At 42.1% G+C, this 57,671-nt stretch carries 52 protein-coding genes (2 of these 52 cut by a window edge); 39 read left to right on the forward strand and 13 right to left on the reverse strand.

The annotated features are described in order from the left end of the window. The 30 genes from ACHZC4_RS03195 to ACHZC4_RS03340 form a co-directional block, all read left to right on the forward strand. Positions 1-400: the 3' portion of a hypothetical protein gene (locus tag ACHZC4_RS03195; RefSeq protein WP_394752337.1), read on the forward strand. 833 nt of this gene lie to the left of the window's left edge; only the last 400 of its 1,233 coding nucleotides appear in the window; the start codon falls outside the window, past its left edge; it ends in the stop codon at positions 398-400. 79 nt (positions 401-479) lie between these two features. Then, entirely contained in the window at positions 480-1,370 is an 891-nt protein-coding gene (gene rfbA, locus ACHZC4_RS03200) for a glucose-1-phosphate thymidylyltransferase RfbA (RefSeq protein ID WP_394752338.1), read from the forward strand. Next, the gene (gene rfbC, locus ACHZC4_RS03205; RefSeq protein ID WP_394752339.1) at positions 1,367-1,915 is read left to right on the forward strand and encodes a dTDP-4-dehydrorhamnose 3,5-epimerase; all 549 of its coding nucleotides are present in this window, start codon (positions 1,367-1,369) and stop codon (positions 1,913-1,915) included. Before rfbA ends, rfbC begins: the two co-directional genes overlap by 4 nt. Continuing rightward, positions 1,912-2,841 carry a dTDP-4-dehydrorhamnose reductase gene (gene rfbD / locus ACHZC4_RS03210; protein ID WP_394752340.1) on the forward strand — a complete coding sequence of 310 codons (930 nt, stop codon included), beginning with the start codon at positions 1,912-1,914 and terminating at the stop codon, positions 2,839-2,841. Before rfbC ends, rfbD begins: the two co-directional genes overlap by 4 nt. After that, the gene (gene rfbB, locus ACHZC4_RS03215) at positions 2,838-3,893 is read left to right on the forward strand and encodes a dTDP-glucose 4,6-dehydratase (protein WP_394752341.1); all 1,056 of its coding nucleotides are present in this window, start codon (positions 2,838-2,840) and stop codon (positions 3,891-3,893) included. Before rfbD ends, rfbB begins: the two co-directional genes overlap by 4 nt. Positions 3,894-3,965: 72 nt before the next feature. Then, complete coding sequence (locus ACHZC4_RS03220) at positions 3,966-4,589, forward strand: Rpn family recombination-promoting nuclease/putative transposase (RefSeq protein WP_394752342.1); 624 nt, start codon at positions 3,966-3,968, stop codon at positions 4,587-4,589. Continuing rightward, on the forward strand, positions 4,586-4,858 hold the full coding sequence (locus ACHZC4_RS03225) for a hypothetical protein (RefSeq protein WP_394752343.1): 273 nt from the start codon (positions 4,586-4,588) through the stop codon (positions 4,856-4,858). The genes ACHZC4_RS03220 and ACHZC4_RS03225 overlap by 4 nt, the downstream gene beginning before the upstream one ends. A gap of 219 nt (positions 4,859-5,077) precedes the next feature. Then, entirely contained in the window at positions 5,078-5,278 is a 201-nt protein-coding gene (locus ACHZC4_RS03230) for a hypothetical protein (protein ID WP_394752344.1), read from the forward strand. A 22-nt stretch (positions 5,279-5,300) separates the two neighbouring features. Continuing rightward, positions 5,301-6,728: an NDP-hexose 2,3-dehydratase family protein gene (locus tag ACHZC4_RS03235; protein WP_394752345.1), complete on the forward strand. Its 1,428-nt coding sequence runs from the start codon at positions 5,301-5,303 to the stop codon at positions 6,726-6,728. Between the two features lie 19 nt (positions 6,729-6,747). After that, the gene (locus ACHZC4_RS03240; protein ID WP_394752346.1) at positions 6,748-7,731 is read left to right on the forward strand and encodes a Gfo/Idh/MocA family protein; all 984 of its coding nucleotides are present in this window, start codon (positions 6,748-6,750) and stop codon (positions 7,729-7,731) included. Next, positions 7,721-8,812 (forward strand): DegT/DnrJ/EryC1/StrS family aminotransferase, encoded by a 1,092-nt coding sequence (locus tag ACHZC4_RS03245; protein WP_394752347.1) that lies wholly within the window; start codon positions 7,721-7,723, stop codon positions 8,810-8,812. The genes ACHZC4_RS03240 and ACHZC4_RS03245 overlap by 11 nt, the downstream gene beginning before the upstream one ends. Before the next feature lie 60 nt (positions 8,813-8,872). After that, positions 8,873-9,445, forward strand: coding sequence for an acyltransferase (locus tag ACHZC4_RS03250; protein WP_394752348.1), 573 nt, complete (start codon positions 8,873-8,875; stop codon positions 9,443-9,445). After that, on the forward strand, positions 9,442-10,929 hold the full coding sequence (locus tag ACHZC4_RS03255) for a lipopolysaccharide biosynthesis protein (protein WP_394752349.1): 1,488 nt from the start codon (positions 9,442-9,444) through the stop codon (positions 10,927-10,929). Before ACHZC4_RS03250 ends, ACHZC4_RS03255 begins: the two co-directional genes overlap by 4 nt. 6 nt (positions 10,930-10,935) lie before the next feature. After that, positions 10,936-12,045 (forward strand): glycosyltransferase family 2 protein, encoded by a 1,110-nt coding sequence (locus ACHZC4_RS03260; RefSeq protein ID WP_394752350.1) that lies wholly within the window; start codon positions 10,936-10,938, stop codon positions 12,043-12,045. Positions 12,046-12,289: 244 nt separating this feature from the next. Further along, positions 12,290-13,252 (forward strand): glycosyltransferase family 2 protein, encoded by a 963-nt coding sequence (locus tag ACHZC4_RS03265; protein ID WP_394752352.1) that lies wholly within the window; start codon positions 12,290-12,292, stop codon positions 13,250-13,252. A 105-nt stretch (positions 13,253-13,357) separates the two neighbouring features. Beyond that, entirely contained in the window at positions 13,358-14,083 is a 726-nt protein-coding gene (locus tag ACHZC4_RS03270; RefSeq protein WP_394752353.1) for a class I SAM-dependent methyltransferase, read from the forward strand. A gap of 8 nt (positions 14,084-14,091) precedes the next feature. Next, entirely contained in the window at positions 14,092-15,270 is a 1,179-nt protein-coding gene (locus ACHZC4_RS03275; protein WP_394752354.1) for a glycosyltransferase family 4 protein, read from the forward strand. Positions 15,271-15,308: 38 nt separating this feature from the next. After that, on the forward strand, positions 15,309-16,070 hold the full coding sequence (locus ACHZC4_RS03280) for a class I SAM-dependent methyltransferase (RefSeq protein WP_394752355.1): 762 nt from the start codon (positions 15,309-15,311) through the stop codon (positions 16,068-16,070). Positions 16,071-16,084: 14 nt separating this feature from the next. Further along, complete coding sequence (locus ACHZC4_RS03285) at positions 16,085-16,987, forward strand: peptidoglycan bridge formation glycyltransferase FemA/FemB family protein (protein ID WP_394752356.1); 903 nt, start codon at positions 16,085-16,087, stop codon at positions 16,985-16,987. Positions 16,988-17,038: 51 nt separating this feature from the next. Next, complete coding sequence (locus ACHZC4_RS03290; RefSeq protein WP_394752357.1) at positions 17,039-17,860, forward strand: polysaccharide deacetylase family protein; 822 nt, start codon at positions 17,039-17,041, stop codon at positions 17,858-17,860. Positions 17,861-18,228: 368 nt separating this feature from the next. Beyond that, the gene (locus ACHZC4_RS03295; protein ID WP_394752358.1) at positions 18,229-19,677 is read left to right on the forward strand and encodes a flippase; all 1,449 of its coding nucleotides are present in this window, start codon (positions 18,229-18,231) and stop codon (positions 19,675-19,677) included. Positions 19,678-19,911: 234 nt separating this feature from the next. Next, positions 19,912-20,889 carry a glycosyltransferase family 2 protein gene (locus ACHZC4_RS03300; RefSeq protein ID WP_394752359.1) on the forward strand — a complete coding sequence of 326 codons (978 nt, stop codon included), beginning with the start codon at positions 19,912-19,914 and terminating at the stop codon, positions 20,887-20,889. A 26-nt stretch (positions 20,890-20,915) separates the two neighbouring features. Further along, on the forward strand, positions 20,916-22,016 hold the full coding sequence (locus ACHZC4_RS03305) for a glycosyltransferase (RefSeq protein WP_394752360.1): 1,101 nt from the start codon (positions 20,916-20,918) through the stop codon (positions 22,014-22,016). Further along, on the forward strand, positions 22,013-23,212 hold the full coding sequence (locus tag ACHZC4_RS03310; protein ID WP_394752361.1) for a glycosyltransferase: 1,200 nt from the start codon (positions 22,013-22,015) through the stop codon (positions 23,210-23,212). The genes ACHZC4_RS03305 and ACHZC4_RS03310 overlap by 4 nt, the downstream gene beginning before the upstream one ends. Continuing rightward, positions 23,209-24,306 (forward strand): glycosyltransferase family 4 protein, encoded by a 1,098-nt coding sequence (locus tag ACHZC4_RS03315; RefSeq protein WP_394752362.1) that lies wholly within the window; start codon positions 23,209-23,211, stop codon positions 24,304-24,306. The genes ACHZC4_RS03310 and ACHZC4_RS03315 overlap by 4 nt, the downstream gene beginning before the upstream one ends. 298 nt (positions 24,307-24,604) lie before the next feature. After that, positions 24,605-24,826: a hypothetical protein gene (locus ACHZC4_RS03320; protein ID WP_394752363.1), complete on the forward strand. Its 222-nt coding sequence runs from the start codon at positions 24,605-24,607 to the stop codon at positions 24,824-24,826. Beyond that, positions 24,826-25,125 carry a type II toxin-antitoxin system VapC family toxin gene (locus tag ACHZC4_RS03325; RefSeq protein ID WP_394752364.1) on the forward strand — a complete coding sequence of 100 codons (300 nt, stop codon included), beginning with the start codon at positions 24,826-24,828 and terminating at the stop codon, positions 25,123-25,125. Before ACHZC4_RS03320 ends, ACHZC4_RS03325 begins: the two co-directional genes overlap by 1 nt. 83 nt (positions 25,126-25,208) lie before the next feature. Then, positions 25,209-27,170: an asparagine synthase (glutamine-hydrolyzing) gene (gene asnB / locus ACHZC4_RS03330; RefSeq protein WP_394752365.1), complete on the forward strand. Its 1,962-nt coding sequence runs from the start codon at positions 25,209-25,211 to the stop codon at positions 27,168-27,170. After that, on the forward strand, positions 27,164-28,210 hold the full coding sequence (locus ACHZC4_RS03335) for an EpsG family protein (RefSeq protein ID WP_394752366.1): 1,047 nt from the start codon (positions 27,164-27,166) through the stop codon (positions 28,208-28,210). The genes asnB and ACHZC4_RS03335 overlap by 7 nt, the downstream gene beginning before the upstream one ends. Before the next feature lie 189 nt (positions 28,211-28,399). Then, positions 28,400-29,689 (forward strand): glycosyltransferase family 4 protein, encoded by a 1,290-nt coding sequence (locus ACHZC4_RS03340; RefSeq protein ID WP_394752367.1) that lies wholly within the window; start codon positions 28,400-28,402, stop codon positions 29,687-29,689. A 71-nt stretch (positions 29,690-29,760) separates the two neighbouring features. Here ACHZC4_RS03340 and ACHZC4_RS03345 read toward each other — a convergent pair whose 3' ends face one another. From ACHZC4_RS03345 to ACHZC4_RS03355, 3 genes are read right to left on the reverse strand one after another with little or no spacing between them, the layout of a single operon-like run. Continuing rightward, positions 29,761-30,789, reverse strand: coding sequence for an SDR family oxidoreductase (locus ACHZC4_RS03345; protein ID WP_394752369.1), 1,029 nt, complete (start codon positions 30,787-30,789; stop codon positions 29,761-29,763). Positions 30,790-30,838: 49 nt separating this feature from the next. Next, positions 30,839-32,125, reverse strand: coding sequence for a nucleotide sugar dehydrogenase (locus ACHZC4_RS03350; RefSeq protein ID WP_394752370.1), 1,287 nt, complete (start codon positions 32,123-32,125; stop codon positions 30,839-30,841). 47 nt (positions 32,126-32,172) lie between these two features. Beyond that, positions 32,173-33,885: a proline--tRNA ligase gene (locus ACHZC4_RS03355; RefSeq protein WP_394752371.1), complete on the reverse strand. Its 1,713-nt coding sequence runs from the start codon at positions 33,883-33,885 to the stop codon at positions 32,173-32,175. A 550-nt stretch (positions 33,886-34,435) separates the two neighbouring features. Between ACHZC4_RS03355 and ACHZC4_RS03360 the strand changes: the two genes are divergently transcribed. Further along, the gene (locus ACHZC4_RS03360; protein WP_394752372.1) at positions 34,436-37,279 is read left to right on the forward strand and encodes an EAL domain-containing protein; all 2,844 of its coding nucleotides are present in this window, start codon (positions 34,436-34,438) and stop codon (positions 37,277-37,279) included. A 177-nt stretch (positions 37,280-37,456) separates the two neighbouring features. Then, a complete protein-coding gene (locus ACHZC4_RS03365; RefSeq protein ID WP_394752373.1) occupies positions 37,457-39,664 on the forward strand; it encodes a CHASE2 domain-containing protein in 2,208 nt (735 codons plus the stop codon). A gap of 111 nt (positions 39,665-39,775) precedes the next feature. On the opposite strand, the gene ACHZC4_RS03370 is transcribed toward ACHZC4_RS03365, so the two are convergent. From ACHZC4_RS03370 to ACHZC4_RS03400, 7 genes are all read right to left on the reverse strand, one after another. Then, a complete protein-coding gene (locus ACHZC4_RS03370; protein WP_394752374.1) occupies positions 39,776-40,318 on the reverse strand; it encodes a hypothetical protein in 543 nt (180 codons plus the stop codon). Beyond that, positions 40,318-40,860, reverse strand: a complete 543-nt coding sequence (locus tag ACHZC4_RS03375; RefSeq protein ID WP_394752375.1) for an FMN-binding protein — start codon at positions 40,858-40,860, stop codon at positions 40,318-40,320. Before ACHZC4_RS03375 ends, ACHZC4_RS03370 begins: the two co-directional genes overlap by 1 nt. A 224-nt stretch (positions 40,861-41,084) precedes the next feature. After that, positions 41,085-42,248: a cytochrome-c peroxidase gene (locus ACHZC4_RS03380; protein WP_394752376.1), complete on the reverse strand. Its 1,164-nt coding sequence runs from the start codon at positions 42,246-42,248 to the stop codon at positions 41,085-41,087. A 195-nt stretch (positions 42,249-42,443) separates the two neighbouring features. Further along, positions 42,444-43,862, reverse strand: a complete 1,419-nt coding sequence (locus ACHZC4_RS03385; RefSeq protein WP_394752377.1) for a hypothetical protein — start codon at positions 43,860-43,862, stop codon at positions 42,444-42,446. 250 nt (positions 43,863-44,112) lie between these two features. After that, the gene (locus ACHZC4_RS03390) at positions 44,113-45,168 is read right to left on the reverse strand and encodes a hypothetical protein (RefSeq protein WP_394752378.1); all 1,056 of its coding nucleotides are present in this window, start codon (positions 45,166-45,168) and stop codon (positions 44,113-44,115) included. Between the two features lie 377 nt (positions 45,169-45,545). Beyond that, positions 45,546-45,776, reverse strand: a complete 231-nt coding sequence (locus ACHZC4_RS03395) for a hypothetical protein (protein WP_394752379.1) — start codon at positions 45,774-45,776, stop codon at positions 45,546-45,548. Between the two features lie 11 nt (positions 45,777-45,787). Beyond that, positions 45,788-46,057: a hypothetical protein gene (locus ACHZC4_RS03400; RefSeq protein WP_394752380.1), complete on the reverse strand. Its 270-nt coding sequence runs from the start codon at positions 46,055-46,057 to the stop codon at positions 45,788-45,790. Positions 46,058-46,384: 327 nt separating this feature from the next. Here ACHZC4_RS03400 and ACHZC4_RS03405 point away from each other — a divergent pair, with 327 nt between their 5' ends. From ACHZC4_RS03405 to mfd, 7 genes are all read left to right on the forward strand, one after another. Then, positions 46,385-47,428, forward strand: coding sequence for a tRNA (5-methylaminomethyl-2-thiouridylate)-methyltransferase (locus ACHZC4_RS03405; RefSeq protein ID WP_394752381.1), 1,044 nt, complete (start codon positions 46,385-46,387; stop codon positions 47,426-47,428). Continuing rightward, a complete protein-coding gene (locus tag ACHZC4_RS03410; protein ID WP_394752382.1) occupies positions 47,425-47,655 on the forward strand; it encodes a sulfurtransferase TusA family protein in 231 nt (76 codons plus the stop codon). The genes ACHZC4_RS03405 and ACHZC4_RS03410 overlap by 4 nt, the downstream gene beginning before the upstream one ends. A 268-nt stretch (positions 47,656-47,923) precedes the next feature. Then, positions 47,924-48,883: an ATP/GTP-binding protein gene (locus tag ACHZC4_RS03415; RefSeq protein ID WP_394752383.1), complete on the forward strand. Its 960-nt coding sequence runs from the start codon at positions 47,924-47,926 to the stop codon at positions 48,881-48,883. Next, entirely contained in the window at positions 48,877-49,440 is a 564-nt protein-coding gene (locus ACHZC4_RS03420; RefSeq protein ID WP_394752384.1) for a DUF3226 domain-containing protein, read from the forward strand. The genes ACHZC4_RS03415 and ACHZC4_RS03420 overlap by 7 nt, the downstream gene beginning before the upstream one ends. Positions 49,441-49,585: 145 nt before the next feature. Continuing rightward, complete coding sequence (gene argJ / locus ACHZC4_RS03425; RefSeq protein ID WP_394752385.1) at positions 49,586-50,818, forward strand: bifunctional glutamate N-acetyltransferase/amino-acid acetyltransferase ArgJ; 1,233 nt, start codon at positions 49,586-49,588, stop codon at positions 50,816-50,818. 6 nt (positions 50,819-50,824) lie between these two features. Next, positions 50,825-51,751 (forward strand): Nudix family hydrolase, encoded by a 927-nt coding sequence (locus tag ACHZC4_RS03430; protein WP_394752386.1) that lies wholly within the window; start codon positions 50,825-50,827, stop codon positions 51,749-51,751. Between the two features lie 80 nt (positions 51,752-51,831). Continuing rightward, entirely contained in the window at positions 51,832-55,293 is a 3,462-nt protein-coding gene (mfd, locus tag ACHZC4_RS03435; RefSeq protein ID WP_394752387.1) for a transcription-repair coupling factor, read from the forward strand. Between the two features lie 133 nt (positions 55,294-55,426). On the opposite strand, the gene ACHZC4_RS03440 is transcribed toward mfd, so the two are convergent. From ACHZC4_RS03440 to ACHZC4_RS03450, 3 genes are all read right to left on the reverse strand, one after another. Continuing rightward, entirely contained in the window at positions 55,427-56,302 is an 876-nt protein-coding gene (locus ACHZC4_RS03440) for a calcium-binding protein (RefSeq protein ID WP_394752388.1), read from the reverse strand. Positions 56,303-56,754: 452 nt separating this feature from the next. Then, positions 56,755-57,195: a DNA polymerase III subunit chi gene (locus ACHZC4_RS03445; protein ID WP_394752389.1), complete on the reverse strand. Its 441-nt coding sequence runs from the start codon at positions 57,193-57,195 to the stop codon at positions 56,755-56,757. 6 nt (positions 57,196-57,201) lie between these two features. Beyond that, on the reverse strand, positions 57,202-57,671 hold the final stretch of the coding sequence (locus ACHZC4_RS03450) for a leucyl aminopeptidase (RefSeq protein WP_394752390.1). The gene runs 1,021 nt beyond the window's last position; the window shows 470 of its 1,491 coding nt (coding positions 1,022-1,491); the start codon falls outside the window, past its right edge — the gene reads right to left on this strand; it ends in the stop codon at positions 57,202-57,204.

Here is a 57,671-nt window from a genome sequence, read left to right on the forward strand (position 1 = left end):
TCATATTTTGCCCTTAACAGGATTAACCAATAAGCAAACATTGTTGGTTATTTTGGTAAGTTCTCTTGTACTCACCATTATTGGCATTACCGCAAGCTTAGTATTTCATGTCCCCGATGGCATATTGCTGGCCTTGTTTTTATGTGTTTTTACCGGTCACTATGTGGCTATGGGAAAAATTAATGAACGCGCAAAAAGAGAGCGCCGAAAAGTAGCCCCTTTACCCGCTGCCGTCATAACCGATAGAAGACAGGCAGAGAGACGGGTGTCAGGGCATAATACGGTTGTTATAAATGAGCGCAGAAGACATGATCGTCGAGTACACATCGTAGCGATTACTTTTGAGGACAGGCGCATAGGTGAAAGACGCGATGAAGAAAGATTAGCCGCGCCTGGATAGTTTTTAAAGCATTCAATAAACGAACTGAAGTTAAATGCTTATCCTTCGCAAAATTAATAACTAACTCCTTTACTGGTATATGAATAATCTCAAAAAAAATCAACAGCGCAAAGGTATTATTCTAGCAGGGGGGAGTGGTACACGGCTGTACCCTTTAACCCTTGCTGTCAGCAAGCAGCTGATGCCGATCTACGATAAGCCGATGATTTATTACCCCTTAAGTGTACTGATGCTGTCGGGTATCCGCGATATTTTGATTATTACCACGCCAGAAGATTCTGCTCAATTTCAGCAACTGCTGGCCGATGGCACGCAATGGGGTTTGAATATTCAATATGCTGTGCAGCCTAAACCTGAAGGACTGGCGCAAGCTTTTTTGATTGGAGCCGAATTTTTGGGTACAGCACCTGCGACGCTTATTCTAGGTGACAATATTTATTACGGCGAAGGCTTATCCAAGCGTTTGCAAGTGGTGGCGCAACAAGAAACGGGTGCTACGGTATTTGCTTATTACGTTAAAGATCCCGAGCGTTATGGTGTAGTAGATTTTGATGCTGAAGGAAAAGCCTTAAGCATTGAGGAAAAACCAGAGCATCCCCGTTCTAATTATGCGGTTACCGGTTTGTATTTTTATGACAATCAAATCGTTGATATGGCAAAAGAAGTGCGTCCTTCGGCACGTGGCGAATTAGAAATAACTACCCTTAACCAAATGTACTTAGAGCGCGGGTTGTTACAGGTAGAAATGCTTACCCGTGGCACAGCGTGGTTAGATACCGGTACCTATGCATCCCTTTTAGATGCGGCTAATTACGTGCGTGTTATTGAGGATCGCCAAGGTTTAAAGATTGCTTGTCCTGAAGAAATAGCCTGGCGCATGGGCTATATCGGCGCAGAGCAATTGCAAGCCTTAGCCGAGCCATTGAAGAAAAGCGGCTATGGGGATTATTTGATGGAATTGTTGGTATGAAGTTAATTGATACTCATATCCCTGATGTGAAAATCATCGAACCCAATATATTTGGGGATACACGCGGATTTTTTATGGAAACCTGGAGTGTGCAGGCCTTTGAATCATTAGGCTTGCATGCCACTTTTGTCCAAGACAATCACAGCCGTTCGCGCCAAGGTATATTGCGCGGTTTACATTATCAGCTTCAGCATCCACAGGGTAAGCTGGTGCGTGTGACTCACGGTAAAGTATTTGATGTGGCGGTAGATGTGCGTCGCAGCTCTGCAAGCTTCGGTCAATGGGTGGGTGTGGAGTTATCGGAGGATAATCCGCAAATGCTGTGGATTCCGCCTGGTTTTGCACATGGTTTTTATGTGATGAGTGAGTCAGTTGATTTTCTTTACAAATGTACTGATGTCTATGCGCCGGAACATGAGCGCAGTCTACAGTGGGATGATCCTACCCTCGCCATAAAATGGCCGTTAGTCAATGGTGAAACACCGCTGCTGTCGGCAAAAGATGCCCAGGCTGTAAGTTGGCAAGAGGCGGAGATGTTTGAATGACAGATCAAACCCATACCAGCACGCAATTACCCATTAAAGTTTTGCTTACTGGCGCCAATGGTCAGCTGGGCGCTGAGTTACAAGCCACATGCCCTGCACATATAGTGCTCATTGCTACTCACAGGGGCACACTGGATATTACCCAGCCCGAACAAGTTGCGTTAGCGCTGACAAGCCATCAGCCCGATGTCATTATTAATGCCGCTGCGTACACGGCTGTTGATAAGGCTGAAACTGATGTGCAAAACGCGTATGCGATTAATCATTTAGCGGTTAAAGCTTTGGCACAGGCGGTAACGTTGTGGAATAAAAATCAGCAGCGTAGTCTTTATTTGCTGCATATTTCTACGGACTTTGTCTTTGATGGCAAGCAATCTACGCCATACGCACCCACTGATGCTACCCATCCACAAGGTGTTTACGGGGAAAGCAAACTGGCCGGAGAAAAAGCACTACAAGAATATTGCCCAACCGCTGCCATAGTGCGCACCTCGTGGCTGTATTCGGCGTATGGCCATAACTTTGTTAAAACCATGTTGCGATTAATGGCTGAGCGTGATTCTCTAGGTGTAGTCGCAGAGCAAGTCGGTTCGCCCACTTGGACGCGCACATTATCCAATACCTTATGGCGATGGGTGGAGCAAAAACCGCAGGGTATTTTTCATTGTTCAGATAATGGCGTGGCAAGCTGGTATGATTTTGCTATTGCTATTCAAGAAGAGGCCTTTGCGTTGGGGCTGATCACAAAAACTATACCCATAACGCCTTTACAATCCAAACAATACCCTACACCTGCTTGCCGTCCGGCTTTTAGCGTGATGGATAAGCGCAGCACAGAACAACAGCTAGGTTATAGCTTGCCGCATTGGCGAAATAGCTTGCGTAAAATGCTGATGGAATTAAAACAACAGACGACAATACTATGACTCCACATTATCATCCTCACAATTTATTGGTCACAGGCGGCGCTGGTTTTATTGGCACGAATTTCGTTTATTATTGGTTACAGCAATATCCGGACACGCGTGTCGTCGTGTTAGATGCTTTGACTTACGCAGGCTGTTATGAAAATTTGTTGATGCTGGAAGGTAACAGTAGTTTTCGATTTGTTGAGGGTGATATTCTTGATCAAACCTTGGTAGAGCAATTACTACGCGATGAAAACATTGATACCCTGGTGCATTTTGCTGCCGAATCTCATGTTGACCGATCCATTTACGGGCCTGATGCATTTTTAAAGACCAATATTGACGGCACTCACAGCTTGTTGAAAGCCGCAAAAAAAGTATGGTTAGATGAAAAATCGGATTTTACACACCGGTTTCATCATGTGTCCACCGATGAGGTCTATGGCACATTGTCGGCAACTGATCCGGCTTTCACTGAAATAACGCCGTATGCGCCAAACTCACCTTATGCTGCCAGTAAAGCCGCTTCTGATCACGTGGTGCGGGCGTATCAACATACCTATGGACTGCAAACGACTACCAGTAATTGTTCTAATAACTATGGCCCCTATCAGTATCCGGAAAAGCTGATTCCGTTAGCGATTTCTAATTTGTTGCAAGGCAAAGCGGTGCCCATTTACGGGGATGGCCAACAAATTCGCGATTGGCTTTATGTCGATGATCATAATCGGGGAATTGATTTGATTATTCGTAGCGGCCGAGTAGGTGAAACCTATAATATTGGCGGTAACAACGAGCAAGCTAATCTGAGCTTAATTCACGAGTTATGTGCTTTGTTAGATGCGCGCTTTCCAGATTCTCAGCATGTGCCGCACAATCAACATATTACTTATGTTACCGACAGACCCGGGCACGATCGGCGTTATGCGATCGATAACAGCAAGATTTGCCGAGAACTTGGCTATGAACCAATCGAAACTTTTCAGTCGGGGCTTGCCAAGACGGTGGCTTGGTATTTGGAGCGGCCGGCGTTTTGGCAAGGTGATGTGAAATTATTTGGTGCGCATTAGTTAAATGGCATTGGGTTTATAAATAGCTTATACCCACTATACAATCTTAGCCCTTTGATTTATAGGTATTCCATGAAATTCCTTGACGTAAAAATTGATTTTGCTTTTAAGAAGGTTTTTGGCAGTGCCGACTCAAAAGATATTCTGATCAGTTTTTTAAATTCTGTGATTGAATTTGAAAATCATAGGACGATAAAAGATTTGACCATAGTCGATCCTTATAGCATCCCTTTGCTAAAAGGCATGAAGGACACCTATGTTGATGTAAAGGCTGAATTAAGTGATAAGAGCCGCGTTATTATAGAAATGCAGGTTTTAAATCATGAAGGCCTGGAAAAACGAATTCTCTACAACGCAGCAAAAAATTATTCAATACAACTTAAAAAGGGTGATGCTTATCATTTGTTAAATCCGGTGATTGCCCTAACTATCACTGACTTTACCCTGTTTAAAAATAGCGAAGAGTTAATTAATAATTTTAAGTTGATAGAAAAGAAGCAGTTTATTGAATACAGTGATGATATAGAATTGATATTTGTTGAGTTACCCAAGTTTATTAAAACTGAGGCAGAGCTTGAAACTATTCAGGATAAATGGCTTTACTTTATAAAAAATGCAGGCGATTTGGATTATATCCTAATAATCTTGACCAAGCACTGGAAAAAGCTTTTAACATCGCTAATGAAGCTAATTTGAGCGAGGAAGAATTAGAACTCCAGCATAAGAAAAAAGATTGGATTTATATTCAAAAAAGTTCGATAGAGTTTGCTACAAAAACAGGTTTGCAACAAGGACTGGAGCAGGGCTTAGAGCAAGGTTTGGAGCAAGGCTTAGAACAAGGTGAATGGAACGCAAAAATAAAAATGGTTTTAAATGCACATCAAATGGGTTTGCCTGTACAAACAATCTGTACATTGACCGGGCTTGGTGAGGATGAGGTAGTGTCTTTTTTACAGAAAAGCTAGATGCCAAAGAATATTGATGACTTTATTAATTCTTAAAGATAGGCTGAAGTTATTTTATTAATTTATTTGGCAAAAGGATCTGTATTATAGTTAACACAAGTGGCATTGAATATTTTTAAGGCATAGAAAAGGTTAAAAATGTCCCATATTTTTCAATCGAGACTGACTATTTTAATTTCATATTTGGATTAAATGTAATGACTTCACCGAATATAAAAAATGATTAACGCAAACAAACCAATTTATGTAACTCAACCTGTTTTACCACCATTGGAAGAGTTTATCCCCTATCTGCAAGAAATATGGGATACCAAAATACTCATCAATGATGGCTCATTCCATCAGCAATTAGAGCAAGCACTCCGTGATTATCTGGGTAAATGCACCACTCCTAAGCACATGCAAATGTCGCTGAATTAAAAGAGAGCTTAGAGGTAGAGAAATGAAACATGCAAATTTCGTATTCTTAAAAAGTGCATTGAGCACATTAGGCTCTCATCTTCAAACATCGCAGGTAGTAGACTGGATTAAAGAGCAAAATGAAGCCGTAAGCCTAAAAATTGAAAAAGTTGACTTCACAGATCTTGAACAATGGAACTTTGACTCTTTAGCAGGCTCTCTGCGCCATGAATCAGGCAGATTTTTTTCTATTGATGGCATTAGAACCAAAACAAACTGGGGGGGCGTGCCGGAATGGGATCAACCAATAATAAATCAACCTGAAGTAGGCTATCTTGGATTTATAACAAAAGAAATAGACGGTATATTGCATTTTTTAACACAGGCAAAGATTGAACCAGGTAATGTAAATTACGTTCAGCTTTCCCCAACACTTCAAGCTACACGAAGTAATTATAGTCAAGTACACAAAGGTAAGAAACCAGCGTATCTTGAATATTTCCAGCTAGCTGAGTCGAGTCAAATTCTTTTAGATCAATTGCAATCAGAACAAGGCGCTCGATTTCTAAAAAAACGTAATCGTAATATTATTATATTAGTTGATGTTGATATTCCAGTTTATGAAAATTTTATATGGCTAACTTTGGGCCAGCTAAAATCATTGATGCAATATGACAACATGGTAAATATGGATACGCGGACTGTAATTTCAGGAATATCCTATGGTAGCCTCAACGCAGAGATTATTGATTTTTTCAATTTCTTAGAGCAAAAAAAATCTGACACACTTAATACCTTGAAAAAAGCCTTCTTAAAATCAGTACTAATAGAAGATCGTGCCATCAATAGCCTTGAAAAAATCATAACTTTTTTGACATACTTAAAAAGCATTTATGATCTTGAGGTAACGAAAACTCCTTTAAGCAAATTAGTAGACTGGGAAATTACCGAGTCAGATATTCATCATAAAGATAATAAATTTTTCAAAATAATCGCTGTTAATGTCGAAATTGGAAATCGTGAAGTTGTAAAATGGAGTCAGCCAATGGTTGAACCGAGCCAAGAAGGTTTATGTGCATTTGTCTGTAAAGAAATTAATGGACTATTACATTTTGCAGTCCAGGCAAAACTTGAATGCGGGAACCACGATATAATAGAGTTTGCACCAACGGTTCAATGCCTCACAGGTAACTATAGATATACCTTGGAAGGCTCCTTGCCATTTTTAGAGTTCGTTTTATCTGCACCTTCCCAAAGCATCTATTTTGATACCTTACAGTCAGAAGAGGGTGGCCGATTTTTTAGAGAACAAAATAGGAATATGATTGTTATAGCGGGTGACGAAGTCACTATTGATTTGCCGCCAAATTTCATATGGATGACATTAAATCAATTGAATACTTTTTTGATGTTTAACAACTACTTAAATATTCAAGCTAGAAGTTTAATTGCTGCTATTTCGTTTATATAATACACATTAGAAAAATAATATGAGTACAAAGATAAATATTGGGATATTAGGGTGCGCAAATATTGCAGACAGATATGTTATTCCTGCGATAAATGAACTGAACGCAGAGTTCAACCTTGTTGGCGTAGCCAGTCGTCGCCAAGAGAAAGCTACTCAATTTTCTAATAAGTTTTCCACAATAGCGTTTTTTGACTACGATAGTTTACTCAATGTTTCAGGATTACATGCGGTTTATATTCCCTTGCCGAATCAGCTTCATTCAGAATGGATTGAAAAGGCCATAAGAAAGGGACTGCATGTTTTAGTTGAGAAATCACTAGCGTGTTCATATCAAGAAGTTACTATGCTTAATGAGCTCGCAAAGCAAAATCAGCTTGTTTTGCTTGAAAACTTCCAATTTCGTTTCCATAGTCAGCTTGCATATGTGCAAAATCTTGTTAAAGAAGGGTGTATAGGGGAATTACGCTGTGTTCGAAGTTCATTTGGATTCCCACCTTTCCTGGATGAAGAAAATATCCGCTATCAACAAGAATTGGGTGGTGGAGCATTGCTTGACGCAGGTGCTTACCCCATCAAGCTTTCCCAAATTTTTTTAGGTGAGAAAATACAAGTTCATGCCGCAAATTTATTTGTAGATCCACAGAAAGGTGTCGATATTTGGGGTGGGGCTTATCTAAAGCAGGATAACGGCTCTTTATTTTCTGAGATAGCATTCGGTTTTGATCATTATTATCAATGCAACTTAGAATTATGGGGTAGCGAAGGGAAAATTTACACAAATCGCATTTTTACCGCATCGCCAGGATTTCATCCAATCATTGAACTTGAGACTAGGCTGGGCAAAGAAACCATTCAACTTCAAAAAGATCACCATTTTAGAAACATGCTTATACATTTCTATAATTTAATCAACAAAAAAACAGAGACAGTGAACGAATATAGTCAAAATATTAATCAAGCAAGACTGATTACAGAATTAAGAACCAAAGCAGATGAGCAATAAACCAATTTACGTCACGCAACCTTCTCTAGCGCCACTAGATGAATATGTAGAATTGTTAAAAGGAGTTTGGGAGCGCGGAATCCTTACTCACAACGGGCCTCTAGTGCAGCGATTGGAAAAAGAGCTTTGTTCAAAACTGGACTTGAAGCAATTCGTAACCGTAACCAATGGTACTATTGCGATTCAAATGGCGATAAAGGCACTTGAGCTTAAAGGCGAAATCATTACTACCCCGTTTAGCTGGATAGCCACAATCAGTGCCATCAAATGGGAAGGGTGCACCCCCGTATTTTGCGATATAGAAAGAGATACTTTAAATATTGACCCTGCCAACATTGAAGCGCTCATAACGGATAAGACCGTTGCGGTAATGCCTGTACATGTTTTTGGAAATCCTTGTAATGTCGAAGCTATAAGCGCCATCGCAAAAAAACATAAGCTAAAAGTGATCTATGATGCAGCTCACGCCATAGGCTCAACTTATAATGACCAGAGCTTGTTAGCATTTGGTGACATATCAGCCACCAGTCTGCATGGCACTAAACTGCTGAATACCGCTGAAGGCGGTGGCTGTATCACATATGATCCAGAACTGTATGAAAAGCTAAAACGGATTCGTTTTTTCGGGCACGATGATCAAAAAGATATTGTAGACAACGGATTTAATGGCAAAATGACAGAAGTCCATGCCGCATTAGGCATCGCCAACCTAAAATATTTTGACGAAGTGCTAAATGATAGAAAGGAAAAATATTTTTACTATAAAGAAAAACTTTCAGAAAGAGAGAATTTCGCCTTTCAAAGTTTAAAATATGGCGAAACTAACTACTCCTATTTTCCAATTATATTCGAAACTGAAACCCACCTAATTAAGGTTGAAAAAGCTTTAAAAAGAGAAAATATAACGCCAAGAAGATATTTCTATCCGTCTTTGAACACCTATAAAGAGGTTGTTGATTACGTTTTCATGCCGGTTTCAGAAGATATTTCTCAAAGGATATTGTGCTTGCCGTTGTACTTCAAATTGACTTACCAAGACATGGATAGAATTATCAATGTAATACTTAATTTAGGCTACTAGCAACACTGTGATGAGTCCATAGGTCACGAATGAAATAATCAATTATTGCGAGAAAATAATATGGCTTGGTTAACGAATGAACAGTTAATAGAAATGGGCTTTGCAAGTTTTGGAAAGAGTGTGATGCTTTCTGATAAAGCATCTTATTACAACTGCAAGAACATTCGCCTAGGCAGCAACGTAAGAATTGATGACTTTTGTGTGTTGTCTGCAGGATACGGTGGCATAGATATTGGTAATTATATTCATATTGCGGTGTTCTCATCGTTAATCGGTGCGGGAAATATTAAACTCGCCGATTTTTCGAACATTTCTTCGAGAGTTTCTATTTATAGTAGCAATGATGATTACAGTGGTGCAACTATGACTAATCCTACTATTCCCGCCGAATTTACAAACGTACACCATGCAGATGTCAATATTGGCCGACACGCCATTATTGGTGCGGGTACTATTATTTTGCCCGGTGTGACCTTGGAAGAAGCTGTGGCTGTGGGTGCGCTGAGCTTGGTGAAAAAAGACTGTCAAGCCTTTGGTATTTATATAGGCTCACCTGTAGAAAGGATTGCTGAAAGGAAGCAGGATTTGTTGGAATTGGAAAAGAAATTTACTAATTCCAGAGAAAGTGTGTGATCTTAAAAGTCAAAATTATTAGGGTCGGCAAAGTGACGCTAAAGTCGCGTGCCTTATCAGCCACAGTCTGGAGTGGCGCAGATATTTTCATGCGGCAGGGTCTACAGTTCGGTGTTTCAATTGCTCTTGCGCGTCTACTCAGCCCTGAGGAATTTGGAACTGTTGCTCTACTTTATTTATTTACAGACATCGCAGGTGCTTTTGTAGACAGTGGTTTTTCGTCTGCTTTGGTTCAGCGTCAAGAGATAACACATACTGATGAATCTACAGTGTTTTGGTTTAATCTCGTTATGGGAGAGTTGGTTGCTCTAGGATTGTGTGCAGCGGCACCAGTGATTGCTACTTTTTTTGCAATACCCATTTTGCAACCGTTAACAGCGTTATTGGCATTGAATATTTTCTTGAGTGCCTTGGGTTCTATTCACGGTACGCTGCTAACAAAACGTTTGGATTTTCGTAGGCAGATGGAAATTGGTGGTTTTGCTTCACTCATTTCCGGTGCGATTGCCATAGTTATGGCATGGCATGGTTACGGCGTTTGGGCATTAGTGGCACAAACATTAGCCTCAACCATGGTAACGACGCTTTTATTGTGGTGCTATAGCTCATGGCGACCTGCGATAGTGTTTAGCAGAAAATCAGTGCGGCAGCTATTTGGCTTTGGTGGTTATATGCTGGCATCTGGTTTACTGGATATTACTTATAGCCGTGCGTATACCTTATTGATTGGCAGTTTTTTTGGCGTCCGAGAGCTGGGATTTTATAATCGTGCCGATGGCACCAAGCAATTGCCCGTAGGGGTGTTGACGAGCATTTTGGCGCGAGTTTCCTTACCTATTTTTTCTACCGCAGCCCATGATAAAGCGCAATTGCGTCGTGGGGTGCAGCTGGCATTACGTGGAATGATGTTGATTAATGTGCCTATGATGCTAGGGTTAGCAGCCACAGCTGAATCCTTTGTCTTAACCTTATTTGGTGTTAAGTGGTTACCTTCCGTGCCTTTACTACAGGTATTATGTTTGGGTGCTGTATTTTGGCCTTTGCACGTCATTAATCTCAATGTGTTGATGGCACAAGGGCATTCGCATTTATTTTTTCGGCTAGAAGTAGTTAAAAAGCTGTTGGGCTTTGCCTTGCTAGTCGCGGGCGCTTTTTATGGTGTCATGGGGATAGCGTGGAGTCAGGTTGTTTTTGGGATTTTGGCATTTGCCATTAATGCCTATTACAGCAAATTTTTTCTTGATTATGGGGTATTTGCCCAAACATGCGACTTTTTGGCGATATTATTTATTTCCATATTCATGGCTGTGTTCGTGTATTGTGCAAGCACACAAGTGCATTTATTAGCTGCTGTTCAATTACTGGCATTAATACTAACTGGGCTAATTATTTTTGTAGGACTTGCCCGTGTTTTTCGCTTAACTGCTCTACGCGATGTTATTAGCTTGTTCCAGCATCGCAAAGACAATTTAACTGCTTCTTAAAATACCATGGATGATAAAACTTTGGTAACATTTGATGCAAACGAGAAAGGGTGGATTGAAATTAGTGCTCCATCACGCTTTGCTGAAAAACCAGTAGTTAGCGTTTCTATGATTACCTATAACCATAAAAATTATATTGAAGAAGCGATCAATGGGGTATTAATGCAGGAAACTGATTTTGAAGTGGAATTAGTAATTTCCAATGATAACTCACCTGATCAAACAGATGCGATAATACAACGTATACTTAAAGAGCACCCTAAAAGCCATTGGATAAAATATATAAAACACGAAAAAAACATCGGCATGATGCCAAATTTAATTGATAACTTGCAACGATGCACTGGAGAATATATCGCTATTTGCGAAGGGGATGATTATTGGACTGATCCATTAAAATTACAATTTCAAATTGATGAAATGAAAAAAAATCCAAATTGTGATTTATGTTTCCATCCTGCGGAGATTATTTCTGGCTTATTAAAGACAGCTAATATCACAGCATTTCATTCAACAGAGAATAAAATTTTTACTGCATCCGAAATTATTACAGGAGATGGTGGTTTTTGCCCTAGTCCATCCTTATTAATTAAAAAAACCATTATAAGTCCTATACCGGATTTTTTAAATAATGCACCTGTTGGGGATTACTTTTTACAGATATTGGGAGCAATTAATGGCGGGGCATTATATTTAAGTAAAGTGATGTCAGCATATAGAATAAATATAAATGAATCATGGACTTCAAGTATCAGCGATATATCAAAAAAAAGACAGTTTTTTGATAAATTTATTCCCTCGTTAAATGATCTTAATTTTTTCTTAAAAAGAGCTTATCAAGAGGAAATTTATTTTATGTTGGATCAACAATATTATTATATGTCACTGGATTACCTGGATAGCAAGTTATATGAGGAGCATGATAAATTGTTCAAAGAGTATTTTACCAAATACTCAAAAATACATCTTAGGATGAGAGTTTTGTATGTTATTGGTCTATCGATTAAAAGCTCATCAATTAGTTATAAATTAGATAATATTGTTTTTAATGTTTTTAATGAAACTCCATTTATTATCAGGCTTTATAGGAAAATAAAAAAATATATTATTACATGATTTTTAAATTTATCTATTTCATAAAAATTCAATAATTGAAATTTTTATGAAATAGATAAGCTATAAACCCGAGATTGATAAAATGAGATATCGTGTTAAACCTATGATAATTTGTACCTGTACTGGTTTGATTGATAGTTACTTATGTTTAACTTACCTATTTGATCTGTAATAAAAAATTAATTTTATGTATTCCGAACTTCTAAGCAAAATTAGAAAAAATTATGCATAGTATGTTAATGGCATGACAAAGGTTTCCATAATCATTCCTTGCTACAACCGCGAGAAATATATAGATGCTGCGATCAATAGTGCCTTACAACAAACGCATGCTAATACTGAAGTGATTGTTGTTGATGATGGCTCGACAGATGATTCATGGGCTTCTATTCAGTCATTCGGAACGCAGATAAAATCTGTACGAATTCCAAACGGGGGGGTAAGTGGGGCACGTAATATCGGGCTAGGAATGGCAGATGGAGAGTTTGTCCAGTTTTTAGACTCGGATGATTTATTAGCTGTAGATGGGCTAACCCATCAAATCGATTTTGCTAAAACGTTACCTTGCAACCAGATTCTGGTGGGTCGAACAACAGAATTTTCCGAGGGTAATGAGAAAGCCAAACTGGACCGATACAATGTAAATAATGTACAAGTGTGTGGCAATCTAGGGGCTACACATCTGGTTGCAGGTGTGTTTTCTTGTGGGTTATGCCTTTATCCAAGAACTATTTTGAATAGCATCGGCGGTTTTCGTACCGATATTAGAATCGGTGAAGATTACGAACTAAACTTTCGACTCTTCAAAAGTGGCGTACACTTCGTTTATTCAGGTCATAATGTTATTGAAGTGCGTCACCATAATGAACCTCGGTTAAGCTGCAATTTTATGGATAATGACCATAAAAAACTGCTATCAATTATGACGAGCTGCTCAGATTTTTTGATAGGAGAGCATAAGGGCACAGATCGTGAGGAAGCCTTATTAACACTTGCTTGTTGGGCTTGGTCAATAGGCAGGGAGACCGCACGTAATAAAAGCTACTTATGCGCTCGTGAATATTTCCAGTTTGCCCGGTCGATTAGTACCCGTTCGTTACTTTATAGGTCGCAAAAGATAGGTTTTCTTTACTGGTTTTTAGCTCCTGTCGAAACAGAAAAACTAGTTGAAGGGTTTAAAAAGTTAAAGCATAGCTTATTCAGTTAGTCATAGTATTGATCGCTACTCATTAAAGATTGTTGAAACAGAACTATAGGGAAGCGTATAAATTTAGTATGGATTTAGTTAAAAATATTTTAAGGAATGTAAAGCATGAAAGATTATAGAGCTAAACTTTACTCAAAATACAATTCATCTATTTATGCTGTAGATGGCAAAAACTCCTTTGACTTAAAATCATCAGAAGAAGATATTGAATACGAATATTCTGAATTTTTGCCCAAAGAAAAAAAGGCGGCAATATTGGATGTTGGCTGCGGCATGGGGCATTTTGTCAGTTATATGCAGAGTAGGGGATTTGAAAATGTTACCGGCGTAGACCGCAGTGCGGAACAAGTAGAATGCTGTCTGGCGGCTGGGCTTCCGGTTGTGAAAATTGATGATGTATTCGAATATTTGCAGTCACGAAGTAATTCGTTTGATTTGATCATGATGAGCGATGTGTTAGAGCACTTTGATAAAAATGAAGTATTGCAAGTTCTAGAAGACTTAAAAAATGCCTTAACTGCTAACGGGGTTTTAGTATTGCGGGTTCCAAATATGTCGAGTATATATGGATTGCATAATCGTTACATAGATTTTACGCACGAAGTGGGCTTCACTGAATCTAGCCTAAATCAGGTGCTTATATGTACGGGATTTAATAAGATCTACATGAGAGCAAATAAAATCCCTTTTGGTTTTACACCCAAGCGATTGGCAAGATGGATTCTGTTTTGGTTGTGGCGCAAAATTTTAGACTTTATTTTCTTAATTGAAGTAGGCGAAGATAAGCCACGGCTATATGGAAAAACTTTGATTGCTGTCGCTTCGAGGTAAGTGGGGTAATGAAGTCTTTAGGAAATTTAACTAAGAATATCCGCATTCTTTGCGTAATCGAAACTTTAGGATTTGGTGGCGGTGCAGAACAACTGGTTTTTTCTCTGGCACCTGCCTTGAGAGAGTTAAATGTTGATGTTGAGTTTATCGATCTTTTTTCTTGGCACGATGACATGGGTGTTGACTTGGAAAACATGGGTTTTCGGGTTCACAGACTAAATATAAGCCATCGTTGGTCATTGTTTGAGGGCTTACTAAAGCTTCACAACATTGTGACCAGAAATCAGTTTGATGTTCTTTGGGGGCACTTATATTTTGGCAATCTATATGTCCAGCTTGCGAAGCTGCTATTTAGCAATATTCCAAGCATTATTACGCTTCACTCTTACGGATACAATAATGATCCGCCTAAGTCAGTGCCCGCTAAAATTAAAACCTACGTGGAAGGTTGGTTGGGTTCAAAAGCCAATTTGAGGGTAGGGGTTTCTCATGCTGTAGCCAAGGACTATGCGGCTTATTTTGGCTGGAATGATGTGCAAGTTGTCTACAATGGTGTGCCGACATTAAATATTCCAACCCAATTGGCCACTGCTGATCGCACTTTACTTCGGACAAGCCATGGCGTTGATGAGGCTGATTTTTTGATTGTTGTTCCCGCACGACTGGTTAGACAAAAAGGCCATATTTACTTGTTAAGGGCACTTGAGATTTTGAAGGCTAAAGATATTCGGCTTCCCAAAGTAATTTTTATTGGTGTAAAAGGGGGGGATTCCTTTAGTATTCAATTGTTCATTGATGATCATCAATTTGAATCAGTAGTGAGCATAAAAGAACCTTTGCCACATCCTGATTTATTAAGGCTCATGTTAGCATCTGACGTGGTTATTCTGCCATCATTGCGAGAACCGTTCGGGATTGCTGCTGCTGAGGCCATGACGACCGGTAAACCAGTGATATTGACCAAGGTTGATGGTTTTATTGAGTTAGTGGGTGACAGTGAAGGAGCACTTATGGTGCAATCAGAAAGTGCCGAGGAATTGGCGGATGCCATTCAGCGGCTTATGATGAATTTTAAATTTGCAGAAGAATTAGGGGCTAAGGGTAGGCAAAGAATTATAGATAATTTTGATATTCATCATTGTGCCAGTGCGTGGTGTTATCAATTCTTAAGCGTGATTAATCATTAATTAAACATACATACGTATCCTAAATATAGGGGGCATCAATGAGTAAATTTAATGAACCAAAAATTGACAATCTTAATGTCTATACAAACAGTAAAACAGTAGAGTATTACGACCAGCTGACTGGTTTGGAGCCGTGTGAAAACTATGTGTTTTCAAAATATATAGCACCTAATATAGAAGTTCTTGACATTGGCGTAGGTGGCGGTAGAACTACCCCTTATCTTTCGTCAGATAATCGGCAATACAGTGGTGTTGATTATTCCTCTGCAATGACGGAGGTGTGCCGTAAAAAATTTCCTGCCTTGTCCTTTCACACACTGGATGCTTCTGATCTGTCTTTTTTTGAAAATAGTAAATTTGATGCTGTGGTGTTCTCGTTCAATGGGATTGATTGCCTTTATCCCGATGAGCAACGTATGAAGTGCCTGGAGCAAATCAATGGAGTGCTTAAAGCGGACGGGATGTTCATTTTTTCTGTTCATAATGCCAGAGCTTTCCTTATCCGCCCTCAACTGGATTCAGTGGATATAGCCAGGAAAATATGGCGATTGCTGAGAACCACAAAAAGCTTTCCGCTACTTTTTAGGCAGCTTTGTCGGAAAGCATTTTATAAGGGCGTGGGATATATAATCGATCCTATTCATGGAGGGCATTTAATGCATACATCAATTCCCCAATTCGTCAAGGAAGAACTGGCTAAAGCTAATTTCCGGGTGTTAGAAGTTGTAAGCAGTAATTATCCAGTACATTCCGGCGAATATACTTCGCCTTGGTATTATTATGTTGCTCAAAAACAGTGAGCCTGGACTTTTGAATGTCATCCACTCACACCTATAAATCCATATTTTTAGAGCCCGACTGGGCTCATCAAAAATACTATGGATGGGAAGTCATCGTTTCTGGCGATGGCATTTGTGTTCTATTAAAGAAATATGCATTCATCAAAAGATATTTGGTTTTGTCGCAACTGGATAGTGTGCAATTGCGCCAGGAACTATTAAAATTGAAAATTTTTGGTTTTTTTTCGATAGTTACTATCAAAGATTTCTTAAATCCACCTCAAGATAACGGTGCAGAGATTTTGGTAGAGGGTTTGCGCATACCCAAGACAAATGATACTGAGCAATTGCTGAATAGATATACTTTTGTTGTTGACCTCACCCAGGAGCCTGAAAAGCTTTGGTCAAATATGAACTCGCACACTAAGCGCTTGTGTCACAAATCCAGTGTTTCGGGTGTCGTTGTGGAGTGTGTGGCATCGCCCAGCGATGAGCTTTTAAGTCTTTTTTTTGAGCGTTATGCAAAAATGGCTAATGAGCGATCATTAGCCATTCCCGATGCCAAACTTATTGGGAAAATGTTTAACGAAGGCCGCTTGACGATGTATTACGTGCGAAATGAAAGTGAGGTTTGCTCAATTGTGCTTGTCTATTCGGCGGGTCTAAAATCAATTTTTCTTTATGGTGTAGCGGGTAAACAGAAAAATGATGGCTCGGGTCAGTTTTTGCATTGGAAAATAATTGAACATTTAAAATTATCAGGCCAGCATTGGTATGACTTGGGAGGTATACCGAAAGTTGATGATTCGAATGGAATATATCGTTTCAAAAAAGGTTTTGGGGGTGAGGTTTTTGATTTGGGCTGTGAATATTTTTATTGCCATAGCGCATTATTGTTTGCCAAGCGTATGTACAAAAAATTTCGACTAGCGTTTTAATATTATGCTTAATTTACATCGGTTTTTTTACACATACACTGGATTAACGGGATGAAAAGTGCATTTAAAAAATGTTTTTTTATTTCCTTAGAGTTTTTGGGTATCAATGCCTGCTTCAGGTACTTAAACAGGGGTAAATTAAAGACACTTATGTATCATAGTATTTCTCCGTCGGGACAGTTTTTTAAAAATTCAGTATCTGCCGAAAGCTTTGCTAAACAGATTAATTATTTATCAAAGAGATATTCTATTCTAAAAATGACTCAAACTGGACAAATAGTGGGTTATGACTCAAAAAGGGTTAATGTATTGTTAACCTTTGATGATGGTTTTGTAGATAACTATACTGTAGCAGTCCCCATTTTGGCTCGATTTAATATGTCGGCAATTTTTTTTGTAATTACAGAATGCTTGCGCGAAGGCCAGCCCCCTTCATTTATTAAAGAAAGATTTGGTGAGCATTCTAATCTCCCCCTATACAAAACTATTAATACCGCCCAAGCTCGAGAATTGCTGAATAGGGGCATGAATATTGGATCCCATAGTTGTAGTCATTTTGATTATACTAAAGCAACCTCTGAATCAGGCTTAGCGGATGCGCTTGAATCAAAGGTAGTGCTTGAAAAAGAATTGGGGGTTGCTATTGAATCATTTGCGTTCCCCTTGGGCCGGTATCAGCCAAATCAGATTGAATTACTGAAAAAAAACTATCGTCGAATTTTTACCACAGAGCATGGGTTTAATTCTCTTGATGATTGTGTGTTTTATAGAAATGAAGTGTCAAGTTATTTTCATCTTTGTTGCACGGCATCGGGTGCATTAGACAGCTTTTCAACTTTGTTGAAACGTCTTAATGGGGATTTCTTATCATAAGAAGTTCAATCCAGCACAGGATTAAGTGTGCTTATCCTAGGTCAGTCTCAAAGTACTTGATTATCTCAGGTAGTTGACTCATTAAACAGGTATAGTTAAAGAATCATTCTTGCCGTTTGATAAAAGAGCCCTCATAATATCTCAAATCAGGTAGGTTGTGTTTTCAGGCTAAGGTTTAAATAATGTACGCCATTGACATCCATGCCCCAAGGAAGCTGTGTATATTAAATTTTCAGATAGTTGCGACTTTAGTTTTTCTTTTTATAAAGTAGTGTCCCAGATAAATAATTTTTACAAGATTAATGCAGGATCTGATTAGTGCAAAAACATTTTTTAATATCAATTGTAATGTGTTTTAGGGCTTCAACTTGAGTATTAAACGTAACACTACCTACAATCTGCTGGGATCAATCCTTCCGCTAGCCGTATCGCTTTTTACCACCCCAATCTACCTTAGCTTGATTGGTGAAGCACGCTATGGCGTTTTGGCGATTGTCTGGTTGCTTCTCGGCTATTTTGGTTTGTTTGATCTTGGCTTGGGGCGGGCCACGGCGCAGCGTATAGCTGCGCTACGGGACAGCACAGACGGAGAACGCGCAAAGACATTCTGGACAGCGCTTATATTAAATATGGGGCTTGGTGTTGGGGGGGGGGTATTGATCTGGCCAGTCGCCAGCTATTTCTTCGCGCATATTTTTAAAATTGATGAAGCATTACGCCCGGAAGTACAAGCTGCTGTCCCTTGGCTGATACTGGCTGTACCCATGGCAACACTATCAGGCGTGTTAAGTGGGGCTCTTCAAGGACGCGAGCGTTTTTTTGAGCTGAACGTGGTTTCAGTATTCGGTACGATACTTTTTCAAATCTTGCCGCTTGCTGCTGCAATGCTTTTAGGTGCTGATCTTGGCGTACTTCTGCCAGCTGCATTATGTACTAGGCTGCTCACACTTTTAATACTGTTTTGGCGCTGTTGGCAACACGTATTCCGAGATTACACACCTACATTTGCCAAGGCTCAGGCAGGTCAGTTACTACGTTTTGGAGGTTGGGTAACATTGTCTTCATTTGTTTCACCCATGATGGTTATCCTTGATAGATTTATTATTGGTGCTATGTCCAGTGCAAAGGACGTGACTATTTATACTGTTCCTTTTCAATTAAGCGAGCGTAGCGTACTTATTTCGAGCGCACTTAATTCAGCCTTGTTTCCAAGGTTTGCGGCGGTTGGCTTTGAGGAAGAACAAAGGCTTGCAAATAATGGATTGCGGGTACTTGTAACCGTTATGACACCTCTGGTAGCAGCGGGTATTTTGTTAATGGAACCTTTTTTGGGATGGTGGATAAGCCCTGCGTTTGCCCAAGAGTCAGCGCGAGTAGGTCAAGTTATTCTGCTAGGCTTCTGGTTCAACAGCCTCGCAGGTATTCCTTATGCTCAGTTGCAAGCACGCGGCCGGCCTGATCTTGTCGCCAAATGCCATTTAATGGAAGTGCTGCCTTATTTTGGCTTACTTTATTTGGGCTTGAGCAATGTCGGTCTAGTCGGAGCTGCAATGGCATTTTCTTTACGTGTTTTTATAGATTTTGCGCTTCTGGCAGGATTAGCTGGGATATTAAAACAATCATTTCACCTGTTATTAGTACCAGTGCTTTTGTTGGAGGCAGCATTTTGGATTACAACTCAAGCCAGTTTTGGCCAGCCAGACTGGTTGGCACTAGTCTCCGTTTATTTGTTAGTTACAACCCTATTAGGATGGCGAGAAACAACATCATTTATGAAGACATTTATATTTACTCGATTTAAGCCGTGTACTCATTAAACCATGCCTTTAAAAATGCTGGCTTTTCCGAACCACTTGCTTGCGTATGCCCAGGTACTTGTGCAGATATGTATAAAAAGAACGCCACTATTGGAAATAGTAATTCATTAAGTCAGGCGCTTTTAACCTCCAAAGTAGTTAAGTGGCAAGCTTATAGGGGCGATCTTGCAATTATATTTATCTCGTCAAATCGAGAATTTTCAACTGTAATGATACAAAAGGGGGGCGATGAGTATGGGTTTATCCATTGCAATGGCTACGTATAACGGCGCTAAATATCTACAAGAGCAGCTTGATAGTTTTCTCGCCCAAACCCGGCAACCCGACGAGTTGGTCGTGTGCGATGACGGCTCTACTGATACGACTTTGCAAATAATTGAAAACTTTGCAGCTATTGCGCCATTCAATGTCCGAGTTTTTAAAAATCAGACAAAGCTAGGGTATGTAGAAAATTTTAGCCGTGCAATGAGCCATTGTACTGGCGAGCTAGTTTTTTTAAGTGATCAGGATGACTTTTGGTTTTCTAATAAAATTGAATTTGTTTGTAATATTTTTCAAGCTAAATCAAATGTATGGGTAATCATTAATGATGCAGAAATAACTGATGAATACCTTAATCCTGCCGGATTAACAATTTTGGGGCAAACATACACAGCTGGACTTTGTGCAGAGGAATTTATAACAGGTTGCTGTAGCGCTTACCGTAACTCTATTGCGCCAGCATTATTGCCAGTGCCCTCAGCTACACACACGCATGATGGGTGGCTCCATCTTCTTGGTTTGTCTTATGGATGTAGAGAGGTACTACCAAATCCTCTTCAATATTACCGACGACATAATACAAATACCTCCGGCTGGATAACGGGTAATTTATTAAAAGCATCGCCTCTTACATTACAACGTCGGTTGTTTGCCCTCAAAAATATTAAGCAGGATCCGGTTATGGCCTGTGAAAACCGTATTTTACAGTTAAGGGTTTATGAAGAGCGACTTGAACAATCTCCTCCTTTGTTTTTGGAAACCTTTTACTCAGCTATTAAAAACAGTCAGACCCGAATTAAAATTAAGATAAACGCTAACGAAAATCGAAAGGCGTTACTGTTGAAGCCAATAATTCCCAGGTTTTTTTCTGCGCTGAAGTTTTATAGAGCCGATGGGTATTGTCACTTTGAAGGGTTAAAGAGCTTTGCTAAGGATGTTTTATTTCGATGATAAATCTGCGTTCTACAGACTGTCGTATGGCAATTTTTCTGCCAGACTTAAGGGGTGGCGGTGCTGAGCGGGTAGCCATTAACTTAGCCAATAACTTTGCTCAGCGAGGTTATGCAGTAGATATGGTATTGCTGTCTTCCTTCGGTGAATTACTGACTGATCTTAGCCCGGATGTCCGCATTATTGATTTAAAGGTAAAGCGGTTACGTAATACTGCTTTACCCTTGGTGGCATATTTGCGTGAAAATCGCCCTAGTATATTGCTGGCTTGTATGTGGCCTCTTACTGTTATTGCATTATGGGCCAAAAGCCTGGCTTGCGTTAAAACTCAAGTTATCGTGGCTGAGCATGCTACATGGTCGGGCGGAGAAATTGTAAGTTCACCCTTTGTGCATTGGCAAGTACGGACTACTATGCATTATTTTTTCCCCAAGGCAGCGGGTATTGTCGTTGTTTCAAATGGCTCAGCAGATGATCTTGCCAGCTTCGCCAATTTAGATCGAAGCGGTATTACCGTCATTTACAATCCCGTAGTGGGTAATGCAGTTTCGCTACAGGAAAAAGCAGTAACTCCAAAGGAATGGTGCGAGGGGATGCATTACAAACTGCTAGCGGTGGGTACGCTTAAACCTATTAAGGACTATTCAATGCTTTTAAATGCCATTGCACAGTTAAAACAGCGTATCAATATACGCTTGCTAATTTTGGGAGAAGGTCAATGCCGTGCCGCACTTGAAGCCCAAGCTCAAAAATTAGGTATTGCAGATCGGCTATTCATGCCAGGTTTTGTTAAAGATCCTTCACCTTATTATCATCACGCAGATTTACATGTGTTGTCTTCCGTCGGAGAGGGTTTGCCGACGGTAATTATTGAAGCGCTGGCAGCCGGTACGCCTGTAGTCAGTACGGATTGTCCCTCAGGGCCGCGCGAGATTTTATGTGGTGGGCAATTTGGCCTATTAGTGCCGGTAGGTGATGCGACTGCATTGGCGCTTGCTATTGAAAAATCCCTTGGTACTCACCATGACCCGCTTTTACTTAAAATGCGTGCACAAGATTTTTCAATAGACAAAGCAGTGGATCACTATGAAAAACTTTTTTTTGGTGACAGTGGTTTAAGCACATGAAAATAAGTTTACTCTATATTTCCTATGATGGCATGTTGGAACCATTAGGCCAATCTCAGGTGTTGGCTTATCTCAAGCGTTTAGCACCAGAGCGTTGCATTCACCTTATCAGTTTTGAAAAAGCAGAAGATTGGGAGAACGAGGTTCAGCGCCAGCACATTGCCAAAGATATTTCCGAGTCAGGCATCGTATGGCATCCATTACGCTATCATAAGCGCCTTTCAGCCCTAGCCACTGCCTGGGATATTAGCTGTGGCATATTGTTAGGGTTATGGCTGGTGTTGCGTTATCGTTTGCGTATTGTACATGCGCGCAGCTATGTACCCTCAGTTATGACGCTGGCGCTTAAGCGTCTAACGGGCGTGAAGTATCTGTTTGATATGCGTGGTTTTTGGGCAGACGAGCGGGTTGATGGTGGATTATGGCCACGGAGTGGCCGTCTGTTTAAAGTTGCCAAATGGTTTGAGCGTTGCTTTCTACTGAGAGCAGATCATGTGGTATCCCTCACCCAGGCAGCGGTATATGAACTACAGAAATTTCCTTACCTACAAGAAAAAATGCCCCCTGTTACAGTCATCCCAACCTGTGCCGATTTAGAGCGTTTTAAGCCTATGCCATATGAGCAAGATAGGAATGGTTTTGTACTGGGCTATGTCGGTTCGGCTGGCACTTGGTATCTGTTTGATGAGGCGGTAGCCTGCTTTGCGCAATTATTGCGCATAAAGTCTAACGCAAGTTTTTTGATTATTAACCGAGGCGAACACTCTTATATTCGTGCGCGGCTCGCCGCTGCTGGTATTCCTGATAAAGCTGTAGAGCTGATTTCGGTCACCCATGATGAAGTGCCCCGGCAAATGGCGCGAATGGATGCAGGCGTTTTCTTTATTAAACCAGTTTTTTCCAAGCAGGCATCAGCGCCTACCAAATTGGCCGAGTTTTTGGGGTGCGGTATTCCTTGCTTAGGGAATGCCGGTGTGGGTGATATGGCAGGAGTGCTGGAAGGAGAAAGAGTCGGTGTGGCGCTCAACTCATTTGATGAAGCAGTAATGGCAGCCGGTTTAAAAATATTGATTGATCTTGCGGCTGAACCTAGTACATCTTCCCGTTGTAGAGCTGCGGCTCAACGGCACTTTTCTCTTGATGAAGGGATTAAGCGGTATGCTGAGGTTTATAGGCAAATGGTAACGGCTGAATGAAGTGTTTGGTGCTTAGCCGTTATGGTTTTTCAGGAGCCAGTAGCCGAATGCGTTTTTACCAGTATTTGCCTTGGCTGGAAAATACGGGTATTCATGTAGTCATGTCTCCGCTTTTTTCAGATGAGTATGTGGCCGGAATACAAGCTGGCCGTAAAAACCTTGCTTTAGTGGGGCGGGCTTATGTTCATCGTATTCGTGAATTAATCACCAGCAAGCAATTTGACTTGTTGTGGATAGAAAAAGAGCTTTTGCCCTGGGTGCCTTTAGGTTTGGAAAACTTGCTACTGCCAGTCAGTATTCCGTATATCCTAGACTACGACGATGCCGTTTTTCACTGTTACGACCAGCATCATAATCCAATAGTTAAATCTTTACTGGGCAATAAACATCCTTCATTAATACGCGGAGCTGCCCTAATTATAGCAGGTAATGATTATCTGGCTGATTTTGCCAGGCAGTCTGGAGCTAAGCATGTTGAGATTGTACCGACGGTAATAGATTTGGAACGTTACCCGGCGCATAGCCAAAAGTCCGTAACTGAGACACCTATGACGACCCCCTGCGTCGGTTGGATTGGGCAGCGTAGCACAGCATCCTTTCTGACACCCTATAGGCAGCTTTTTAAGTCTATTTCATCGTCTAGGAAAGCACGTTTTATTGCGGTTGGTATCGATGCGCAGTCGCTCGGTTTGCCTATGGAATCCGTACAATGGACAGAGAAAACTGAGGTAGCTTCCATTGCCCGTTTTGATATTGGCATTATGCCGCTTGAGGATGAAGCATTTGCGCGTGGTAAATGTGGTTATAAGCTCATTCAGTACATGGCCTGTGGGCTGCCCGTAATAGCCTCTCCGGTAGGTGTAAATTGCCAGATTGTGGAACATGGCGTAAATGGCTTTTTAGCCGAAACCCTTGAGCAGTGGCAAGAAGCTTTGCAAACGTTACTAGCCGATGCAGAGCTTCGTAAAAGGATGGGCTTGGCAGGCAGGGAAAAGGTCGAGCGCCAATATTGCCTTCAGGTGGCTGCGCCAATTATGTCGCAGTTATTATTAGATGCTTCGGAAACTCAGGTATTTAAACCAGTGCACCTTTAACTTTAGAACAGATAAAATGGCTAAATCTAAAATTCAAAGCATACAGGTATTTCGTGGTTTTGCTGCACTTGTAGGTGTTGCCCACCACGCTGCGTTAGTACCGTTGCCTTCGTAAAACAAAGCCGTAAGGCAGTTTTCACGGTGCTCGCACGGATGCTAGAAAGTAGAGACACAGGGAGCGTTGCCGAACAAGCCGCCTATTGCCTGAGCTATTTCAGGTTTATTGGAATGTATATCTTGTCCGGTGATATATTGGACATATCAATTTGCCGTTACAAAACAAATAAAGGAAATAACCATGTACGCCATTGAATTTGAAGCCGATATAGAAAATAATTTATTACGTATCCCAGAGAACTATAAAAATCTCAATAAAGTTCATGCCAGAGTTATTATTCTTACTCAAGAGCCGCAATATCCCACAACAACATTTAATCCTAGGGCTTTTTTTGGTATTGGAAAACAATCCAAACAAGTCTGTGATGCTTATCTAGCAAATGTTCGCGATGGATGGAATTGATGCAATATCTAATTGATACCAACATTGTCATTTACTATTTCAACGGCCTCACCAATGATGGGCGGATTGGTGAGCATCTCTACCAAAAAGCGCAAGCATTTATCAGCCATGCTAATGTTTTTGGGTTGGTTCAGAGTGTCGTAGATAAAACAATTGTATTACGGCAACATCACAAAATAAAAATGCCCGATGCGATTATTGCTGCCACGGCATTGGTTCATGGTTTTGGAATCGCCACCAACAACATTGATGACTTCAAGCGTCTAGGCATTGAAGCACTTGTCATCAATGTGCTTTAGCGAGTATCCGTACAATGAATGTATTCTCACCACATCTTGAGTAATATCACTCCCCTGAAAGTTTACTGTATAGATAATAAATAATGTGTGGATTAACAGGTTTTTGGCAGACAACGCATTTTTCTACTGACACGGCGTATGCTGTCGCAGAACAAATGGCACAGCGTATTATCCATCGTGGTCCTGATGATGCTGGCGTATGGGTGGATGAAAGTTCTGGTGTTGCTCTTGCGCATAGACGCTTGGCAATTGTTGATCTTTCTCCCGCAGGCCATCAACCTATGCTGTCGACTTCCGGTCGTTATGTATTGGTCTTTAATGGTGAGATTTACAACCACCTCAGCTTACGCGAAGAGTTAGACAAAATAAATGTCGGGCAATGGCGTGGCCATTCAGATACGGAAACTTTATTAGCTGCATTTGAAAGCTGGGATATTGAAACAACGCTGCAAAAAACAGTGGGCATGTTTGCTATTGCCTTATGGGATAGACAAGAAAAAATATTGACCTTGGCGCGGGATCGCATGGGTGAAAAGCCGTTGTATTATGGCTTTCAAAATAATACCTTTATGTTTGCTTCTGAGTTAAAAGCCCTTAAAGCCCACCCTGATTTTGTCGGTGAAATTGACAGGGATGTGATGTGTCTTTATCTCAGACATTGTTGTATTCCAGCTCCATATTCAATTTATAAGGGTATTAAGAAGTTATTGCCTGGTACTTTTCTTCAGCTTCCGCTCACCCAGAATGCGAATCACCTATCTTTAATAACGCCTAAGCCTTATTGGTGTTTAAAAGATGCTGTTGAAAAGGGACTTGCACAGCCTTTTGTAGGTCCAGATAGCGATGCGATTGTGGCTTTAGATGCACAACTGAAACAGTCGATTGGCTTGCAAATGATGGCAGATGTGCCATTAGGGGCATTTTTGTCAGGTGGCATCGATTCATCGACTATTGTTGCCTTGATGCAAGCGCAGTCCAATCGGCCGGTTAAGACGTTTTCAATTGGTTTTACAGAAGCCGGTTATAACGAAGCCGAATATGCCAAGGCTGTCGCTCAGCATCTTGGCACAGAACATACTGAGCTTTATGTATCCTCGGATGATTCTATTCAAGTAATTCCCAAGCTTGCAAATATGTTTGATGAGCCTTTTGCTGATTCTTCACAAATTCCTACCTTTTTGGTGGCACAGATGGCGCGTAAACACGTCACCGTATCCTTATCTGGAGATGCCGGCGATGAATTGTTTTGTGGTTACAATCGTTATCTGTTAGCTGATCAATGGCATAAAGTTTCCAAAATACCGTTTGGCGTTAGGCAAACGACAGGCCGCATTATCAATAAGGTTGCGCCCGAAACATGGGAAGGCGTCTTCAAGCAGTTGAGTAAAATAGTTGCATTGCCTAATAATATGGGGCAGAAATTGGAGAAAATGGCCTCTAGACTAGAAACTTCTGATCGTGTTGAAGACCTGTATTATAGTTTGGTGTCGGAAATTTCCCATCCAGAACATGCGCTTATTCACGCAAAAGAGCCTGCCAGCTGGCTGGCCAGAACGGGGCTAGGTATGTCATTTACCGATGCCAAGTTACACATGATGTATATGGATAGCATGACCTATTTAACCGATGATATTTTGGTTAAGGTAGACCGTGCGGCCATGGCGGTGAGTTTAGAAACACGTGTACCCTTTTTAGATCATAACGTTATTGAATTGGCCTGGTCACTGCCTTTATCGATGAAGTTCCATGAAGGCCAGACGAAATGGCTGTTAAGACAAGTGTTATACCAATATGTGCCAAAACAACTTATAGAACGACCCAAAGCGGGGTTTGGCATACCGCTAGGGCAGTGGCTACGCGGATCGCTGCGAGAATGGGCAGAAGGCTTATTGCATGAAACGCGCTTGCGGGAAGAAGGTTTTTTTAATGTGTCTTTTGTACGCCAGCTTTGGCAAGAGCATCTGTCGGGTAAACATAATTGGCAAATTTTGCTTTGGAACATATTAATGTTTCAAGCTTGGCTGGAAGGTGAGCAGGCGTGCTAGGTTATTGGATATTGATAGGCATACCGACTTTGCTTTCGTTTGCAGGTATACGTAAACGCAAAGATCTCAACATGGGGCTATTCATAGTTGGCTTTGTTTATCTGATATTTATAGGTCTACGATATGAGGTTGGAGCTGATCGAGTAGCTTATGCTGAGATGTATGATAATATTGCCAGCTTATCTTTTCAAAATGCTTTGTTGTATACCGAATCTGGCTTTGCCGCCCTTAATTGGGTATTGGCACAAATGGATGCCGGGGTTTACTGGGTCAATTTTATTGTCGCTATTATTTTTGTCTCTGGGCTTATCCAATTTGCAAAGAGAACCCCACTTCCCTGGCTTGCTTTAATCAGTGTAACTCCTTATTTGGTAATTGCTGTTGCAATGAGTGGTGTAAGACAATCCGCTGCAATCGGCTTGGTTTTTCATTTAATGGCCAGCTGGCGGAAAGGCTTGGTGATTAAATTATTTTTTTCACTTGTTGCAATTCTTTTCCATTATAGCGCATTGATGTCGTTAATTTTTGTGCAGCAAAGCGTTAAAATGCCTGTGTGGTTTAGAGTAAGTTTATTAAGCCTTGGTGCAATTGCAATGTATCCTATTTTAAGTACTACTGATGCGTATGCAAAGTATAACCAGACTTATCTGGAGGATAATATTGTTTCATCCGGCGCTTTGATGCATGTCTTGTTGAATGCCATCCCTGCGGCAATTTATTTACTATTAAGCCGTAAATGGAAAGCTAAATTTGGAGAAAGTGATTTTTTGCCTATGTTGTCTGTTTTAAGTATCGCGAGTGTTTTTGGAGTGGGTGTTTCCTCTACTGGAATTGATCGGCTGGCGTTATATTTATCACCCATACAAATGATAGTTTATGGTTCTTTACCGCTTGTGTTCGGTCGCCAACATACAACGAAGCTTTCTTTAGCCATTGTTGGGTTACATCTGATTATTTTATTCTGGTGGTTAAATTATGCGAATACTGCTTTTGCATTTCTTCCTTATAACAACTTGATTATTCACTGGCTGGTAGATTAAAGAGGGATGTATTTTTCAATACGCTAGAAAATATTTATTATTCCTTATACCACCTGATCCTTATATAGCGTTAAATTATCTGTGCTGGAGATAATGTCGAGCGCTAGCATACATTTAATCTTTATTTTAGACATTTAGCAACTGAACCTATACATTATGCCTACTCACCTATACAATGGCTGGTAATCAATGATTAATAAATTTTTAAATACTTCAAAAAATAACGTATCCAAACCAATACTCGTTATTGCTAATACATCTTGGTATTTGTTTAACTTTAGATTAAATTTAATGTTAAATCTGAAAAGTTTAGGGTATGACATTATTGCCGTAGCGCCACCTGATCATTATTCTGAGCGTTTGGCGGCGCATGGTATACGATACGTCCCCATGCCCATGGATAATAAAGGCACGCATCCCATTAAAGATAGCATATTAATATTTCAACTAACAAAGCTTTTTTTTAAATTAAAGCCTAGTTGTATTTTATCTTATACGCCTAAATGTAATATTTATGGTGCGCTAGCAGCTGGATTATTAAATATTCCAATTATTAATAATGTCTCAGGATTAGGCACGGCATTTATCACCGAAAACCTAGTAACCAGAATCGTAAAAGGGCTTTATAAAATATCACTTAAGAAATCCGCTAAAATATTTTTCCAAAATAAAGATGATCTCGCTCTTTTTATAAATATGGGTTTAGTTAAAGCCGAGCTGACAGATTTACTTCCTGGCTCTGGCGTTGATGTAAACCGTTTTACGCCAGTAGAAGATTCTTTTCAGCATAGTACCTTCGTATTTTTATTGGTTGCCAGAATGTTAAAAGACAAGGGTATTGTTGAGTTTATTGATGCGACTCGATTATTAAAAAAACAATACCCTCATATTGAATGCCAGCTATTGGGCTTTTTGGATGCTAAAAACTCATCGGCTATTTCCTCCGAAGAAATGCGGGCTTGGGTAAATGAAGGCGTTGTTAAGTATTTAGGTGCTAGTGATTCGGTAATTGATTTTTTACGTCAGGCGGATTGTGTGGTATTGCCTTCTTATCGTGAAGGCACCCCTCGCTCATTGCTAGAAGCCGCCAGTGTGGCCAAGCCTATTATTACCACTAACGCCGTTGGTTGCCGTGAAGTGGTTGATGATGGGGTGAATGGTTTTTTATGTAAACCCCGGAGTGTTATTGATCTTAAAGCTAAAATGGAAAAAATGGTATTATTGCCGGTGGCAGAACGTTTAGAGATGGGTTTAAATGGCCGTAAAAAAGTATTAAATCAATTTAACGAGCAAATTGTTATCGATCGCTATATTAATACTATTGAAAATATCTATAACGTTCAGACGCCATACCGTGCCAGGCCATTTTTGAATAGATCTAAACGCAGAGGTGAGCGACGTAACCAGAATATTACAGTTGCAGTAGAAAACAGAAGAAAAGCCGATAGAAGAGAGAATAGTCCTAACTTATCTCAATAAAGCGCAGGACTTAAATCCACCATCCCCATTAATTGAAATATAATCCAGGCGATGGGATGGGTTTATGTGTGTTATTTAAGGTTTTGTAAATACCAATCCAGGGCTTTCGTTAAACCTTCTCCAACATGATGAGTTGGGTTATAGCCTAGCAAAGTTTGCGCCTTAGAGATATCCGCCAATGAATGCCGAACATCGCCGGAACGAAAATCCCGATATATGGGTTTAAATTCTTTAAGATGTTGAAATCGCGGCGCTAAGTTTTCTGCAAGCGTTGTTAATAATTGATTAAGTGTGGTGCGATCACCGACTGCAATATTGTAGATTTGGTTCACTGCTTCTGTATTTTCAGTGGTTGCCGCCAATAAATTGGCTTGCACGACATTTTCTATAAAACAAAAATCCCGGCTGGTCTCGCCATCGCCGTTCACAAATACAGCTTCATCACGTACCATGGCCGCAATCCATTTTGGGATTACCGCCGCATAAGCACCATCTGGATCTTGGCGCGGACCAAAAACATTAAAATAACGCAAGCCAATAGGCTGTAAACCGTAGCAGCGTGCAAACACTTCGGCATAAAGCTCATTAACGTATTTGGTTACCGCATAAGGTGATAAAGGCTTGCCGATTTTATCTTCTACTTTGGGCAAGCCTGGATGGTCGCCGTAAGTAGACGATGAAGCCGCGTACACAAAACGCTTAACTTTGGCATCACGCGCTGCCACTAACATGTTTAAAAAGCCATCGATATTACTTGAATTGGTAGTAATAGGGTCTTCTAAAGAACGGGGAACACTGCCTAATGCGGCTTGATGTAAGACATAATCCACGCCTGCGCAGGCTTGATGGCATATAGCGATATCACGAATATCGCCTTCAATAAATTTAAAATTTGCCCACTGCGCATCAGCTACCAGGGCTTTAACCTGATCTAAATTATGCTGGTGGCCGGTGGCAAAATTATCCAGCCCGATAACCTGTTGGCCATTATTGAGCAAGGTTTCCAGTAAATTGGAACCGATAAACCCAGCGACACCGGTGACTAACCACGTCGCGGGCTTATCTGTAAAACGTGCTAGTGCTGTTTGGATGTGTGACATAAAATTCCTAAGGTCATTTTCAAGACAATATTAAGCATTGAGCTGATGTTTATAAGCGCCATAATTTATAGCCGGCTGATGTTATCGCAACTGGATCGTAAGCGGATTTAACATCCACAAAAAGACCGCTAGGTTTGAGTTTTGCCAACAATTCAGTTTGCGATAAGGCTAAATAGTCACTATGGGAAACAGCGGCCACCATGGCATCGGCTTCGGGCAAGTTGTCCCATTCGACCAAGGAAATACCATATTCATGGGCTGCTTCAGATGCAGGCGCAACCGGATCGTGAACTGAGACATGCCAGCCAAATTGCTGTAATTCGAATACCACATCGGCAACTTTAGAATTGCGTAAATCTGGGCAGTTTTCTTTAAACGTTAAACCCAATACAATCACTTTGGCGGTTTGAATGCAGCAGCCAGCACGTATGAGCTGTTTACTGGTCTGGTTGGCAATAAACGCTGCCATGCCGTCATTAATGCGCCGACCTGCCAAAATGACTTGCGGATGATAACCTTCCATCTCGGCTTTATGCGTTAAGTAATACGGATCAACGCCTATGCAATGTCCGCCCACTAAGCCGGGTCGAAACGGTAAAAAATTCCATTTAGTGCCAGCGGCTTTTAATACTTCCAGGGTATCGATGCCGATGCGGTCAAAAATAATGGCTAATTCATTCATCAAGGCGATATTTAAATCGCGCTGGGTGTTTTCGATGACTTTAGCCGCTTCCGCCACTTTAATGGAACTGGCTTTGTGTACGCCTGCGGAAATAACACTGCTGTACAGCTGGGCAACTTTATCCAGGGTTTGGTCATCATCGCCAGAAACTACCTTAACGATTTTGGTAATGGTGCGCTCTTTATCGCCAGGATTAACACGTTCTGGCGAGTAACCGACATGAAAATCAGTCTTCCACTTTAAGCCTGACTCGCGCTCCAGTATGGGAATGCACACTTCTTCGGTGGCTCCTGGGTATACCGTTGATTCATAGACAACAATCGCGCCAGGTTTTAAATATTTTCCAACGCTAATCGATGAGGAAATTAACGGTGAAAAATCAGGCTGATGGCCGCTATCGACAGGCGTGGGCACAGCAATAATAATAAAGTCGGCTTTCGCTAATGCCGCAGGATCGGAGCCCACCTGTAAACCGGTCGCAGCGCGTAAATCTTCACTTGACACTTCGCCAGTTGGATCGCAGTAGCGTCGATAGCTGTCTATTTTGCTTGTAGATAAATCAAAACCTATCGTTTCAAATTTCTTACCAAACTCGACCGCTAAAGGTAATCCCACATAACCTAGTCCAACGACTGCAACAACACATTGTTCCATTGATGTCTCCTGAGTGTTTTACGATTTTTTGAATAAATCTAGTAAGGTTAGAGCGCCAGTTTTGCCTGTAAAAAACTAATCACCCCGTTCAGCGGGATTTCCTCGTTGTCTTTTGAAGTTCTGGATTTGTACTCAACGGTTTGATTATCAAGGCTGCGATCGCCAATAATAATGCAGTGTGGAATGCCGATCAATTCCATATCTGAAAACATAAAACCGGCGCGGACTTTCCGGTCATCAAACAGCACTTCAAACCCTGCGGCTAATAAATCTTGATACAACTGTTCGGCTGCTGCTTTTAATCGATCGGATTTGTGCATGTTCATCGGGCACAATGCGACTTGAAACGGTGCCAGGGCAGTCGGCCAGATAATACCGCGCTCGTCATTATTTTGTTCGATAGCTGCTGCAACCACACGCGAAATACCAATGCCGTAACAGCCCATAATCATGGTTTGATGTTTACCGGCTTCATTGATAATACCGGCTTTCATGGCTTCACTGTACTTGTTGCCTAGCTGGAAGATATGACCGACTTCTATGCCACGCGCAATGGTTAATGTGCCTTGTCCATCGGGGCTAGGGTCACCTGCTACTACGGTACGTAGATCTTCTATGTGTGCAGGTAAGGGTAAATCTCGTCCCCAGTTAACGTGGGTGTAATGTTTACCGTTTTGATTAGCACCGCAAACAAAGTCGGACAATAGCATAACGCTGCGGTCAGCAATAATGGGTATGGTTAAGCCCACCGGGCCAATAGAGCCGGGTTTGCACTGACAGGCAGCACTAATTTCGGCATCACTGGCAAAAGTTAGCGGAACGGCTATGCCCGCAATTTTTTCGGCTTTAATGGGATTGAGCTCATAATCGCCACGCAATAGCAACGCAACCAAGTCGCCATTTTCGCCTTTTACAATCAATGTTTTGAGGCACTGACTAGTTGGAACCGACAAAAAGCCACTGATTTCTTCAATACTGCGCTGATTAGGTGTATCAATTAAAGTCAATTCCTGCGTGGCTGAATTTCTTACGCCTTCTGGCATAACTGCTTCGGCTTTTTCAATATTGGCCGCATAACTACCTGCTGTTGAGAAAGCAATCGCATCTTCACCAGAATCGGCCAGCACATGAAACTCATGGGAGATGGCGCCACCAATTGAGCCGGAATCAGCAACTACTGCCCGAAACATTAAGCCAAAACGGTTAAATATGGTCGTATAAGCCTTATGCATCGCATCGTAAGTGTCTTGCAGTGAGGCTTGGTCCAGATGAAAAGAATAGGCATCTTTCATAATAAATTCACGCGAACGCATGACGCCAAAGCGCGGGCGGATTTCATCGCGAAATTTGGTTTGTATTTGGTAATAAGTAATGGGCAGCTGTTTGTAGCTTTTGAGCTCGTTACGGGCGAGATCAGTGATGATTTCTTCATGGGTGGGGCCTAAGCAGAAATCGCGGTCATGCCGATCTTTTAAACGTGCCAGCTCAGGACCGTATTTTTCCCAGCGACCTGTTTCCTGCCAGAGTTCAGCAGGTTGCAAAGCGGGCATTAACACTTCAAGTCCTCCGACTTTTTCCATTTCCTCGCGGGTAATTTTTTCGACTTTGCGCAGTATTCGTAGGCCTAAAGGTAACCAGGTGTACAAACCTGCCGCCAGTTTGCGGATAAGTCCGGCACGAAGCATTAACTGGTGGCTGATTACAACCGCATCGGCGGGGATTTCTTTAACGGTATTAAGCGGGAATTGAGAAGTGCGCATGTTGTAACAGAGAAAGTGAAAAAAGAGAATTGTATTTTACAGGGTTAATACGATTTTGGTTATCTTGATCGCGGTAATTCTAGCCAAAGACTGATTGTACGCTGAAGGTACTTGCTCAATCCCATTTTTTCAAAGGGGGAAGTGAATGCTTACAGCTGAAGATAGATTTACAAAATACATGTCATGGTTAGATTTGGTCTATAGTTGATGATAATTCAGCGTGTATTTACAGTCACCCATTAAGCTGGTTGTGTAAATAGCCAGTGGATTTATGTAAAGCAAAGGTGGCTCATCAGCAATGAGAAAATGGAACACAAATGACACGGGTTTGACGAGTAAACATGGATGTAAGAATAGTTTTTTAACCCAGTCTCATCAGTGTCATCTGTGTTCTATTCAATTACAGAGACAGTTACAAACAAAGTAATACTTTAATATTACAGGTGATTACTTCCATCTTTGTCCGCCGTTGTTTCAAACAGGCTACGCTTTCTTGTTAATTAACAATAATAAATACCCACATCCGTAATCGTAAGTTGGTCAAGTGACTGTGCAGAATATTTTTTTGAAAAACAGCGGACAATTCATTGTAGCGACATTCTTATTTTATGCGACCGGTTGGCTGGCGATGTTGGTTGCGCCACCTCCAGCCTACATCAGCATTATCTGGCCGCCTGCGGGTATTGGCTTGGCGGCGGTATTATTGTGGGGATACCGCGTACTTCCGGGCATTTTTCTTGCTAATATCTTGCTGTATTTTCATATTTTTGATCTTACGAGTTTATGGGATTCGCCGCAAAAATTAATGGCATTAAGTAGCGTCTGCACTTGTGCGGTGCTCAGGGCGTGGTTAGGCACTATTCTAATTAGACGCTTTATGCAATTCCCTTACGCATTAGTATCGTTTCGATCCATAGCCTTGTTTTTTGTGCTGGCAGGCCCAGTGGCAGCGTTTGTTCCAATCGTGTTGACCGTTTTTGCACTGCATGTTTCCGGTGTCATCTTATCGCCTGATATCTTTCCACTATTTTTGAAGGCTTGGGTAGCCGATTGTACGGGAGCACTGGTTTTTATCCCTTTAATGTTTATTATTTTTGATAGGGATCAGCGTATTTGGCAAGATCGCATTATTACGTTGGGCTTGCCTTTAGTGCTGTGCTTTTTGGTAACCACGGCTTTGGCATTATATTTTCAGCAAAAAAATATGCAGTATTTATTGTTGGATGGTGCGTTTTTACTTGGTTTTATCAGTGTGGTATTGTTGGTGCTAACGGGGTATGACGAGTCTATTAAAATTGCCGTAGATGAGCGCACCGAAGAGCTCACGCAAAGTAATCGCAAATTAAAATCCCGCGATAGACAATTCAATAAACTGGTGCAAACCCAATCGGTTATTGTCTGGCGTGCCCATCCGGTGTCGTTTAGATTTGTTTACGTGAATGATGAAGCCGAAATGATTTTAGGCTACCCCATCAGTCTTTGGAAAAGCGAGCCTGATTTTTGGTGGAAGCATATCCATGAGGATGACAAAGACCGTGTTCAGGCTTTTTGTGCCGAAGAAAGAAAACCGCGTGATGTCGATTTGGAATACCGCATGATAACGGTTGATGGCGATATTGTTTGGTTACGTGATATTTTTACTAAAGTGGTCAGCGATGGCGTAGTGAGCGAATTGTATGGCTTAATGATTGATATCACCAAACAAAAACTGGCTGAGGAAGAGTTTAGAGTAGCAGCGATTACCTTTGAAAGTCAGCAAGGCATCATGATTACTGATAGCCAAAACCGAATTATCCGGGTGAATAAAGCCTTTACTGATATTACCGGTTTTACGTTGTCGCAAGTGATGGGCCAAGATCCTAATCTGCTTAAATCCGGCCGCCACGACCTAGCCTTCTACAAGAACTTCTGGCAGCAACTGACAACCGTGGGTATGTTTGAGGGCGAAGTATGGAATCGGCGCAAAAATGGCGAAATTTATCCAGAATGGCAGATTGTTACCGCCGTTAAAAATAAAGAGGATGAAGTGACGCATTATGTCTCGGTTTTTTCAGATATTACCCAGAAAAAAGAAGCTGAAGATAAAATCCATAGCCTGGCCTTTTATGATGCACTAACCGGCCTACCCAATCGCCGTTTGTTATTGGATCGGTTTGAGCAGGAAATTGCTATCGCCAGACGACATAAGCAATTTGGCGCGGTTATCTTTTTGGATTTGGATCATTTCAAGTTACTGAACGACTCGCAAGGCCATTTGGTCGGTGATGAACTGTTGATTCAAGTGGCTAACCGGTTATCTTCGGTGCTGCGCGAAGAAGATACGCCAGCCCGGTTGGGCGGTGATGAGTTTGTGGTGTTATTGCATGCCAATTCAGAAAACCTATCCGAAGTAAGTGATCATGCACGTACCGTTTCAGAAAAAATTCGCAAACAACTCAATACTCCGTTTTTACTGCATAACTACCAGCATCAAATTTCCACCAGCATAGGAATTACGCTGTTTCCAGAAGGCGATGAAAGTCCGGATATGATTTTGCAACAGGCCGATACCGCAATGTACCGCTCTAAGGCGGGTGGCCGCAATGCCATCAGTTTTTTTCAACCTTGTATGCAGGAAGCTGCGGATCAGCGTTTAAAGCTGGAGCAAGATTTACGTACTGCGATTGAGAAAGAAGGTTTTATGCTGTTTTTTCAGCCCCAAGTTGATCGTAATGGGGTGATGCTGGGTGCAGAAGTTTTAATTCGCTGGGAACAAATAGGCCAAGGCATTGTATCGCCGGCAGATTTTATTTCCGTCGCCGAAGAAAGCAGTTTAATCCTGGATATTGGCTTATGGGTGCTGAAGAAAACCTGTCAGCAGATTAAAGAATGGTTGATGATGGGCATTAAAGTGCCGCGTTTATCGGTCAATGTGAGTTCGCGGCAGTTTAGGCAGCATGATTTTGTCCAGCAGATTAAGGCTGTTATCAGTGATAGCCAGATTCCGCCGAGTTTATTAGGTATTGAATTGACTGAAAGTGTGATGATTGTGGATATTGAGGATACGGTCAATAAAATGAAAGCGTTAAAAAAACTGGGCGTTTCTATTGCTATAGATGATTTTGGTACCGGTTATTCATCGTTAGCGTATCTTAAACGTTTGCCCTTGGATGTATTAAAAATAGATCGTGGCTTTGTCAGAGATATTTTAACTGACACCAATGATGCCATCATCGTTGAAACTATTATTAGTATGGCAAGGCATTTAAAGTTACGGGTTATCGCTGAAGGTGTGGAAAACGAAGATCAGTTTGATGTTTTAAAGAAACAGGGCTGCTTAATGTTTCAGGGTTATCATTTTAGTCGGCCGCTTTCGGCTGTGCGTTTTGTGGAAAAATATTTGTCTAATTTGTAGTAGTCAAGTGATTTGATTGTTGTGATGAATGGGAGCAGATTTTGCCTGCACATCAAGCCGCTAAAATTTTTAATGAATACGCATACCATAAGTTTTGGTTTTTTATAATTAAAAACAACCGTTGCATGAACTACGTTATCATCGTAAGGGATGCAAGCTTGGATAAAAAATCCAACCATGAAACTCCATTTACTCCGAACAATTACCATCGCACTCATCACTTTTTTGCTAGGCAGTGGTGTTGATTACTTTGCCAGTATAGAAACAACGGTAGGCTTGGATAGCCTGTTTAAAATTCGCGGCGTACGACAAGCTCCGGCTGAAGTCGTGGTGGTGGCAATGGATGAAGCTTCAGAAATCCGTCTAGGCGTAGGGCAGGATTTAACCCGTTGGCGCGGCTTTCATAGCAAATTAATACAGCAATTGCAGCATCAGGGGGTGGCGTTAATCATTTTTGATCTCCAGTTTATAACGCCACATGCTAATCACGATGGGATGTTTGCAGCGGCCATACGAAAAGCAGGCAATGTCCTGGTAACCGACTGCGTGCAAAAACTATTGCGTGGCGATGAAGGTTTTGAGGGTTGGGATGAATGCTCTGAAGATAACCGCGAGCCCTTTGTTAAAAAGGAAACCCGGCAAGAAAAACCACTTTCCGATCAACTCATTGCCATGCGTAAAATTGTGCCTACGGCTAAACTGGCTCAGTCTGTATTGGATCATGCCCCGTTTTACCTGACTAACGATGCTGACAATTCTATTGTGCGGGAAGGCTGGATTTTTCTGGATGCGCTCGCAGAGTCACCGACTTTGCCGGTCGTCGCGTGGTTGTATTATTTGCAGAGAACTGGTGAGCTGAAAGGCGTAGCCTTATCCAATATGCCCTTTTCTACCTGGTTAATTGAGCAGCGTAGACAATGCTTGCCTAACTCGCAGAAAACTTCACATCCCGATAAAAAATCCCAACTAGAACAGCTTATTAATAATATCGTTTGTTTGGAGGACACCCGCTATCTGGATTTTTATGGGCCACCGCAAACCTTAAGAATGGAATCTTATGCTGATGTTTATGAGGGGAAAATAAATAATTTACACGGTAAAGTCATTTTTGTGGGTAAGGCTAATCGACACTATTTATCCGGTAAAACTGATTTTTTTCAAACGCCTTTTACTAATACACGCAGCGGAAAAATAGCCGGTGTAGAAATTATGGCGACGCAATTTGCCAATTTACTTGAAAATCGCTTTATAACATCGGTTTGCCCACAAGCATTATGGTATGTAGTGTTTGGTTTGCTGGCAGGCTTGCTACTTACCCAGTTTGCTGGCCTTTTAGGGATTGCAGTAAGTGTGCTGCTGAGTGGTATGTATGTGGGCTTGGCGGTCTGGCTTTTTAAACGGAGTGGCTTGTGGTTGCCGATCGCTGTGCCGTTATTAATTCAATTGCCGGTAGCTTGGTTGCTATCGTTATTATGGTCGCGCCGGGATTTATTGAATGAAAGAAAACGGCTGCTGGCTTTTGTCCGTCAAGTGTTTCCCCAGTGGATACACTTCATACCTACATCGCCTGGGCAATGGTATGCTGAAAAAAGTACCGAGGCCTTGGCATTTGAACGTGATGTTAACGGTTTATGTCTTGCTACCGATATTGAAGGCTACACCACAGTGGCCGCCGAGCATACGCCCCACGAAATGTGGGAATTGTTAAACGACTATTATCAGGTACTGAGCAACCCTGTGACATCACACAAAGGCATTATTGCCGATGTTACCGGTGATGCCATGATGGCGGTGTGGATCGATTCGCCTCCCGCAACGCAACGGCTGGCCGCGTGTTTGGCGGCACTTGAAATGGGAGTGGCGGTAGACCGGTTTAATGAAACCACTCGTGTCGGTCGTCTACCGACGCGGATAGGTTTACATGAAGGCGATATGACGCTAGGTAAGCTGAAGGCGGGTGAAGGCAGTCATTATCGGGCTATTGGCGATACGGTAAATATTGCTTCACGTATTCAAGGCGCTAATAAATATTTAGGTACCAAAATTTTAGCATCAGCTCCTTTTGCTGCCAATTTAACTACTATTGTGTCAAGGCCAGTGGGATTATTTCGTTTAATGGGTAAAGATGAGCCGTTAGCACTCTTGGAAATTGTGGGTATAGGCCCGGATGTTAGTCTTATTAAAAACAAGATATGCCATCAATTCGCTTATGGTTTGGTGGCGTTTCAACAAGGACAATGGGATGAAGCGGCCATTAGCTTTGAAACTTTGTTGAATGCGTATGGCGAGGATGGCCCCAGTCGGTTTTATTTGAATCTGGCTTTGGCTTATCAAAAAAAACCACCCTTGGAATGGGACGGTATTGTTATTTTTGAAGGCAAATAGCAGTTGCAAAAAAATAAGCCGCTGACAGATCGGATTATAACCTGTGGAATAGTCAGGTTTCGGTTGTTGCGGCCAGTGATTATTTTTAGGCCGGTAAGTTATTCATGGGCACTAATCGTGGCGTTTAATTTTTTTATGGATTGCTATTCTGGGATGGTGGGGTTTTGGCTCTAGGGTCTTTCGAGCACGAATCAACGCCGTTATGACCGCAATCAATAGCGCTGCCAAAGAAAATTCCAGCAACAAAAATGCGCCGATTTTAAAATAAGCAAATAACGGATGGGCAAACCGCACCAGCCAGCCGCCTGCTTCATCAGCTATGGCGGACAGGTAAGTTAAACTGCTCAGCCAGATTTTTAAGCGCACAGAAAAATCAGTCATTAGCATCAAATGGGTGAGGGTAACCACCAACATGCCCATAGCAAATAAATGAAAATGCGACACTTCCAGCATACCTTGGTAACTTCTTGGCTGGGTGAATTGCTCTTCTGAGCCCAGATAATAATCGGTGACCGATTTGGCGGTTAAATCCATGTGATGAAAATACATTAAGCCATTACTCAGCCATAATAAAGCGATATAGCCCAAAAACATCAGCACTAAAGCATTTAGCAGGGATTTACGGTGCTGCTCACCAGTAACAAAATAACGCATCAGTGGGTGGCCTGGTTTTTTATCATGACTTGGTATATGGCCATAATTTTGCGGACGCTGTCCAAATCGGCACGGGCGCTGAGTGTCGCGCCAGAAATGCCATCAATCCCTTTGTTAAATTCCATGTCGGCTAAAGGTTTTTTGTACAGTTGTTCAAACCAGCGTTCGGGTGGTTGGTATTCCGGTGGTTCATGAAAAGCCAACGTGGTGACATTACGCAATTCGCCCTCTGGGGTTAACACAATCAGCAGTGTTTCGGGTTTGGTTCTTACCGTAATGGATTCGATGGCTGCGTAACCCAAAATTTTATCTTGCTGTTTACCCACGTAAAATGTCAGCATGCCGGAACCTAATTTAACTTTGGCCTGTTGTTCAATGCTCGCGGTTTGCTGTTCGTCCGGAAATAACGACTGTACTTCAACTTGTGCGTCTTTGCCAAAAGCCAGTTCCATCGCTTCGTTTTTGCTGTAGAAAATTCCAGATAGCACAGGCATGGTCGCGGTAAGTAGCGTAAAAAAAAACAGTAGTCGTAAGGTTTGCATAGTTATCCCATATTAAGTGGATTGACTGTAAGGAAGATTATATAAGACCCAGCGACAGTTGAATCATCGAATTAATTCAAAAATGTCCATTGTAGCCTTGAGTTTGCTTACTATACCTTAGCAACGGATAATTTGGGATATCCAGCGTTGTTTTTCGCTTTTTTTGCAACTGTGCGTTTGTGCCAGTTGACAAGGAAGCGGCTATTGCTGGAGATGTCAGGGGGCTATTTGTTGGCCTTATACCCATCAGTGAGGGTTTTAAGGAAGGCGACTATGTCCTTTATCTCTTCGGCATTCAGGTTGAGTTCGCCCAACTCATCAATATTTACATTTTGGGCAATTTCTGGCTTTGGCCAGCAGGCCTGTTTAAGGGCATCAGCTTCGGTAACCCACATCTTTTTGCAAAGTGGCTTTATGTCACGGTGACTGTAAAAATCTACCACTGCCTCCAGTGTTTTGAAGTAACCGTTATGCATATAAGGCTCGGTTTTAGCAATGTTACGCAGTGTAGGTACTTTAAATTTGCCATTTTCGGCGGGCTCATGGACAAAATTGCCCAAGCCTTTGTCTACAAATTTGCGGCCTTCTGGATTGAGTCTGCCAGGTAATTGATAAAAAGGATTATTGGGATTTGGAGGCACACCTAAATTATCATAAGAAAAATCAGTAAACAATGGCGGTGTGCCGTCTTCTGATGGCCTGCTAGGGTGACAGGCTGCGCAATTACCTTTATCATCTTCTTCAAAAAGTTTTTTACCGCGCATTTCCTGAGCGGTAAAAGAGGTTTTACCGGCCAGAAAATAATCATATTTAGAACTGAAAGGCTGGAATATTGAGGTGCGTTCAAAGGCGGCAATTGCATCGGCAATTTTATTATAAGCCGTATTGGCGTTGTTGAACGCATTGATACCGTAAACCTGGGTAAACAGTTTTGCGTAGCTGGCTTTACGCACTTTGTTGACGACAGTGCTTTTGTTAGGGTTGGCCATTTCAAGTGGATTAAGAAACGGGCCTTTCGCCTGCTCTGCTAAGGTTGCGGCACGGCCATCAAGAAATTGTCCGCCGATGTACAGGCCTTCTTTGTTGTCGTAATGAAAGGGCGGGCTGAAAGCGGTATAAAGTGCCATGGGTGTATTGCGGCTGCCTTTAAGGTGGGGCAATGCACCGTCAGAAGTCGGCTGGTTTTTATCAGGATCGATAAAAAATGTTTTGGGGTCATGGCAACTGCCGCACGCTTGGCCGGCTGGCGAAGAAAGATTGGTATCAAAAAATAATTGCCGGCCCAGTTTTTCTTTGGCTGTTAAAGCGCTGGTTTTGGATACGACAAATTCACCCGCATTGGCAACAAAAGCTATGGTAAGGAAAAACAGACCTATACCCCGATTCATTGTAAGTTTCAGCTGGGCCGAGTTGATTTGGTTTTGTGTGTATCTCATAGGTGTTTTTCAAAGGTCGAAAACGATCAAGGGCTTTATTATTTTTGAGCAGACGACTGTGTTTACATTTTGCTGACTTCCTGGTGTTTTGGATCAAGAAGTCGATAAATATTGGAATGATGTACTACAGCCAGCAAGCTATGGGCTTTAAAAAATAAAGCCAAACCCCAAGTTAAAATCGTCAGACAACGGATTTGTATTCTCATCCTTGGCTATGCGGTTACGGTAATCGGCCTTAATGACTACATTTGGTATGGGTTTGTATTGCAAACCGACTTGAAAAATCTCCCAATCCTGGTGCGGGTCATCTGCTAATACCCCTACGCTTCCGGGTGCTTGAGCCACGGTATCCAGGGTTTCATAACGGAAAAACGGTGCTAAATATTGGCTGCTGTCTGCGAACAGCAAGGGCATTACGTCATAGCCCAGTTCAGCATACCAACCGAAGCTCTCCGACCCAACCACTTCGCCTTTAGCTTGGCTGAGTAGGTCTGCATCGTTAATATGCCCCCAAGAACCCAAGGTACGAAATTCCAGGCCACGGTATTTCCATTGCAGATGGCCTTCGTAAAGCTGGGTGAAAACATCGGCTTTTTTACCGGCAAACGCTTGGTTTTGCCCTGAGTTACCCACATAAGCTGAGCCGCCGACCGAGAGTCCGGGTACTTGGGGTGGCGCGTAGTCTAATCGGGCAATGTAGCCGAAATTTTCGGCTTTGGCTTCAGTGCCGCTGCCCCGGCCTTCCCGAATACCAGAAGAGCCAAATTCTTTAGCGTTTAAACCGTTGGTTACGTAGGTAGTATAGGTTAAATTGGGCAGCAATTCGCCAAACAAGCCTAAGCCTACTTCGCGCCAGGTGCTGGGGATGATGCGTTGCTCCACTTCAGGTCTATTATTACCGAAGTAAAATGGCGGTTCGTGGATGGTGTTGATAAAGCCCATAGGCATCAGTACCAAACCAGCGCGGATATTGGCCATGGGGTCAAAGAAAAAATCCAGTGCGGCAAATTCTACTGAGACTTCACCTTTTTCCTCAGAACCTTCGCCGGTTGAGCCGTGTTCAAATTCAATCTCACTGTTAAACAGGATGTGGTCGGTGAATTTGTAGCCTGCATATAGTACGATGCGTTCCAGATCAGCATTGTCGATGTCCGCGCCTTTGTCGCCAACGCGTGCTTGGTAACTGGCCTGGCCGTAACCGCCTATCGAAAGCCCTTTGCCGACCTGATAGATTTTAGAAGCCGCAGGCCCCAAGCCATACGCACTTTTGTATTTGGCTTCTTCCGGAATAGCCAAATTGGTGCGGAGCTTTTCCACTTCCTGGCTCAGCACGTTGGTTTTGCGTTCCAGGTTTTTGACATCGGTGCTGGCGGGTTTAGTGGCGACAGCAGTATCGGGTGGCGCTTTATTGGCGCGTAACTCATCGATTTGTTTTTGCTGTGTCTGGATGATTTTCCACATATCTTCGACGGTGGCCGGCTTTTCTAAAGCACCCGCAGAAAAACTGAATGTCACGCAGCTTGCGAGTATGCCTCGGCGTAATAAGGTTTTAGTCATCATATCCATGTTATTGCCTGTATTTTAATATTTTTGTAAATTATAAGGTAAACGTTTATAAAGATGCAAATGATTCTTATTAGCTATCGTAATAAGGTGCGGACACATAGAGTGCTAACCAGAGCTTAAGTTTAGAGAGGTTGGAAGCTTGCTGGGCGTTGGCCGCTTAAGCCCTGGCCAGCATTCTATAGGTCCAGTCTGGGTTGCCTAATGTTTGGCAACCGAGTTTTTTGGGCTTCGACAGCTTGGATTAACAGCCCTATTTTTTAGGCAGGCTCTTTAAAAAGCCCCGCAATTCGGGCTTGCCCCAAAATTGCCCCACCAATACTTGTTGGGTTGTTGCGACGGCTTCCAATGCGGCTTTTTTGGTTTCAGCGCTATTGCCCTTGTCATACTCAGCCAATGCGGTTCTTAATGGGCCAATAGCATTAATGTATCTTCCGAATGCTTCCAGTGTCGGCTGTAAAACAGTGAGAGCCGATGTGGCTGGCGCATTTTTTGCCAATGCGAGGCTTATAGCATTCAGCTTGGTTAGATTGTCCTTATCGGCTTCCGTAATGGCCAGTTTTTTCAAATTAGAGGTTCTTGCCGCCGCGTTTACTAGACCAACACCAAAGCCGTAGCGAGTAATGAGCTTATTGAGTGCCTGGGTCATGTCTTCCACAGTGGCATTAGGCTTGGAAAATACCTTCTCTGCATTCGCTAAGGTGGTTTCAATATCATCGCCAGCGGTTGTAGAGCGGGCATCTATTAAATGGGCGACTGCCGGAAAGCCTTGTTTAAAACGTGTCAGGCTGGCCTTGGCTTGCGTCAAATTTAACGAGGCCGGGTTAAGTGCATCCCTGGCCACATAAAGGGATTTGCTTCTTAGGCCACGCAACGGAACTAGGTGATCAAATAAGGTGCTGAGTTTAGGCGGGGCTTTTGCCATTTGGATGGCGGCGTTTAAGTCTTCTTTTAAGTGAGCCGCTTGCTTACGGAGCAAAGGGAAATTCGGCTTGTCTTTGGCAAGCTCTTTGTCTATTGCAAACTGGGTATCTACTTCCATATCCCTATAAAGTGGTATGGATCTGTAATTAACATAGACTTCTAAACCTTGCCATTTGGCTTCATATTCTTTACTGGCTTTTTTAGCTTTAGCGATGTTTTTTTTGGCAATAGCCTGATCCCATTGGCTAATAAAAGGGTATAAAGATTTTAACGTGGTGACTTCATAGCTGTCTTTAGCGGATGCTGCTGAGCTATACAACAAGCTACTTGCTGTTAAAGCCAAACAAAGCGAAGTACTGGTTAATAAAAAACGTTTCTTAATCATTCAGTGTATTCCTGTAAGGTTGGTGCAAAGCAAAAAAACACTCTTCCAGTTGATAAAAGGAAGTGTGGTGAGGGTAAGCAAGTGATTCGGTAACAAACGCTTATAGTAATGATAATGATTCTTATTTATATTGTCAAGGCAAAAAAATCTACGTATCCCTTGAAATATTGAAATTGAGACAGCTTGTCTATTGAAAACAACAGCTACCTGTGTGGTTAATATTTTGTCAGGCAGCTTCTAAGTACATGCTCAATGCCAACTCGACACAGGTATATAGACTACTGACCAGAGCTTAGGTCTGAAAGGATTTAAGCTTACGCAGCGTTATCCGATTAAGCCCTAGCCAGCAGTCTATATGCCCAGTGTATTGTAGCCACTCAATGCTTAACCATTTTTAATGACGGGCGTATGGGTTTTTGTTGAGTTGGAGTTATTATTTTTTCGGCAGCTTCATTTAAAGTATTGGCAACACCCATGAAGGCTTCCACGCTGAATTGCAACGACATATTTTGCAAGAGTACGGTCACTCTTCCACATTCTTTGCAAATAACAACGTGTCCAAACTCGGTTGTGGCTAAATATTCGTGGGCACAAGGTTTTTTATTCATAGATTTTTCCTTTATAAGTTGAATTCATAAAACTGAATAAAATCATTAAGTTGATTTTGCATTTTGAGAGGATGCTGTTTGCTTTTTATATAGTAAGCAAGCCATGACTTTGAGCGTCTTGTGTAACGCCGCTGCTTTTTGGGCGACAATGTTAAATTGGCAAGCAAACGGTAGTGCCTGGAAACTTGTAAAGCAATACAAGGCGTTTTCAACAAGTCATATTGAGTTTTTAAATATTCAACAGCCATTAATAACATTTTATGCGCATCTTTTTCAGTCATGCTGCTTTTCCTTGATGTTTAGATTTTTTGTCTTAGTGTTGAGTTTAGCGTGGATAACAATAATGCCCAGACTGCTTCTTTTGTACTGATATTTAGGCACTTCAAATCCACAACATGAAGATATTTGCGCTGAATTAAGGCGGTAAAAACGGTTGGAGAAATAGCTATATGTAGCAAGTTATTTTCCATACAAAACCTGAGTAATCTCTATTTAATGCAAATGATAATGATTCTCATTTCTTATGTCAAGCAAGTTTGCCTGCTATGCCGCCAATTCTTAGGTAGTCTTCGGGTATAATAGCCACTTTTTTACAGCGTTTGGGTATCATGAGTAAACAGAGAAAGGCAATAGCATTGATTTCAGGTGGACTGGATTCCATGCTGGCAGCAAGAACCATACAAGAGCAGGGCATACACGTCGAAGGCATCAATTTTTTCACCGGTTTTTGCGTAGAAGGCCATACTCATGCCATACGCGAAAAAGACAAAGCCAAGCCTAAGCGCAATAATTCCTTGTGGGTAGCCGAGCAATTGGGCATCAAGCTGCATATTGTTGATGTCATCGAAGAATATAAAGATGTGCTGCTCAATCCTAAACACGGTTATGGCCAGCACATGAATCCGTGTCTGGATTGCAAGATTTTCATGGTCAACAAAGCCAAGCAATGGATAGCTGAAAACGACTTCGATTTCATCATTACTGGCGAAGTGATGGGGCAACGGCCCATGTCGCAACGCAAAGCCACTATGCCGATTGTGGCCAGAGAATCCGGCGCTGACGATTTGCTGTTACGGCCTTTATGCGCCAAAAATTTACCGGCGACTTTGCCAGAGCGCGAAGGTTGGGTGGATAGGGAAAAGCTACACGATATTACAGGCCGTTCGCGCAAACCACAAATGGCAATGGCCAAGGAATTTGGTATTGACGAGTATTCTCAGCCTGCTGGCGGCTGCTGCTTCCTGACCGATAAATATTATTCCGCTAAATTGGTGGATTTATGGAAAGCCCGTGACAGCCGTGAATACCAGCTGGACGATGTGATGCTGTTAAAAGTCGGCAGGCACATCCGGCCACAACCGCATTACAAGATGATTGTTGCGCGTGAGGAAGGCGAAGGCCGTTTTTTGCAAGGTTATAAAAAAGACTATATCAGCATGAGTAGCACCAGTCATCAAGGGCCTTTGGTGTTGATTGATGGCACCATTGCCGCCGAAGATTTATATCTGGCGGCTAGCATCACCGCACGTTATGGACAGGGGCGCGATGCCGAACAAGTAGAAGTTAATGTGGTTTATCAAGATGGTGCTGAGCGTTCCTTGCATGTTAAACCCATGCTTGAGCAAGATATTCCCAAAGCGTGGTTTGTATGACCCGTGAAGTGCTCAATGCACGGCGCTTGTTGTGCCCGTTACCGGTAATTAGAACCCAGGATAAGGTTAAGCAAATGCAAGCGGGCGATCAGCTGGAAGTGGTTTGCACCGATCCTGGCGTGATGCAGGATATTCCTACCTGGTGCCGTATTAATGGCCATAAGGTGCTGGAACTGTTGTCAGCTGACCATGAATATACGGTGATTTTGGAAGTGGGTGGCGGGTAGGTTTTAAAAATTATTTATCCACGAAAAGCACGAAAATATCATCCTCGGTAATCCTTGATCCTAAGCCCTGTTTGGGAATTAGCGATTATCGCTGCGAGAAAGCAGGTTCCAGAACGCCCCGTTTAGTTTTGTGCGGGTTGATGAATGCAGTAGCGATATTATTAATTTGATTGATGCCTTGAGATAAATCGCGTTCTGCACGAAATCTATTTTCCCTTCGATGATATTGTTGTTCTAAACGCTCAGACAGATTCTAAGGAGCTATAACATGAATGATCACTTTTTAACCGACATAGAAATAGAGCAGTTTAAGTGTTTTACAGATTTTAAAGCTTCTGGATTTAAGCGCGTTAATTTGATTGGTGGGAAGAATAATATTGGTAAGACGGCGTTTATGGAGGCTTGTTTTATTAATGTCCATGCCACAACTGTTAATGCGATGATCACAGCCATTATCATCATTAAATTCAGACGAGAAATACTTAATGTAGTTGATAGTACGGTTTCTGAACATCGTGATTATTTAGATGCTATAAAAATATTTAAAAATTCTTCTAATATAAATAATATATCGTACGAAATTATAGAAAAAAATGCTATCAAGAAATATCAATTTAATATTAATAAAAAACCTATTACTATTGATAATAAAGATTTAACTTTTACTCACAAGCTTATTGACAACATAAATTTTATCGATAATTTTGGATGGCCTAATAGAGCCGTATGTAGGGCTTATCAATCTATCCAGAAACATGACCAAGAAGATGAGTTAAATAGCTTCATACACGAATTTGACAATAATATTGATAACTTTAAAGTCATCGATGGAAAGCCACAATGTAAAACTAATGGTGAATACCGCGATATAGTAGAGTTTGGTGATGGGTTAAGGCATTATATTTCTATTATCTGTGCGCTTTATGCTTGTGAAAACGGTTATTTGTTTATTGATGAAATCGACAATGGCATACATTACAGCCAATTGGATAAGTTGTGGGAGCTTATTTTAACGTTGTCTAAAAAAACTAATTGCCAGTTGTTTGCGATTACGCATTCCAAAGAAATGCTGGAATCGTTTGCACGGGTTGCTAAAAAATTGAATGATCAGGATATTAGCTATACAACGTTAGTTAAAAATAAACAGCAGGAAATTATGGCCATAACCCGCGATTATGAAATGCTTTTAGACAGCATTGAACAAGAGCGTGAGGTTCGGGGATGGTAAAAATTGCCATTGTCTGCGAAGGAAAAGATGATAAAGTATTTTTTGAAACGCTAATAAAACACCTTGGATTTGATGAAAGACGGGTTAGTTTTTATATTTTCAATGGTAAAAGCAATTTATTCAAAGCAGATAATAAAAAATATGAAGATTTAAAATTAGTGGTCGCTAGTGGGCAAATTGATAAGGTTTTATTTGTCCTTGATGCCGACAATGTGCAAAACGATGCTACTTATGGTGGGTTTGATAATACACAGTTAGCGCTGGACGCTATTATTAAACAATTAGCATTTGAAGACATTAGTCAAACCTATATCATGTGTGACCCAATATCTAAAGTGGGCTACTTAGAGTCGTTTATTTTATCTACCATTCCTGAAGAGCAAAGAAATTGCATTGAACATTTTTTAGAATGCTCGCAATTTAAATCTAAAGGGAACCACAAAGCTATTCTCAACAAAATTTATAATATCGCCTACCCAAATGCACCTTATGATTTTGAGCATAGCTATTTTGATTCTCTAAAATTAAAGTTAATTAATCTTTTTAAACAACTTTAATTATCTGCACTGGAGCACAAAGTGTAACGTTAGTGTGGGATGAAGCAGTGTTAGGTGCTTAAACAGAGCGGCCTAATCTTAATTAATTGATAAAACTTAAACAAAGTATTTTAAATTTTATTTTAAAAATATGAAGGATTAAATTATGGCGGTATACCCAAAAGGGTCAGATGGTCAGTTTTATTTCCCAGAAATGCCAGACGTTGCCGGCATTGCATTAGGCACTACCAATGCCGGTATCAAGCAAACGGTCCGGGATGATATTTTGCTGATTCAAATGGCTGAAGGCTCAAGTTGTGCAGCGGTATTTACCCAAAATGCTTTCTGTGCTGCACCTGTCCATGTTGCCAAAGCTAATTTACCCCATCAGCCACGCTGGTTGCTAATCAATTCCGGCAACGCCAATGCGGGTACAGGTAAGCAAGGTATGGGCGATGCTCTGGCTTCATGTGCAGGTGTCGCTGAAACAGTGAAGGGACAAGCCAATCAAGTGCTGCCGTTCTCTACTGGTGTGATCGGTCAGCCCTTGCCAGTCGAAAAAATTATCGCTGCTTTACCCGCCGCTTACGCTAATCTGCGCTTATCCAATTGGGACAGAGCCGCGCGCGCCATTATGACCACAGACACCTTCCCTAAAGGAGTTACCGAAGTGATTAGCATTGATGGCAACGCCATCACCATCAATGCTATCTCCAAAGGCGCAGGTATGATACAACCCAATATGGCGACCATGCTGGGCTTTATCGCTACCGATGCGACTATCAGCCAAGCCTTGTTACAGCAATGTTTGTCGACGGCTGTGGAACAATCCTTTAACCGCATTACCGTAGATGGCGATACCTCTACTAATGATGCCTGCGTAGTCATGGCCAGCGGCTGTTCGCGTGTACCGGAAATTAAAGCTGGCAGCGCAGCACTGGATGTTTTTTCGGCTGCTTTAATGCGTGTCTGCAAGCAATTGGCGGAAGCTATCGTTAGGGATGGCGAAGGGGCCACAAAACTTATTCGCATTCAGGTAGAGCAAGCCTTGCACGATGAAGAAGCCGTGCGGGTAGGCAAAACTATTGCCCATTCACCGTTGGTTAAAACGGCATTTTTCGCCAGCGATCCCAATTGGGGACGCATACTCGCCGCAGTGGGCCGAGCCGGTGTAGAAAACATGGTGCTGAAAGACGTGCAGATTTTTCTGGATGACGTGTGTATCGTCAACAATGGCCAACGTGCCGATGATTACACCGAAGCAGCGGGGCAAGCTGTTATGGATAGGGAGGAAATTACTATCACCGTCAAATTGGGTCGCGGCAGTGCTAGCCAGGAAGTGCTGACCTGTGATTTCTCCTACGATTACGTGCGTATTAATGCCGAATACCGTACTTAGATTGCTATGACTGTGTTGCAAGTAGCGGTCGGAGTAATCAAGAATTCGGCAGGGCAGATATTAATTTCGTTACGTAACCCTGATTTGCATCAAGGTGGTTTATGGGAATTTCCGGGCGGTAAAGTGGAAGCAGGTGAATCTGTTGAGCAAGCCTTACACCGAGAACTCAAAGAAGAGCTGGCGATAGATACACTTGCCGTTGAGCCTTTAATTACCCTTAAACACGATTATGGCGACCGATGTGTGCAACTGAATGTGTGTGTGGTGACGCAGTTTTCTGGTAGCGTTATACACAGTGATAACCAGCCTTTTAAATGGGTAGCGCCGGATGACCTGAGCCAGTATGCTTTTCCAGAAGCCAATAAAGCCATTGTTACGGCCATCCTGTTGCCGGTTTATTATGCAATTTTAGATGATGCTGATCACGAAACACTGTTGTACAACTTGGAGAAAATGCTAATTCAAGGCGTTCGGTTATTCCAGGTTAGATTAAAACGACTGTCGGCTGAAGCAGTGGTGCATTTTGTTGCAGTAGCTTATGGCATTTGCCATGCTTACGGTGCGCGATTGCTCATCAATTCAGATATAGCGGATAGTCGCTATACCGCTGATGGCCTTCATTTGACCTCGACCCATTTAATGAAGATGACGCAGCGCCCCGCTAACCAAACCTGGGTTGGTGCGTCTTGCCATAATCTGGCTGAATTGCAGCACGCGCAAAAAATAGGCGTGGATTTTGTGGTGCTGGCACCGGTTTTAACCACGCAGACCCACGCAACTATTAGCCCTTTAGGTTGGTCAGAGTTCGAAGCATTGCTATCTCATGCCACAATTCCGGTTTATGCGCTGGGTGGTTTATCCAAGTCTGATCTGCCTTATACGCGGCAATTAGGTGCGCAAGGCATTGCTGCAATTAGAGCTTTTCTGGATTAACCTTTTTGCAAAATGACTGAATTGAGTGACTCGCACATGGTTTTATTTCACAGCGTACTTTTCCAGAGTTTCCCATTGTTATGATTCTTTCTCCTGCTGTTCCTAAAACCAACGCTCAAACCATTATTTGGACAGGATTGACCGGCTGCGGTGATTCTTTGGCTTTGGCTTCTGCCATTAAAAATGAAAAACGCTTGTTTGTGATTATCACTCCCGACAATCAAACGGCTTTGCGCTTTGAGCACGAGCTGACCTTTTTTTTGCAGGGCGAGCATCCTATTTTGCATTTTCCCGATTGGGAAACCTTGCCCTACGATGTGTTTTCCCCGCTGCCGCAAATTACTTCAGAGCGTTTACGCACGTTAGCGTTATTGCCAGAAGTCAAACGCGGTGCATTGGTGGTTTCGGTAACGACCCTGATGCACCGTTTGGCACCGCGCCAGCATGTGTTAGCACACAGTTTTGCGATTAAAGTAGGTGATAAATTCAATATGGAGCTTAGCCGCCTTAAGCTGGAAAGTGTCGGTTACCAATGTGTAGGCCAAGTGCAGCAACATGCAGAATTTGCGGTCAGGGGCGCGATAGTCGATTTATTCCCCATGGGCAGCAAGGAGCCGTATCGCATTGAGTTATTTGATGAAGACGTGGAATCCATACGCACGTTTGATCCTGAAACCCAGCGCTCATTGGATAAAATCGACCAGATACAATTGTTTCCGGCGCGCGAGTTTCCGTTTACCGATGATTCTATTAAGCAGTTTCGCCAGGCTTTCAGAAAGGCTTTTCCCAGCACTTCTGAAAAAAATATTATCTACCAGGATGTTACTAAAGGTATTACGCCCAGCGGTATTGAGTATTATTTGCCGTTGTTTGTAGAGCAAACAGCGACCTTGTTTGATTACTTGCCGAAATCGGCTGTAGTAGTTACCAGCAATGGCTTTGAACACAATGCCAGCGCTTTTTATAATGAAGCCGAAGAACGTTTTGAGCAAAGAAAATACGATACTGAACGTCCCTTATTAGCACCGCGTGAATTGTTTTTGTTGGCGGAGGAATTGCAGCAATGGGTGGCGGCTTTTGCGCGTATTAACCTGGATGTACTGTCTACTGAATACCAGCAGCCGACCACGGACAGTGAGCAATTTAACTGCCACAAATTACCTAATCTAACCTTAGATGCCAAAGTGCCCGATTCTGCACAGGCTGTGGTGCAATTTGTTGACGATTACACCGGTAAAATTTTATTTATCGCTGAGTCCGCAGGCCGCCGTGAAGGTTTGATAGATAAATTAAGGCAGTACAAAATTACCGTTAAACAGGTCGATAGCTGGCAGGCATTTTTAAAATCCGAAGTGTCGCCGTGTATTTTGGTAGCGCCTATTGATCATGGTTTGTGGCTGGAAAACCCTGCCATAGCCATTATTACCGAAACGTTGCTGTCTGGTGAAAAAGCCCAGCAACGCCGAAGACGCCGCAAGTCTGGATTGCGCGAGCTGGAAAATATTGTCAATAACTTAAATGAACTGACGATAGGTTCACCGGTTGTCCATCAAGAACATGGTGTAGGCCGCTATCTGGGTTTATTCACGCTGAGTGCAGGCGGCATAGCCGCTGAGTTTTTGGCACTCGAATATGCTAACAACGATAAGCTGTACGTGCCGGTATCATCATTGCATGTTATTGGCCGCTATACCGGCATGAACCCTGATGAAGCACCGTTGCATAAATTAGGCGGCGATCAATGGAGTAAAGCCAAGAAAAAAGCCATTGCGCGTATCCGGGATGTCGCTGCGGAATTGCTGGAAATTCACGCTAACCGAGCCATTAAACAAGGCCATGCCTTTAATATTGATAATGCTGAATATCAGACCTTTGCTGACGCTTTCCCTTTTGAAGAAACGCCCGATCAGCAATCTGCTATCGAAGCCATATTAGATGATATGGCTACCACTCAACCCATGGACAGGGTGATTTGCGGCGATGTGGGCTTTGGTAAAACTGAGGTGGCGATGCGGGCAGCCTTTATTGCTGTGCAAAGTGGTAAACAAGTGGCGGTATTGGTGCCTACTACATTATTGGCGCAGCAGCATTACCAGAACTTTTCTGATCGCTTTGCCGATTGGCCGATGCGGGTGGATGTGTTGTCGCGCTTTGTAACTCCAAAGCAGCAAAAAGAAATCAGCGATGATTTGGCCGAAGGCAAAGTGGATATTGTGATTGGTACACACAAGCTATTGTCCAAAGACATTAAATACCGTGCTTTGGGATTGGTGATTATTGATGAGGAACACCGCTTTGGTGTGACCCAAAAAGAGCACTTCAAAAAATTACGCAGTGAACTGGATATTTTAACGTTAACAGCTACACCTATTCCTCGTACCTTGAATATGGCCATGTCAGGCCTTCGGGATATTTCTATTATTGCTAGTCCGCCGCCTAATCGTCATGCGATAAAAACCTTTATTAGCCAGTGGGTGGATGCACAAATTAAAGAAGCGTGTTTACGTGAAATTAAGCGTGGCGGTCAGGTATTTTTTCTGCACAATGATGTTAAAAGTATGGAAAAAATGGCCAGGGATTTAGCCGCCTTAGTACCAGAAGCGCGTATTGAAATTGCTCATGGTCAAATGCCAGAACGCGAGTTAGAGCGTGTCATGCTGGATTTTTATCATCAACGCTTTAACTTATTGTTATGTTCAACCATTATCGAAAGCGGTATTGATATCCCAAGTGCCAATACCATTATCATTAACCGGGCAGATAAATTGGGCCTGGCGCAATTGCATCAATTGCGTGGGCGGGTCGGGCGCTCACATCATCGCGCCTATGCTTATTTTATTGTGCCGCCAAAATCTTTATTGAGCAAAGATGCTATTAAGCGTCTGGAAGCAGTGGAAGCATCGGGCAATTTAGGCGCAGGTTTTATGCTGTCGTCTCACGATATGGAAATACGCGGGGCAGGGGAGTTGCTGGGTGATGATCAAAGCGGTCAAATTCAGGAAATTGGTTTTACCTTGTATGCGGAATTATTGGAACGGGCCGTTAGCGCGTTAAGATCAGGTAAGCAACCTGAGCTGGATACACCAATGGACAAAGGCCCAGAAGTTGATTTGCAAACAGCGGCATTGATTCCTGAAGATTATCTGCCTGATATTCACGCGCGTTTGGTGTTATACAAGCGCATCTCCAGTGCGGATACCGACAGCGATTTGCGCGAGTTGCAAATAGAAATGATAGATCGTTTTGGTTTGTTACCGGAGCCGGTGAAAACTTTGTTTGGTATTGCTGCTTTAAAACAGCAGTCAGAAAAAATGGGCATCAAAAAAATAGAAGCGAATGCAACGGGGGGACGGTTGATTTTTTCTGCCGAACCGAAAATTAATGCCGAGCAATTGATTACCTTAATACAAACCCAGGCACAGGTTTATAAGTTTGATGGCGCGGATAAATTGCGCTTTATAAAGCCGTTTGAAACGACTGAGCAGAAGTTTGAGTTTATTCGGGAGTTGCTGGGGCAATTGGTTTTGAAGGATACAGCGTAGGCAAACGGTTTTGCCGCTTGCCTTAATGAGGGCGCATGTGCTTAATGCTGAGTTTATCGCTAAATGTGCCGGTAGAAAATATGGTGGCTCAGCATAAGGATTAAGATGGACGTAGAGTGTTTTTGTAAACGCCTTAACTATAATGGTGACCATCGGTTACAAAACCGGTAACGTCACCAACTATATCTATAGCTGTTATAGCAGGTCCTGTATGATCTTCAAAGACAACAGTGTGTGGGCCAGCAGGTTGGCCTGGGAGATTAGCGGTAATATTAACAAGAAGTGCTCCTGCTCTATCCAGATTTTCGGGCAGACAGTTGTCTTTAAGATATCTGTAGGCATCTCCCGCTTTAGAAACAGTGTCTATTGGGACGTAATTGTTGTAAGTATCATATAATTTTATAATGCCGTCAGTGACGCTATATTTGTCGAAAGGGCCGAAATCCCCACCCTTGCCCTCAATGATGCCATTACCATTCCCATGGGCATGACCATTACCATCAGTATCTTTCATAATTTTAGCTGAAGGCAAATCAAGCGTGTCGTATTTATCGAAATTGAATGCTCTATCAAAACCTGTAGGTGCTTTGGGGCCAAGTGCGCCAAAAACGCCAACGAGTTGAAACGGACTGTCGCCTTTATCAGTGTGGATGGTATCGGGATTAGTTTTGCCTGTGGTTAATTTATAAATATCACCCGGGGCACCGGCAACACCGCTACCCCCCCCAGCGCCACCGGCTAAATAATTTTTGCCTGTTCCCCCTTCTAAAGTATCAATGCCTGAGCCACCGTAAAGTTTGTCATTATCATCGCCGCCATAAAGTTTGTCATCGCCATCGCCGCCGTAAAGCGTGTCATTTTTGGTGAAGCCATAAAGAGTGTCATCACCTCCATTGCCATGGATGGTATCTTTTAAGCCACCATTCCCGTTAACCTTAAAGATATTACTGGTAAAAGTATTATCGCCTTTGATTGTATTTGAACTGTTGTTTCCTTTGTAGGTAGACATGGGTATTACCTCGATAATTTTATGTATTAATGTAAAAAGATTTTATTGTGCTGCGTTAAGTTCTTACTGGCGATTGCTTTAATGTGTATTGAGCTATTTTTCCTTAAATGTAAATTAAGAGCTTAACTTAATGTCTATACGCTCAACAAGTGCTTATGATGAGTGGCTTTTGGGCTCTTAATTTACATTTAATTAACGGCTAATTTAGTAGAATAATGTATGAGTAGTATAAAAAGCTTTAAAGTTTTTTGTGCTGATGAGCAGATTTTATTATGCGCTCGTTAGCCATGATTACAACATATCAGCAATTTGTTGTAAATGGCTATGTAAAAAATACCAGCGAAATCTGAAGATCAAGTAAATTCGCCCTGATTTTTTTATATAAATTAAGTGGATGTATTTTGTTTTTACTGGGTGGCGATGTAGAGATAAAAAATATATTTACACTATCATCAATCCAGGTGAGACATTTTGTGGGTGATCGGCACGATGCTCGCCTGTTGATATTGCCGATAGCGCTGCCTACCCCAGATTTTGGTAGCTTCGCTGTTGTCGAGTATTTCAAGAATGCGCTCGCTATGCTGAAAGTTTTCGGGACATCGCGATGACAGATTAATGATGGTGTGTTGCCAATGTTCAGGGGGATTGCTGACACCTATTAATACGGTGTTTTCAATAGCGGGTAATTCACCGGTAAAAATTTGGTGCGGAATAAAACTACCTGCTCTGAAAGTCCAGAGCAGGTCGTCAATCAGCTGGCTTTGTTCCAGGTTATCAGTTAGCACGTAGGCAAAACAACCGCTCCGGTAGGCTTTTTCTATTAGCTTACAGGCAAATAGATGGCGCTCTGAGGTGGATTCTGTTGCCAGTACGTAAAAGCTGATTTCGGGCATTGCTGCTTAAAGTCCTTTGGCGCGATTAATCAAATATTGAGTTAACAGCGGTACAGGCCTTCCTGTTGCCCCTTTTGTCGGCCCTGAGCGCCATGCCGTGCCGGCAATATCCAAATGTGCCCATCTAAAGTTTTTGGTAAACTGCGACAGAAAACAAGCGGCGGTAATAGTGCCACCGTCTTTACTGCCAATGTTGGCCAAATCAGCAAAATTTGATTTTAATTGTTCCTGATACTCTTCCCACAGCGGCAAGCGCCAAAGACTGTCGTTAGCGGTTTCGCTGGCGGTCAACAGGTCGTTACATAAGGCATCATCATTACCCAGTAAGCCACTGGGCACACGGCCTAAAGCGACTAAACAGGCTCCGGTCAGTGTTGCCAAGTCAATCACCACATCAGGGTTAAACCTTTCTGCGTAAGTTAAGGTATCGCAAAGTATTAACCGGCCTTCGGCATCGGTATTTAAGATTTCAACGG

The organism is Crenothrix sp. (assembly GCF_043729335.1).
Classification (GTDB): domain Bacteria; phylum Pseudomonadota; class Gammaproteobacteria; order Methylococcales; family Methylomonadaceae; genus Crenothrix.

What these genes read in the sequence shown, in the direction of transcription:
- ACHZC4_RS03410 (WP_394752382.1), top strand. Translation starts at nt 47,425, where the DNA reads ATGACCCGTGAAGTGCTCAATGCACGGCGCTTGTTGTGCCCGTTACCG.
- ACHZC4_RS03365 (WP_394752373.1), top strand. Translation starts at nt 37,457, where the DNA reads ATGAAACTCCATTTACTCCGAACAATTACCATCGCACTCATCACTTTT.
- ACHZC4_RS03250 (WP_394752348.1), top strand. Translation starts at nt 8,873, where the DNA reads ATGGCTTGGTTAACGAATGAACAGTTAATAGAAATGGGCTTTGCAAGT.
- ACHZC4_RS03440 (WP_394752388.1), bottom strand. Translation starts at nt 56,302, where the DNA reads ATGTCTACCTACAAAGGAAACAACAGTTCAAATACAATCAAAGGCGAT.
- ACHZC4_RS03350 (WP_394752370.1), bottom strand. Translation starts at nt 32,125, where the DNA reads ATGGAACAATGTGTTGTTGCAGTCGTTGGACTAGGTTATGTGGGATTA.
- ACHZC4_RS03290 (WP_394752357.1), top strand. Translation starts at nt 17,039, where the DNA reads ATGAAAAGTGCATTTAAAAAATGTTTTTTTATTTCCTTAGAGTTTTTG.
- ACHZC4_RS03340 (WP_394752367.1), top strand. Translation starts at nt 28,400, where the DNA reads ATGATTAATAAATTTTTAAATACTTCAAAAAATAACGTATCCAAACCA.
- ACHZC4_RS03275 (WP_394752354.1), top strand. Translation starts at nt 14,092, where the DNA reads ATGAAGTCTTTAGGAAATTTAACTAAGAATATCCGCATTCTTTGCGTA.
- argJ (WP_394752385.1), top strand. Translation starts at nt 49,586, where the DNA reads ATGGCGGTATACCCAAAAGGGTCAGATGGTCAGTTTTATTTCCCAGAA.
- ACHZC4_RS03355 (WP_394752371.1), bottom strand. Translation starts at nt 33,885, where the DNA reads ATGCGCACTTCTCAATTCCCGCTTAATACCGTTAAAGAAATCCCCGCC.
- ACHZC4_RS03300 (WP_394752359.1), top strand. Translation starts at nt 19,912, where the DNA reads ATGGGTTTATCCATTGCAATGGCTACGTATAACGGCGCTAAATATCTA.
- ACHZC4_RS03415 (WP_394752383.1), top strand. Translation starts at nt 47,924, where the DNA reads ATGAATGATCACTTTTTAACCGACATAGAAATAGAGCAGTTTAAGTGT.
- ACHZC4_RS03285 (WP_394752356.1), top strand. Translation starts at nt 16,085, where the DNA reads ATGTCATCCACTCACACCTATAAATCCATATTTTTAGAGCCCGACTGG.
- rfbD (WP_394752340.1), top strand. Translation starts at nt 1,912, where the DNA reads ATGACAGATCAAACCCATACCAGCACGCAATTACCCATTAAAGTTTTG.
- ACHZC4_RS03260 (WP_394752350.1), top strand. Translation starts at nt 10,936, where the DNA reads ATGGATGATAAAACTTTGGTAACATTTGATGCAAACGAGAAAGGGTGG.
- ACHZC4_RS03345 (WP_394752369.1), bottom strand. Translation starts at nt 30,789, where the DNA reads ATGTCACACATCCAAACAGCACTAGCACGTTTTACAGATAAGCCCGCG.
- ACHZC4_RS03430 (WP_394752386.1), top strand. Translation starts at nt 50,825, where the DNA reads ATGACTGTGTTGCAAGTAGCGGTCGGAGTAATCAAGAATTCGGCAGGG.
- ACHZC4_RS03305 (WP_394752360.1), top strand. Translation starts at nt 20,916, where the DNA reads ATGGCAATTTTTCTGCCAGACTTAAGGGGTGGCGGTGCTGAGCGGGTA.
- ACHZC4_RS03220 (WP_394752342.1), top strand. Translation starts at nt 3,966, where the DNA reads ATGAAATTCCTTGACGTAAAAATTGATTTTGCTTTTAAGAAGGTTTTT.
- ACHZC4_RS03420 (WP_394752384.1), top strand. Translation starts at nt 48,877, where the DNA reads ATGGTAAAAATTGCCATTGTCTGCGAAGGAAAAGATGATAAAGTATTT.
- ACHZC4_RS03385 (WP_394752377.1), bottom strand. Translation starts at nt 43,862, where the DNA reads ATGGATATGATGACTAAAACCTTATTACGCCGAGGCATACTCGCAAGC.
- ACHZC4_RS03240 (WP_394752346.1), top strand. Translation starts at nt 6,748, where the DNA reads ATGAGTACAAAGATAAATATTGGGATATTAGGGTGCGCAAATATTGCA.
- ACHZC4_RS03400 (WP_394752380.1), bottom strand. Translation starts at nt 46,057, where the DNA reads ATGACTGAAAAAGATGCGCATAAAATGTTATTAATGGCTGTTGAATAT.
- ACHZC4_RS03325 (WP_394752364.1), top strand. Translation starts at nt 24,826, where the DNA reads ATGCAATATCTAATTGATACCAACATTGTCATTTACTATTTCAACGGC.
- rfbC (WP_394752339.1), top strand. Translation starts at nt 1,367, where the DNA reads ATGAAGTTAATTGATACTCATATCCCTGATGTGAAAATCATCGAACCC.
- rfbB (WP_394752341.1), top strand. Translation starts at nt 2,838, where the DNA reads ATGACTCCACATTATCATCCTCACAATTTATTGGTCACAGGCGGCGCT.
- ACHZC4_RS03320 (WP_394752363.1), top strand. Translation starts at nt 24,605, where the DNA reads ATGTACGCCATTGAATTTGAAGCCGATATAGAAAATAATTTATTACGT.
- ACHZC4_RS03245 (WP_394752347.1), top strand. Translation starts at nt 7,721, where the DNA reads ATGAGCAATAAACCAATTTACGTCACGCAACCTTCTCTAGCGCCACTA.
- ACHZC4_RS03380 (WP_394752376.1), bottom strand. Translation starts at nt 42,248, where the DNA reads ATGAATCGGGGTATAGGTCTGTTTTTCCTTACCATAGCTTTTGTTGCC.
- ACHZC4_RS03445 (WP_394752389.1), bottom strand. Translation starts at nt 57,195, where the DNA reads ATGCCCGAAATCAGCTTTTACGTACTGGCAACAGAATCCACCTCAGAG.
- ACHZC4_RS03395 (WP_394752379.1), bottom strand. Translation starts at nt 45,776, where the DNA reads ATGAATAAAAAACCTTGTGCCCACGAATATTTAGCCACAACCGAGTTT.
- ACHZC4_RS03235 (WP_394752345.1), top strand. Translation starts at nt 5,301, where the DNA reads ATGAAACATGCAAATTTCGTATTCTTAAAAAGTGCATTGAGCACATTA.
- ACHZC4_RS03280 (WP_394752355.1), top strand. Translation starts at nt 15,309, where the DNA reads ATGAGTAAATTTAATGAACCAAAAATTGACAATCTTAATGTCTATACA.
- ACHZC4_RS03265 (WP_394752352.1), top strand. Translation starts at nt 12,290, where the DNA reads ATGACAAAGGTTTCCATAATCATTCCTTGCTACAACCGCGAGAAATAT.
- rfbA (WP_394752338.1), top strand. Translation starts at nt 480, where the DNA reads ATGAATAATCTCAAAAAAAATCAACAGCGCAAAGGTATTATTCTAGCA.
- ACHZC4_RS03375 (WP_394752375.1), bottom strand. Translation starts at nt 40,860, where the DNA reads ATGCAAACCTTACGACTACTGTTTTTTTTTACGCTACTTACCGCGACC.
- asnB (WP_394752365.1), top strand. Translation starts at nt 25,209, where the DNA reads ATGTGTGGATTAACAGGTTTTTGGCAGACAACGCATTTTTCTACTGAC.
- ACHZC4_RS03270 (WP_394752353.1), top strand. Translation starts at nt 13,358, where the DNA reads ATGAAAGATTATAGAGCTAAACTTTACTCAAAATACAATTCATCTATT.
- ACHZC4_RS03230 (WP_394752344.1), top strand. Translation starts at nt 5,078, where the DNA reads ATGATTAACGCAAACAAACCAATTTATGTAACTCAACCTGTTTTACCA.
- ACHZC4_RS03370 (WP_394752374.1), bottom strand. Translation starts at nt 40,318, where the DNA reads ATGCGTTATTTTGTTACTGGTGAGCAGCACCGTAAATCCCTGCTAAAT.
- ACHZC4_RS03310 (WP_394752361.1), top strand. Translation starts at nt 22,013, where the DNA reads ATGAAAATAAGTTTACTCTATATTTCCTATGATGGCATGTTGGAACCA.
- mfd (WP_394752387.1), top strand. Translation starts at nt 51,832, where the DNA reads ATGATTCTTTCTCCTGCTGTTCCTAAAACCAACGCTCAAACCATTATT.
- ACHZC4_RS03390 (WP_394752378.1), bottom strand. Translation starts at nt 45,168, where the DNA reads ATGATTAAGAAACGTTTTTTATTAACCAGTACTTCGCTTTGTTTGGCT.
- ACHZC4_RS03315 (WP_394752362.1), top strand. Translation starts at nt 23,209, where the DNA reads ATGAAGTGTTTGGTGCTTAGCCGTTATGGTTTTTCAGGAGCCAGTAGC.
- ACHZC4_RS03405 (WP_394752381.1), top strand. Translation starts at nt 46,385, where the DNA reads ATGAGTAAACAGAGAAAGGCAATAGCATTGATTTCAGGTGGACTGGAT.